Source organism: Thermus thermamylovorans, from assembly GCF_004307015.1.
Taxonomy (GTDB): domain Bacteria; phylum Deinococcota; class Deinococci; order Deinococcales; family Thermaceae; genus Thermus; species Thermus thermamylovorans.
This window is the reverse complement of sequence record NZ_SIJL01000001.1, coordinates 53,712-107,860: the sequence shown is the minus strand read 5'-3', so window position 1 is coordinate 107,860 and position 54,149 is coordinate 53,712. Positions and strand designations below refer to the sequence as shown.

The 54,149-nt window shown below is 71.0% G+C and carries 56 protein-coding genes and 1 tRNA gene (2 of these 57 cut by a window edge); 17 read left to right on the top strand and 40 right to left on the bottom strand.

The genetic code is table 11. From position 1 onward, the window contains the following. Positions 1–624 carry the end of a valine--tRNA ligase gene (locus ETP66_RS00565; protein ID WP_130839607.1) on the top strand. Its footprint begins 1,965 nt before the window's first position, so the window shows 624 of its 2,589 coding nt (coding positions 1,966–2,589); the start codon falls outside the window, past its left edge; its stop codon occupies positions 622–624. Here ETP66_RS00565 and ETP66_RS00560 read toward each other — a convergent pair. The 5 genes from ETP66_RS00560 to trpC are packed head-to-tail and all read right to left on the bottom strand — an operon-like array spanning position 608 to position 4,942. Then, positions 608–1,171, bottom strand: coding sequence for a DUF6812 domain-containing protein (locus tag ETP66_RS00560; RefSeq protein ID WP_130839605.1), 564 nt, complete (start codon positions 1,169–1,171; stop codon positions 608–610). The two genes, ETP66_RS00565 and ETP66_RS00560, sit on opposite strands and share 17 nt — an antisense overlap. After that, positions 1,143–3,143 carry a single-stranded-DNA-specific exonuclease RecJ gene (locus ETP66_RS00555; RefSeq protein WP_130839603.1) on the bottom strand — a complete coding sequence of 667 codons (2,001 nt, stop codon included), beginning with the start codon at positions 3,141–3,143 and terminating at the stop codon, positions 1,143–1,145. The genes ETP66_RS00560 and ETP66_RS00555 overlap by 29 nt, the downstream gene beginning before the upstream one ends. Continuing rightward, positions 3,140–3,454, bottom strand: a complete 315-nt coding sequence (locus ETP66_RS00550; protein ID WP_130839601.1) for a hypothetical protein — start codon at positions 3,452–3,454, stop codon at positions 3,140–3,142. Before ETP66_RS00550 ends, ETP66_RS00555 begins: the two co-directional genes overlap by 4 nt. Continuing rightward, positions 3,451–4,173, bottom strand: coding sequence for a 1-(5-phosphoribosyl)-5-[(5-phosphoribosylamino)methylideneamino] imidazole-4-carboxamide isomerase (locus ETP66_RS00545; protein WP_130839599.1), 723 nt, complete (start codon positions 4,171–4,173; stop codon positions 3,451–3,453). Before ETP66_RS00545 ends, ETP66_RS00550 begins: the two co-directional genes overlap by 4 nt. A 4-nt stretch (positions 4,174–4,177) precedes the next feature. Continuing rightward, the gene (gene trpC / locus ETP66_RS00540; RefSeq protein ID WP_130839597.1) at positions 4,178–4,942 is read right to left on the bottom strand and encodes an indole-3-glycerol phosphate synthase TrpC; all 765 of its coding nucleotides are present in this window, start codon (positions 4,940–4,942) and stop codon (positions 4,178–4,180) included. 45 nt (positions 4,943–4,987) lie between these two features. Between trpC and ETP66_RS00535 the strand changes: the two genes are divergently transcribed. The 3 genes from ETP66_RS00535 to ETP66_RS00525 are packed head-to-tail and all read left to right on the top strand — an operon-like array spanning position 4,988 to position 6,890. Then, complete coding sequence (locus ETP66_RS00535; protein WP_130839595.1) at positions 4,988–5,596, top strand: PIN domain-containing protein; 609 nt, start codon at positions 4,988–4,990, stop codon at positions 5,594–5,596. A 40-nt stretch (positions 5,597–5,636) separates the two neighbouring features. Continuing rightward, complete coding sequence (locus tag ETP66_RS00530) at positions 5,637–6,050, top strand: helix-turn-helix domain-containing protein (RefSeq protein WP_130839593.1); 414 nt, start codon at positions 5,637–5,639, stop codon at positions 6,048–6,050. Next, the gene (locus ETP66_RS00525; RefSeq protein WP_130839591.1) at positions 6,051–6,890 is read left to right on the top strand and encodes a patatin-like phospholipase family protein; all 840 of its coding nucleotides are present in this window, start codon (positions 6,051–6,053) and stop codon (positions 6,888–6,890) included. On the opposite strand, the gene ETP66_RS00520 is transcribed toward ETP66_RS00525, so the two are convergent. The 10 genes from ETP66_RS00520 to rimO all read right to left on the bottom strand — a co-directional run bounded on the left by ETP66_RS00520 (position 6,853) and on the right by rimO (position 19,354). Then, positions 6,853–7,305, bottom strand: coding sequence for a hypothetical protein (locus ETP66_RS00520; protein WP_130839589.1), 453 nt, complete (start codon positions 7,303–7,305; stop codon positions 6,853–6,855). The genes ETP66_RS00525 and ETP66_RS00520 overlap by 38 nt on opposite strands. Positions 7,306–7,311: 6 nt before the next feature. Further along, positions 7,312–8,055, bottom strand: a complete 744-nt coding sequence (locus tag ETP66_RS00515; RefSeq protein ID WP_330848600.1) for an amino acid ABC transporter ATP-binding protein — start codon at positions 8,053–8,055, stop codon at positions 7,312–7,314. Continuing rightward, on the bottom strand, positions 8,052–10,031 hold the full coding sequence (locus ETP66_RS00510) for a TRAP transporter permease (RefSeq protein ID WP_130839586.1): 1,980 nt from the start codon (positions 10,029–10,031) through the stop codon (positions 8,052–8,054). Before ETP66_RS00510 ends, ETP66_RS00515 begins: the two co-directional genes overlap by 4 nt. Before the next feature lie 54 nt (positions 10,032–10,085). Then, positions 10,086–11,036 (bottom strand): TAXI family TRAP transporter solute-binding subunit, encoded by a 951-nt coding sequence (locus tag ETP66_RS00505; RefSeq protein WP_201738431.1) that lies wholly within the window; start codon positions 11,034–11,036, stop codon positions 10,086–10,088. Between the two features lie 58 nt (positions 11,037–11,094). Continuing rightward, the gene (locus ETP66_RS00500; protein ID WP_130839584.1) at positions 11,095–11,883 is read right to left on the bottom strand and encodes an amino acid ABC transporter permease; all 789 of its coding nucleotides are present in this window, start codon (positions 11,881–11,883) and stop codon (positions 11,095–11,097) included. 53 nt (positions 11,884–11,936) lie between these two features. Continuing rightward, the gene (locus ETP66_RS00495; RefSeq protein WP_130839582.1) at positions 11,937–12,701 is read right to left on the bottom strand and encodes an ABC transporter substrate-binding protein; all 765 of its coding nucleotides are present in this window, start codon (positions 12,699–12,701) and stop codon (positions 11,937–11,939) included. Positions 12,702–12,753: 52 nt separating this feature from the next. Further along, on the bottom strand, positions 12,754–15,183 hold the full coding sequence (glgP, locus tag ETP66_RS00490; RefSeq protein WP_430731868.1) for an alpha-glucan family phosphorylase: 2,430 nt from the start codon (positions 15,181–15,183) through the stop codon (positions 12,754–12,756). A gap of 82 nt (positions 15,184–15,265) precedes the next feature. After that, the gene (locus ETP66_RS00485; RefSeq protein WP_130839578.1) at positions 15,266–16,732 is read right to left on the bottom strand and encodes a TrkH family potassium uptake protein; all 1,467 of its coding nucleotides are present in this window, start codon (positions 16,730–16,732) and stop codon (positions 15,266–15,268) included. Beyond that, on the bottom strand, positions 16,704–18,041 hold the full coding sequence (gene trkA / locus ETP66_RS00480; protein ID WP_130839576.1) for a Trk system potassium transporter TrkA: 1,338 nt from the start codon (positions 18,039–18,041) through the stop codon (positions 16,704–16,706). Before trkA ends, ETP66_RS00485 begins: the two co-directional genes overlap by 29 nt. A gap of 8 nt (positions 18,042–18,049) precedes the next feature. Then, positions 18,050–19,354, bottom strand: a complete 1,305-nt coding sequence (gene rimO / locus ETP66_RS00475; RefSeq protein ID WP_130839574.1) for a 30S ribosomal protein S12 methylthiotransferase RimO — start codon at positions 19,352–19,354, stop codon at positions 18,050–18,052. A gap of 97 nt (positions 19,355–19,451) precedes the next feature. Between rimO and ETP66_RS00470 the strand changes: the two genes are divergently transcribed. After that, positions 19,452–20,297 (top strand): pseudouridine-5'-phosphate glycosidase, encoded by an 846-nt coding sequence (locus ETP66_RS00470; RefSeq protein ID WP_130839572.1) that lies wholly within the window; start codon positions 19,452–19,454, stop codon positions 20,295–20,297. A gap of 4 nt (positions 20,298–20,301) precedes the next feature. After that, positions 20,302–21,162, top strand: coding sequence for a RodZ domain-containing protein (locus tag ETP66_RS00465; protein WP_130839571.1), 861 nt, complete (start codon positions 20,302–20,304; stop codon positions 21,160–21,162). Between the two features lie 64 nt (positions 21,163–21,226). Here ETP66_RS00465 and ETP66_RS00460 read toward each other — a convergent pair whose 3' ends face one another. The 9 genes from ETP66_RS00460 to ychF all read right to left on the bottom strand — a co-directional run bounded on the left by ETP66_RS00460 (position 21,227) and on the right by ychF (position 29,434). After that, positions 21,227–21,994, bottom strand: a complete 768-nt coding sequence (locus ETP66_RS00460; protein WP_130839569.1) for a DUF4388 domain-containing protein — start codon at positions 21,992–21,994, stop codon at positions 21,227–21,229. After that, positions 21,970–22,758, bottom strand: a complete 789-nt coding sequence (locus ETP66_RS00455; RefSeq protein WP_130839567.1) for a fructosamine kinase family protein — start codon at positions 22,756–22,758, stop codon at positions 21,970–21,972. Before ETP66_RS00455 ends, ETP66_RS00460 begins: the two co-directional genes overlap by 25 nt. Continuing rightward, positions 22,721–23,215 carry a low molecular weight protein-tyrosine-phosphatase gene (locus tag ETP66_RS00450; RefSeq protein WP_130839565.1) on the bottom strand — a complete coding sequence of 165 codons (495 nt, stop codon included), beginning with the start codon at positions 23,213–23,215 and terminating at the stop codon, positions 22,721–22,723. The genes ETP66_RS00455 and ETP66_RS00450 overlap by 38 nt, the downstream gene beginning before the upstream one ends. Positions 23,216–23,408: 193 nt before the next feature. Continuing rightward, the gene (locus tag ETP66_RS00445) at positions 23,409–24,956 is read right to left on the bottom strand and encodes a sensor histidine kinase (RefSeq protein ID WP_130839564.1); all 1,548 of its coding nucleotides are present in this window, start codon (positions 24,954–24,956) and stop codon (positions 23,409–23,411) included. Then, entirely contained in the window at positions 24,949–25,680 is a 732-nt protein-coding gene (locus tag ETP66_RS00440; RefSeq protein ID WP_130839562.1) for an RNA methyltransferase, read from the bottom strand. Before ETP66_RS00440 ends, ETP66_RS00445 begins: the two co-directional genes overlap by 8 nt. Before the next feature lie 9 nt (positions 25,681–25,689). After that, positions 25,690–27,774 carry a transglycosylase domain-containing protein gene (locus ETP66_RS00435; RefSeq protein ID WP_130839560.1) on the bottom strand — a complete coding sequence of 695 codons (2,085 nt, stop codon included), beginning with the start codon at positions 27,772–27,774 and terminating at the stop codon, positions 25,690–25,692. Between the two features lie 10 nt (positions 27,775–27,784). After that, complete coding sequence (locus ETP66_RS00430; protein WP_130839558.1) at positions 27,785–28,156, bottom strand: response regulator; 372 nt, start codon at positions 28,154–28,156, stop codon at positions 27,785–27,787. Between the two features lie 44 nt (positions 28,157–28,200). Then, positions 28,201–28,274, bottom strand: a tRNA-Gln gene (locus ETP66_RS00425). Between the two features lie 53 nt (positions 28,275–28,327). Beyond that, complete coding sequence (gene ychF, locus ETP66_RS00420; RefSeq protein WP_130839556.1) at positions 28,328–29,434, bottom strand: redox-regulated ATPase YchF; 1,107 nt, start codon at positions 29,432–29,434, stop codon at positions 28,328–28,330. A 73-nt stretch (positions 29,435–29,507) separates the two neighbouring features. On the opposite strand from ychF, the gene deoC reads away from it, so the two are divergent. The 7 genes from deoC to ETP66_RS00385 are packed head-to-tail and all read left to right on the top strand — an operon-like array spanning position 29,508 to position 35,387. Beyond that, positions 29,508–30,167 (top strand): deoxyribose-phosphate aldolase, encoded by a 660-nt coding sequence (deoC, locus tag ETP66_RS00415; protein ID WP_130839555.1) that lies wholly within the window; start codon positions 29,508–29,510, stop codon positions 30,165–30,167. Further along, entirely contained in the window at positions 30,157–31,302 is a 1,146-nt protein-coding gene (locus ETP66_RS00410) for a phospholipase D-like domain-containing protein (protein ID WP_130839553.1), read from the top strand. The genes deoC and ETP66_RS00410 overlap by 11 nt, the downstream gene beginning before the upstream one ends. Next, positions 31,278–31,847: a Maf family protein gene (locus ETP66_RS00405; RefSeq protein WP_130839551.1), complete on the top strand. Its 570-nt coding sequence runs from the start codon at positions 31,278–31,280 to the stop codon at positions 31,845–31,847. Before ETP66_RS00410 ends, ETP66_RS00405 begins: the two co-directional genes overlap by 25 nt. Beyond that, complete coding sequence (gene mreC, locus ETP66_RS00400; RefSeq protein WP_130839549.1) at positions 31,844–32,632, top strand: rod shape-determining protein MreC; 789 nt, start codon at positions 31,844–31,846, stop codon at positions 32,630–32,632. Before ETP66_RS00405 ends, mreC begins: the two co-directional genes overlap by 4 nt. After that, on the top strand, positions 32,629–33,090 hold the full coding sequence (mreD, locus tag ETP66_RS00395; protein WP_130839548.1) for a rod shape-determining protein MreD: 462 nt from the start codon (positions 32,629–32,631) through the stop codon (positions 33,088–33,090). Before mreC ends, mreD begins: the two co-directional genes overlap by 4 nt. Further along, a complete protein-coding gene (locus tag ETP66_RS00390; protein WP_130839546.1) occupies positions 33,087–34,838 on the top strand; it encodes a penicillin-binding transpeptidase domain-containing protein in 1,752 nt (583 codons plus the stop codon). The genes mreD and ETP66_RS00390 overlap by 4 nt, the downstream gene beginning before the upstream one ends. Positions 34,839–34,847: 9 nt before the next feature. Further along, positions 34,848–35,387 carry a septum site-determining protein MinC gene (locus ETP66_RS00385; RefSeq protein ID WP_130839544.1) on the top strand — a complete coding sequence of 180 codons (540 nt, stop codon included), beginning with the start codon at positions 34,848–34,850 and terminating at the stop codon, positions 35,385–35,387. On the opposite strand, the gene ETP66_RS00380 is transcribed toward ETP66_RS00385, so the two are convergent. From ETP66_RS00380 to ETP66_RS00335, 10 genes are all read right to left on the bottom strand, one after another. Next, a complete protein-coding gene (locus ETP66_RS00380; protein WP_130839543.1) occupies positions 35,365–35,802 on the bottom strand; it encodes a DUF420 domain-containing protein in 438 nt (145 codons plus the stop codon). The genes ETP66_RS00385 and ETP66_RS00380 overlap by 23 nt on opposite strands. After that, positions 35,799–36,074, bottom strand: coding sequence for a hypothetical protein (locus ETP66_RS00375; RefSeq protein ID WP_130839541.1), 276 nt, complete (start codon positions 36,072–36,074; stop codon positions 35,799–35,801). The genes ETP66_RS00380 and ETP66_RS00375 overlap by 4 nt, the downstream gene beginning before the upstream one ends. A gap of 27 nt (positions 36,075–36,101) precedes the next feature. After that, complete coding sequence (locus ETP66_RS00370; RefSeq protein ID WP_130839539.1) at positions 36,102–36,674, bottom strand: hypothetical protein; 573 nt, start codon at positions 36,672–36,674, stop codon at positions 36,102–36,104. Positions 36,675–36,697: 23 nt separating this feature from the next. Beyond that, positions 36,698–37,156 (bottom strand): hypothetical protein, encoded by a 459-nt coding sequence (locus tag ETP66_RS00365; protein ID WP_130839537.1) that lies wholly within the window; start codon positions 37,154–37,156, stop codon positions 36,698–36,700. Positions 37,157–37,245: 89 nt separating this feature from the next. Next, positions 37,246–38,391, bottom strand: a complete 1,146-nt coding sequence (gene argJ, locus ETP66_RS00360) for a bifunctional glutamate N-acetyltransferase/amino-acid acetyltransferase ArgJ (protein ID WP_130839535.1) — start codon at positions 38,389–38,391, stop codon at positions 37,246–37,248. Next, entirely contained in the window at positions 38,382–39,422 is a 1,041-nt protein-coding gene (gene argC / locus ETP66_RS00355; RefSeq protein WP_130839955.1) for an N-acetyl-gamma-glutamyl-phosphate reductase, read from the bottom strand. The genes argJ and argC overlap by 10 nt, the downstream gene beginning before the upstream one ends. Positions 39,423–39,536: 114 nt before the next feature. Next, positions 39,537–40,442: an ornithine carbamoyltransferase gene (gene argF, locus ETP66_RS00350; RefSeq protein WP_130839533.1), complete on the bottom strand. Its 906-nt coding sequence runs from the start codon at positions 40,440–40,442 to the stop codon at positions 39,537–39,539. Between the two features lie 43 nt (positions 40,443–40,485). Next, positions 40,486–41,169 (bottom strand): bacillithiol biosynthesis deacetylase BshB1, encoded by a 684-nt coding sequence (gene bshB1 / locus ETP66_RS00345; protein ID WP_130839531.1) that lies wholly within the window; start codon positions 41,167–41,169, stop codon positions 40,486–40,488. A 152-nt stretch (positions 41,170–41,321) separates the two neighbouring features. Continuing rightward, positions 41,322–41,921, bottom strand: coding sequence for a glycerol-3-phosphate 1-O-acyltransferase PlsY (gene plsY, locus ETP66_RS00340; protein ID WP_130839529.1), 600 nt, complete (start codon positions 41,919–41,921; stop codon positions 41,322–41,324). Positions 41,922–41,931: 10 nt separating this feature from the next. Next, positions 41,932–42,714, bottom strand: coding sequence for an ABC transporter permease (locus tag ETP66_RS00335; RefSeq protein ID WP_201738430.1), 783 nt, complete (start codon positions 42,712–42,714; stop codon positions 41,932–41,934). Positions 42,715–42,737: 23 nt separating this feature from the next. On the opposite strand from ETP66_RS00335, the gene ETP66_RS00330 reads away from it, so the two are divergent. From ETP66_RS00330 to ETP66_RS00320, 3 genes are read left to right on the top strand one after another with little or no spacing between them, the layout of a single operon-like run. Then, the gene (locus ETP66_RS00330; RefSeq protein WP_130839526.1) at positions 42,738–43,739 is read left to right on the top strand and encodes an ABC transporter ATP-binding protein; all 1,002 of its coding nucleotides are present in this window, start codon (positions 42,738–42,740) and stop codon (positions 43,737–43,739) included. Beyond that, complete coding sequence (locus tag ETP66_RS00325) at positions 43,736–44,512, top strand: ABC transporter permease (RefSeq protein WP_130839524.1); 777 nt, start codon at positions 43,736–43,738, stop codon at positions 44,510–44,512. The genes ETP66_RS00330 and ETP66_RS00325 overlap by 4 nt, the downstream gene beginning before the upstream one ends. 7 nt (positions 44,513–44,519) lie before the next feature. Next, positions 44,520–45,044, top strand: coding sequence for a Uma2 family endonuclease (locus tag ETP66_RS00320; RefSeq protein ID WP_130839522.1), 525 nt, complete (start codon positions 44,520–44,522; stop codon positions 45,042–45,044). Here ETP66_RS00320 and cimA read toward each other — a convergent pair. From cimA to ETP66_RS00290, 6 genes are all read right to left on the bottom strand, one after another. Next, a complete protein-coding gene (gene cimA, locus ETP66_RS00315) occupies positions 45,025–46,605 on the bottom strand; it encodes a citramalate synthase (protein ID WP_130839520.1) in 1,581 nt (526 codons plus the stop codon). The two genes, ETP66_RS00320 and cimA, sit on opposite strands and share 20 nt — an antisense overlap. Before the next feature lie 34 nt (positions 46,606–46,639). After that, the gene (locus ETP66_RS00310; protein ID WP_130839518.1) at positions 46,640–48,208 is read right to left on the bottom strand and encodes a 2-isopropylmalate synthase; all 1,569 of its coding nucleotides are present in this window, start codon (positions 48,206–48,208) and stop codon (positions 46,640–46,642) included. Between the two features lie 56 nt (positions 48,209–48,264). Beyond that, positions 48,265–49,278, bottom strand: coding sequence for a ketol-acid reductoisomerase (gene ilvC / locus ETP66_RS00305; protein ID WP_130839516.1), 1,014 nt, complete (start codon positions 49,276–49,278; stop codon positions 48,265–48,267). After that, positions 49,275–49,787: an acetolactate synthase small subunit gene (ilvN, locus tag ETP66_RS00300; RefSeq protein WP_130839514.1), complete on the bottom strand. Its 513-nt coding sequence runs from the start codon at positions 49,785–49,787 to the stop codon at positions 49,275–49,277. The genes ilvC and ilvN overlap by 4 nt, the downstream gene beginning before the upstream one ends. Then, positions 49,784–51,472 (bottom strand): biosynthetic-type acetolactate synthase large subunit, encoded by a 1,689-nt coding sequence (gene ilvB, locus ETP66_RS00295; RefSeq protein ID WP_130839512.1) that lies wholly within the window; start codon positions 51,470–51,472, stop codon positions 49,784–49,786. The genes ilvN and ilvB overlap by 4 nt, the downstream gene beginning before the upstream one ends. Positions 51,473–51,638: 166 nt before the next feature. Next, positions 51,639–52,601 (bottom strand): YpdA family putative bacillithiol disulfide reductase, encoded by a 963-nt coding sequence (locus ETP66_RS00290; RefSeq protein WP_130839510.1) that lies wholly within the window; start codon positions 52,599–52,601, stop codon positions 51,639–51,641. A gap of 162 nt (positions 52,602–52,763) precedes the next feature. Here ETP66_RS00290 and fumC point away from each other — a divergent pair, with 162 nt between their 5' ends. Continuing rightward, positions 52,764–54,149: the 5' portion of a class II fumarate hydratase gene (gene fumC / locus ETP66_RS00285; protein ID WP_130839508.1), read on the top strand. 12 nt of this gene lie beyond the right edge of the window; only the first 1,386 of its 1,398 coding nucleotides appear in the window; the start codon lies at positions 52,764–52,766; the stop codon falls past the right edge of the window.

The window sequence follows — 54,149 nt, the reverse complement described above, 5'->3', positions numbered from 1 at the left end:
GCCCTCAAGGCGGGGAACGCCTTTACCCTACGCACCCTCGAGGAAGCCCTCGCCACCCTCCTGAAGCTCCTCCACCCCCTCATGCCCTTCCTCACCAGCGAGCTCTACGGGGCCCTCACGGGGAAGGAAGAGCTGGCCCTGGAACCTTGGCCGGAGGCGGGCCAGGAGGACCTCGAGGCCGAGGCCCGCTTCGAGGCCCTGAGGCAGGCGGTCACCGCGGTGCGGGCCCTGAAGGCGGAGGCCGGGCTTCCTCTGGCCCAGGAGGTGCGGGTCTACCTGGAGGGGGAGGCGGAAGCGGTCCTGGAGAACCTGGAGGCCTTCCGCTTCCTGGGCCGGGCCGAACCCCTGGAAGCGCGTCCGGAAAGGGCCCTGGTGAAGGCCATGCCCAAGGTGACGGTGCGCATGCCCCTGGAGGGGCTTCTGGACGTGGCGGAGTGGCGGCGCCGCCAGGAGAAGCGACTCCAGGAGCTCGTGAGCCTGGCGGAACGGAGCCAAAGGAAGCTTTCCGCCCCCGGCTTCCGGGAACGGGCCCCCAAGGAGGTGGTGGAGGCCGAGGAGGCGAGGCTTCGGGAAAACCTGGCCCAGATCGCGCGCCTCCAGGAGGCCCTCAGCCAAACAGGGTGAGCCTGGGGTCCTGGGCCTCCCCCGGGGCCTCGGCCACCGCCTCCGCCAGGCGCAGGTTGACGGTGACGAAGGGGAAGCGTTCCTGGGGCGTGAGCTCCACGATGGGGCGTCCCGGGGCGAGGAGGTAAAGCCCGGCTTCCAGGAGGGCCTGGAAGGGCTTGGCCTGGGAGAGGAAGTCGGAAAGCCGCACCCCCCGGGGCACGAGGAGCTCCCCCGCCAGCAGGTAATCGCCGAAGAGGAACGCCAGGCGCCGCCGCTCCAGGAGGGCGGGGCTCGCCCGGGGCTCGCTGGGCCTCCCCCCCACCGCCCACTGGATGCGCTCCTTGCGCAGGGCCAGGAAGCCGGTGCTGGCCCTGAGGTCCCTGGCCTCGGGGGGGTGGGCATGGCCCGGGGCGTAGATGAGGGCCCCGGTGACGGGGAGGTAGGCCCGCTCCTGGTTCAGAAGGTCGGCGGTGCCCGAGCCCGGGACCAGGTAGATCATCCCGTACACCCGGTAAGCCCCGGTGTAGATCCGCGCCTCATGGGCCTCCCGCGGCTGCCTGTACACGGTTCACCTCCCAGTAGGCCAGGAGGGCCTCGCTGAAAAGCCCCCCGTGCCCCCGCTCGTAGGCGAGGAGGAGGCGGCGGCGAACCAGGGTGGCGAGGCGTTCCTCCGGGGTGTCGAGGGTGGGGGGGGCGGCGAGCCGGGCGCGCTGCAGGGGGCCCAGGGCCACCGCCACCCGCTCCACCTTTACGGGCAGGGGCGGGAGGCCGAGCCACAGGGGGGCCTCCTCAGGGGGCAGGAGGCGGAAACCCATCCTTCGGGCATAGGCCAGGCCTTCCGGGTTGTCCTCCGGCACATAGACCCCCTCCCCCATCCGGGCCCGGGCCAGGGCCTCGGGGAGGGGTACCGGAAAGGCGAAGGGCGCCACGCCCCCCAAAAGCTCCCCCGGCGCCCGGAAGTCCACCGCCTGGGCCTCGTAGCTCACCGCCCCGTTCCAGCGGTTCTCCACCAGGGCCGCCGCCACCTCCACCTCCCGCGGCAGGGCCCTCTCCCCCATGCGCCAGCCTACCACCCGCACCCCCTCCAGCCGGAAGGCCAGGTGCTTGCCCTCCGCCATGAGGCGCACCTCCTCCGGGCTGCCCACCAGGAGGAAGAGGGGTTCCTCGTTGCCGGCCCCAAAGGGCTCCAGGGCCTTCAGCCCCCCGTAGACCTCGGGGAGGAGGGAAGGGGCGGGAAGGAGCCCCAGGAGGGGCACCTCCCGCACGGGGTCGGGGAGGCGGGCGGCGAAAGCCTCCATGCGCCTTCGGAACTCGGGGAAGCGGGCCTCCTCCAGGGCGAAGCCCGCCGCCTCCCGGTAGCCGCCAAAGCGCAGGAGGAGGTCCTCCGCGGCCTTGAGGGCCTCCACGGCGCTCACCGGATGGAGGCTCCGCACCGTGCCCTTGCCCCGGGCCACGAGGAAGACCGGGCGCAGGGTGGCCTCCAGGATCCGGCTGGCCACGATGCCCATCACCCCCGGGTGGCCTTCGGGGTCGTGGAGGACGATGGCCTTGGCCTCCGGGTCCGCCTGGGGAAGAAGCCTCTTGAGCATCTCCTCCTCGATGGTCTGGCGCTTGGCGTTCAGCCGGTTCAGCTCCTCCACCAGGCTCCTGGCCTCCCCCTCGTCCTCGGTGAGGAGAAGCCTCAGGGCCTTTTCCGCCTCCCCCAGGCGGCTCGCCGCGTTCAGGCGGGGGGCGATACGGAAGGCCACCTCCGCCGCCTTGCCCGTGTAGCCCACGGCTTCCGCCAGAAGCCTCAGGCCCAGGGTGGCCGAGGCGGGGAGGCGCCGGAGGCCCTCCCGCACCAGGGCCCGGTTCCAGCCCCAGAGGGGGGCCACGTCGGCGATGGTGCCCACCGCCGCCAGGTCCGCGTACTCCAGGGGCGGGGGGAGGCCCAGGCGTTCGCGGAGGGCCCAGAGGAGGAGAAAGGCCACCCCCGCCCCCGTGGGGTGCTCCTCCAGCCCCGGGGTGTAGGCGGGATGGAGGACGAGGCCCGGGGGAGGGGTCTCCTTGGGGGTGTGGTGGTCGGTGACCAGGACCTCCACCCCGTTTTCCACCAGTTCCCGTAGCTCCGCGTGGCCCGCGATGCCGCAGTCCACGGTGAGGAAGACCTCCGCCGCCTCCCGGTGCTCGGGCACCCGGTCCATGAGGATCCCGTAGCCCTCCTCCAGGCGGTGGGGGATGAAGGGGTGGGCCCTGGCCCCCAGGGCCCAGAGGCCCCGAAGGAGGAGGGCGGTGCCCGTGAGGCCGTCGGCGTCGTAGTCCCCGTGGATGCGGATGCGCTTCCCCTCCCGGAGGGCCCTTTGGAGGAGGTCCACCGCCTCGGCAAGGCCCGCAAGGGGGAGAAGCCGCAAGGGCGGGTCCAGGTCCTCCTTGTGCCTCACCCCCCGGTGCCAGTAGGCCAAGGCGGCCTCCGGCCCCACCCCGAGGGCCCGCATGAGCCCCCGCCACTCGGGGAGGGGCGGGAGGGGAAGGAGCTTCCAGCGGGTCCGGCCCTTCATGCCTCTTCCCGGTCGGGGATCCGGGGGACCTCCTCGATGCGCTCCCGCCTAAGGGCCTCCAGCTCCCCCTGAAGCCGCCGCACCTCCTTGAGGAGGGCCCGCCGCTCCGCAAAGGCCCCCCACCCGAGGGCCAGGGCGTAAAGCCCCCCCACCACCAGGCCCAGGGCGTAGGCCCCGGGGAGGAGGTAGTGGAGGGGCCAGGGGCCGAAGGGGGTAGGTACCTCCAGGAAGGGGAAGGAGAGGTAGAGGTAAAGCCCCGCCCCCCCGACCCCTAAGGTGGTGAGGAGGAAGACCCAGTGGGCGAGCTTCATACGCCTCCAGGATATCCCTTTTGGGCGAAGTCCCGCAGGCGGATGCGCCCCTCATAGAGGGCCTTGCCCAAAAGGGCCCCCTCCACCCCGAGCCCCTTTAGGCCCAGCAGGTCTTCCGGGCCGGCGATGCCCCCACCGGCGATGAGCTCGTGGGGCCAGGCCTCCCGTACCCGGGCCACGGCCTCCAGGTCCAAGCCCCTCAGGGTCCCGTCCCGGCGCACATCGGTGTAGATCACCGTCCGCAGGCCCATCTCTTCCCAGGTGCGCAGGAGGCCCAGGGCGGAAAGGGGGGCCCGCTCCTGCCAGCCCGCGACCACCACCTCCAGGCCCTTCGCATCCAGGGCCACCGCCAGGCGCTCAGGCCCCGCCTCCTCCAGCATCCTCTGCAAAAGGGCAGGCGCCTTCACCGCCACCGTGCCCACCACCGCCCGGCTGGCCCCCAGGGCGAGGACCTCCCCAAGGGCCTCCAGGGAGCGCACCCCGCCCCCCACCTGGAAGGGGACGCGGAGGGCGGCGGCGATCCGGCGGAGGGCCTCCCGGTTCTCCCCAAGGCCCAGGGCCCGGTCCAGGTCCACCAGGTGCAAAAGCCCCGCCCCCTCCTTCTGCCACCTCAGGGCCAGGGCCACGGGGTCCCCGTAGACGGTCTCCCGGGCGGGATCCCCCTCGTAGAGGCGCACCCCCCTCCCCCCCTTCAGGTCCACGGCGGGAATCAAGAGCATGGGGCTATCCTACCAGCGCCCTTAAGGCCTTCTCCAGATCGGGGCTTTTCATGAGGCTGGTGCCGATGAGGACGGCATCGAAAAGCCCCTCCAGGGGTTCCAGCTCCTCCCGGCCAGAGTACCCCGACTCCGCCACCAAAACCCCCTGGAAGCCCCGGGCCCGGGCCAGGCGCCCCAGCCGGGGGGCGGTGCCGAGGTCGATGCGCAAGGTGCTGAGGTCCCGGTTGTTGACCCCCACCATCTCCGCCCCCGCCTCCAAGGCCACCTCCAGCTCCCTTTCCGTGTGCACCTCCACCAGGGCTTCCAGGCCAAGCCCCCTGGCCTCCTCCAGGTAGGCCCCGGTGAGCTCCCCCAAGAGGGCCACGATGAGAAGCGCGGCGCTCGCCCCATGGGCCCGGGCCTCCTCCAGCATGAAGGGGTCCACCACGAAGTCCTTGCGCAGGAGGGGCAGGTCCACCGCCTGGCGGACCGCGAGGAGGTCCCGCAGGCTTCCCCCGAAGCGGTGGGGCTCGGTGAGGACGCTCACCGCCCTGGCCCCGCCCCGCGCATAGGCCCGGGCGGCCTCCGCGGGGTCCACCACCCGGATGAGGCCCTCGGAGGGGCTGGCCCTTTTCACCTCGGCGATGAGGGAAAGCCCGGGGAGGAGGAGGGCCTCCCGGAAGGAGGGGACGGGGGCGGGGTCGGGGAGGGGGTAGGGAGCCACCTCGAGGGCCCTTTGCCGGGCGATCTCCCCCAAAACCCCCGGCACCCGGGCAAGGTCGGGCCTCATGGAAGGCATTGTAAGCAATAGACCCCACCATAGAATAGCCTCGTGATGAGCCCCCTACCCCGGCGACTCTTTCTGGATGCGTGCGTCCTCTACCCTACACAAACGCGCGACCTCTTTATGGCGCTTGCCCTTGAGAGATGGGTGCGGCTGTATTGGACCGACAGGGTACAGGAGGAGTGGCTGACCAACCTCCTGGCAAACAGGCCAGACCTAACGCCAGAGCAGGTTGAGCGCTTGAGGAAAACGCCCGAGGCGATGCGCACTACTCTGGCTTTCCAGGAACCCTTGGTAACGGGGTACGAGCACCTGGTGGAAAGCGTCTCCCTGCCGGACGAAAACGACCGCCATGTGGTAGCGGCTGCCTATCTGGGTGAGGCAGAAGCCATCCTCACCTTTAATCTCGATGACTTTCCAGAAGAGGCCCTAGCCCCTTGGGACTTGCAGGCCGTCCATCCGGACAAGTACCTTTTGGACTTAGCCGAGGCTCAGATTCGCGTTCACAGCTTCCCCAAACCTCTGCTCGAGCTTTTGCACAAGCAGCGCTCCAGACTCACCCGTCCTCCTCTAGACCCGGACGAGTTTCTCAAAGCCTTAGAAAAAGCAGGGCTGCAAGGCTTCGCCCAGCTGCTTCGGAGCTTTCGCTCCCACCTCTAGGGGTTGCGTTTATTTCGTTTGTCTGGTACCCTGATCCTGTATGGGTGCACTGACCTTTTCCCGCAAGGAAGAGCGGGAATCCCTGAAGGCCTTCTTAGCCCACTTGCGGCCAGGAGCGCATTTGCGTCTTGGGGAAACCGCATTGGAACTGACCCCCGAACTCGCCGACCTTTTGCGCAGCCTGCTAGAACCCCTGGCCCAGGGCGAGCCGGTCCGGGTTGTCCCCCTGGAAGCCGAACTCACCACCCAGGAGGCTGCGGACATCCTCGGGGTTTCCCGACCTTACCTGGTGCGGCTTTTAGAGGAAGGGAAGATCCCCTTCCGCAGGGTGGGCAGCCACCGGCGGGTACGCGCCCAGGACCTCCTGGCCTATCTCGAGGCTTCCCGGAAAGAGGGGAGAAAGCTCTTGGACCAGCTCATTGCAGAGGGTCAAGAGCTGGGCATTGGGTACTGAATGCGCGGGGTGGCCTTAGCCCTGGGCGGCGGCGGGGTGCGGGGGTACGCCCACCTGGGGGTGCTGGCGGTTTTGGAGGAGGCGGGAATACCCATCCGGGGCCTTGCGGGAAGCTCCGCTGGCGCCTTGGCGGCCGCCGCCTACGCCTTCGGCCACAAGGACCCCTGGAAGGTGCAGGGGAAGGTCTTTGACCCGGAGCTCGCGGAACTTCGCCAGGGAGGGAGCCTGCGGGCCTTGGCCCGGGTCTTCTCCGCTCTGCGCCGCCCGGCCCTGGCCGAGCCCAAGCGGCTGGCAGAGGGGCTCAAGGGCCTCTTCGGGGAGGCCCGCCTCGAGGAAAGCCCCCTGCCCCTGGCCGTCCAGGCCGCGGACCTCCTCAGCGGGGAGAGCGTGGTCCTGCGCCGGGGCCCGGTGTGGCGGGCGGTTTTGGCCAGCATGGCCATCCCCGGCCTCTTTCCCCCCGTGGACTGGGAGGGGCGGCTCCTGGTGGACGGGGACGTGGCGGAGAAGGTGCCGGTGCGGGCGGCCAGGGCCCTCTTCCCCAAGGTGGTGGCGGTGGACGTGTCCAACCCCCCGCCCAAGGAGGGGCCGAAGACGGCCCTCGAGGCCGCCCTCCTCTCCGGGGAGGCCAGCCGCAGGCGCCTCAAGGAGCTGGCCCTAAGGGAGGCCGACCTGGTCATCGCCCTGGAGCCGCCCTTTCCCATCGACACCTTTGACCACGAGAAGCTCCCCCTGGTCTACGAGCTAGGCCAGCGCCGGGCCCGGGAGCGGCTCAAGGAAATCCAGGCCCTTTCCCGCATCCGCCTCAAGGACCTGGCCCGGGCCCTCCGCCTGGCCCCTTGAGGGCCCCTTCCGACCGCCGCAACAGGTGGAGGAAACCCATCGCGCCCACGGGCAGGAGGCCGAGCCCCCAGGGGCGGAGGAGGAGGCCCATCACCCCCAGGAAGAAGAAGAGGCCTACCCCCAAGCCCACGGCCACCACGGGGGCGAGGGGGCTCTCCTCCCGCAAGGCCATCTGGGCCCGGAGGAAAAGCCCCCCCGCCCCGGCCAGGGCCAGGGCCCAAAGCAGGGGATGGGAGGCCTGGGGAAGGAGGAGGGCCAGGGGGAGGAGAACCCCTCCCTGCAGGCCGAGGAGGAAGGCGGCGTAAAGGCATAGGCCCTGGCGGCGCAGGCCCCAAGGGGCCTTGGGGTCGAGGAGGGCGGCCAGGGCCCGGAAGAGGGCCTCCTTTCCGAAGCCCCAGGACGGCTTCCACGGCATGGGGCCCTAGTGGCGAAGCACCCGCTGCAGGAAGCTTCGGGTGCGCTCCTCCTTGGGGGCGGTGAAGATGGCCTCCGGCCTCCCCTCCTCCACGATCTGCCCCCCGTCCATGAAGACCACCCGGTCCGCCACCTCCCTCGCAAACCCCATCTCGTGGGTCACCACCAGCATGGTCATGCCCCCCCTCGCCAGGTCCCGCATCACGTCCAACACCTCCCCCACCATCTCCGGGTCCAGGGCGCTGGTGGGCTCGTCGAAGAGCATCACCTTGGGCTCCATGGCCAAGGCCCGGGCGATGGCCACCCGCTGCTGCTGCCCCCCGGAAAGCTCCGCCGGGTACTTCCGCGCCTGGTCCAGGATCCCCACCCGCTCCAAAAGCTCCAGGGCCTTCCGCTCCGCCCGCTCCTTGGGCCAGCGCCGCACCCGCATGGGGGCCAGGGTGAGGTTCTCCAGCACCGTCATGTGGGGGAAGAGGTTGAACTGCTGGAAGACCATCCCCACCTCCCGCCGCACCTCCGCGAGGGCGCGGTCGTCCTTCACGTTCCGCCCGTCCACCACCACCTCCCCCTCCTGGAAGTCCTCCAGCCGGTTCAGGCAGCGGATCAGGGTGCTCTTCCCCGAACCGGAAGGCCCGATGATCACCAGCCGTTCCCCAGGGGCCACCTCCAGGTGGATCCCCTTGAGCACGTGCAGGGAACCGAACCACTTGTGGAGGCCCCGGACGCGGACGATGGGCTCCACGGGGCTCATTTTCGCACCCGCTGGTAGGCGTACACCAGGAGGACCAGCCCCAGCCCCACGGTGTCCGTGAGGAGGCCCGGCCAGACCAGGACCAGCCCCGCGGCCAGGAGGGCCAGGCGCTCCAGGGGCAGGGTGGGCTTGTGCAGGAAACCCACCAGACCGGCACTGAAGGCCACCAGACCCAGGAAGGCGGAGAGGACCACAAAGGCCCCTTCCCAGAACCCTTCCACCCCCAGGAGGAGGAGGGCGGGGTTGAAGAAGAACATGTAGGCCAGAAGGGCGGTGCGCAGGTTGTAGACAAAGCCCTGTACCGCCGTCTTCCAGAAGTCCCCCTTGCCGATGGCGCTGGCCGCGTAGGCGGCCAGGGCCACAGGGGGGGTGGCGTCGGCCATGATGCCGAAGTAGAAGACGAACATGTGGGCGGCCACGGCGGGGACCAGAAGCCCCGCCTTGGCGGAGAGCTCCAGGACCACGGGGACCACCAGGGAGGCCATGACGATGTAGTTGGCGGTGGTGGGCAGCCCCATGCCCAGGAGGAGGCTGGTGATCTGGGCCAGGAGGAGGACGAGGAGGATGTTCCCCCCGGAGAGCCGCTCCACGATGTCCGCCAGGCCGAAGCCGATCCCCGTCATGGTCACCACGCCCACGATGATCCCGGCGCTGGCGGTGGCCAGGGCGATGCCCACCATGCCCCGGGCCCCCGCCTCGAGGCCCTCCAGGAGGAGCCTCCCCCCCCGGAGGAGGCCGAAGCCCACCCCCGCCCCCGAGCGCCACCCCCGGTAGGCCTCCTGCAGGAAGAGGAGGAGGACCATGAGGAGGATGGTGTTGAGGGCGGCCCGTTCGGGGGTGAGCCGGAGGCCCACCAGGGCCACCACCAGGTAGAGGAGGGGCAGGACGTAGTGCACCCCCGAGCGCAGGGTGGCGGCCACCGGGGGAAGCTCCCCGCGGGGCACCCCCTTGAGGCCCAGCTTGAGGGCCTCCAGGTGGACCACCACGAAGAGGGCGGCGTAGGTGAGGAGGGCGGGGATGAGGGCGATGAGGATGAGCTGGCTGTAGGGAACGCCCAGGAACTCCGCCATGATGAAGGCCGCCGCCCCCATCACGGGGGGCATGAGCTGGCCGTTCACCGAGCTCGCCACCTCCACCGCCCCCGCCTTCTCCGCCGGGTAGCCCACCCGCTTCATGAGGGGGATGGTGAAGGTGCCGGTGGTGACCACGTTGGACACCGAGCTCCCCGAGACCACCCCCGTGAGGGCGCTGGCCACCACCGCCGCCTTGGCCGGCCCCCCGCGGAAGTGCCCTAAAAGGGCATAGGCGGCTTGGATGAAGTAGTGGCCGGCCCCCGCCCGCTCCAGGAGGGCCCCGAAGAGGACGAAGAGGTAGACGAAGGTGGCGGAAACCCCCAAGGGCACCCCCCAGATCCCCTCGGCGGTGGTGTAGAGCTGCCCCATGAGCTGGCCCCACCCGCTCCCCGCGTGGAGCTGCAGCCAGGGGGGGAGGGTGAAGGGGAGGAGGCCCCGGGGCCCGGTGAGGGCGTAGAGCAGGAACAGGGTGGCGATGAGGGGTAGGGCGGGCCCCACCACCCGCCAGGCGGCCAGGAAGAGGACCAGGAGGGTGAGGGTGCCCATGAAGACGTCCCGGTCGCTGGGGATCCCCCCCCGGAGCTGGGTGATGCCGTAGTAGTCCAGGACCACGTAGAGCGCCCCCAGGGCCCCAAGGACGGCCAGGGCCCAGTCCAGAAGGGGCACCCGGTCCTTGGGCCCCCGCCTCCCCGGATAGGCCAGGAAGGCCAGGGCCAGGGCGAAGGCCAGGTGGATGGCCCTAAGGCGGATGGGGTCCAGCTGGGCGGTGTAGGTGGCCCAGAGCTGGAAGAGGCTCCAGGCCACCCCTAAGGCGAAGAGAAGGTAGCGGGCGGCCAGGCCCCGGGGCTTGCGCCCACCCAGTTCGCTTTCCTCCACCAACAGGGAAACGTTTTTGGCTTCCATACGGGTTGGGGCGAGGGGGGGCCGTGCAGGCCCCCCCACCACCTGGCCGCTAGGCTACCGCAGAACCCCCGCCTCGCGGTAGAAGCGCTCCGCCCCGGGGTGCAGGGGGATGGGGAGGCCCCGGGTGGCCCGGGAGAGGTCAAAGAAGCGCTCCAGGTTGGGGTGGATGCGCTTGAAGGCCTCCTGGTTGCCGAAGACCGCCCGCATGAAGGCGTAGACGGTGTCGGCGGAAAGCCGTTCCGAGGCGATGAGGGTGGCCTGCACCGCCACCGTGGGCGTGGTCACCTCCACCCCCCGGTAGGTGCCCCCGGGGATGTTGAAGCCCACGTAGAAGGGGTAGCGCCGGGCGATGGGCTGGATGCGGCCCAGGTCCACGGGCACCAGGACGATCCGGGTGGTAAGGGCCAGCTCCTGGATGGCGCTGGCCCCCAGGCCCACGGTGTAGAAAAGGGCGTCGGCCCGCCGGTCCCGGAGAAGCTGGATGCCCTGGACGGGGCTGATGCGGATGGCCTGGCCCAGGTCCTCGAAGGTGAGGCCGTAGGCCTCCAGGACCTGGCGGGCGTTCTGCTCGGTGCCCGAGCCCACGTCCCCCACCACCACCCGCTTGCCCCGGAGGTCCGCCACCCCCTGGATGCCCGCGTCCGCCCGGGCCACGATGTGGACCACCTCGGGGTAGAGGGCGGCCAGGGCCCGGATCCCCCGCACCGGCCTCCCGTCAAAGGCGGTGATGCAGCAGCCCTGGAAGGCGTAGAAGGCGATGTCGTTCTGGGCCAGGGCCATCTCGAACTCCCCGGCGGCGATGGCGTTGATGTTGGCGATGCTCCCCCCGGTGGAGCGGGCGTTGGCCCGCAGGCCGATGCCCGCATCGTTCACCAGGCGGGCCATGCCCGTGGCCACGGGAAAGTAGACCCCGGTGGTGGCCCCGGAGCCGATGGTAAGGAACTCCTGGGCCGTCCCCAGGCCCAGAAAGACCACGCCCGCCAATACCAGGTTCCGCACGCGCATAGCTATGCACCTCCTTTTGCGGAAGGAGTATACCCAGAACCCCCTTCCCTGGCAACCCCTACCGCCCCGCCCCCTGTAGGCGGCGCTCCAAAAGGTTGGTGAAGAGGGTCAGGAGGGTGGTGAGGAGAAGGTAGATGGCGGCCACCGCCAGGTAGACCTCCACCGGGCGGAAGGTGGCGGAGATCACCCGCTGCCCCGAGAGGGCCAGCTCCGTGAGAGCGATGACGCTGGCCAAGGAGGAGTCCTTGAGGAGGGCCACCAGGTTGTTGACCAAAGGAGGCACCACGATGCGCAGGGCCTGGGGCAGGATCACGAAGCGCATGGTGCTCCCCGGGGAAAGGCCCAAGGACCAGGCCGCCTCCCACTGCCCCTTGGGGATGGCCTGGATGCCGGCCCGGACCACCTCGGCGTTGTAGGCCCCCACGTTGAAGGCGAGGGCGATGAAGGCCGCCCAGTAGGGGGTGAGGGCCTGCTGGGCCGAGGGCCACAAGGGGCTCAGGAGGAGGGGCAGGGCGTTGTAGGCGAAGAGGATCTGCACCAGAAGGGGCGTGCCCCGGGTGACCCAGATGTAGAAGCTGGCGGGAAGCCGCACCCAAGCCCGCCTCGAGGTCCGGGCTATCCCCGCCAGGACCCCGATGAAGAGCCCCGCCATGCCGGAGAGGAGGGTGAGCTTGAGGGTGATCTCCGCCCCCAGGGCCATGGCCCGGCCGGCGGAGGCCGCCCGCTCGGGGCCGAAGCCCGTGAGGAGGAAGTAGCGCTCCAAGGCCCAGCCCAAAAGGGCGAAGAGGGCCAGGTAGCCCGCAAGGAGGAGGGCCAGGATGAGGGGAAGGCGAAGCCAGAGGGGCATCGTCCCACGAGGAGGGCCCGGGGGCCGCCGCCCACCCCGGGCCTAGGGGGAGGCTACCGGCAGCGCACGTCCTCCCCAAACCACCTCTGGCTCAGCTGGGCGTAGGTGCCGTCCCGCATGAGGTCCGCCAGGGCCCGGTTGAGGGCTTCCAAGACGGTGCGGTTCCCCTTGGCCACCGCCATGGCCACCCGCTCCTGGAAGACCAGCTCCCCAAGCTGGAGGGTGTTCTCCAGCCGCCGCTCCCGGATGGCCTCCTTGGCCACGAAGCGGTCCGTGATCCAGGCGTCCAGGCGGCCGGCCAGGAGGTCTTGCAGGGCATCGGGATCCCGGGGGTAGGTGCGCACCTGCCGCACCCCGGGGATCCTCTGGGCGGCCTCCATGTAGGTGGTGCCGAGCTGCACCCCCACCACCCGGCCCTGCAGGTCGCGGGCGGTGCGGGGACCACCCCGGCGGCTCACGATCACCCCCCCGGTGCAGTAATGGGGGTTGGTGAAGTCCACCGCCCGGGCCCGCTCCTCGGTGATGCCGTGGGAGGCGATCACGAAGTCGAAGCGGCCCTGGCCCAGCTGGATGAGGAGGGTGTCGAAGGGCTGGGCCACCCACTGGGGCCTCAGGTTCAGCCTGGCGGCCAGGGCGTTGCCCAGATCGATCTCAAACCCCGCAAGCTGGCCCCTTTCGTCGAAGAAGTTGAAGGGGGGAAACTCCCCTTCGGTGCCGATGCGGATCTCCCCGGAGCGCCGGATCTGGTCCAAGGGACGCACCTGGGCCAGGGAAAGGGAAAGCGCCAGAGCGGCCAGGATCAGGATGGCTTTGCGCATAGCCCAACCTCCTCTCGCGTACGGGCCGATTATACCCCTGGCCGTCCGGGCTTCAAGCCCAGCGCACCCACCCCACCTGGCCGGTCAGGGGGTGGCGCAGGGCGAGGCGAACCCCGTAGGCGTAGCTTCCGGGACGGGAGGGCCGGTAGCGCACCTCGTAGCCCCCCTCCTTGGCCTCCAGGGGCACCCGTTCCAGGTCCCCGGTGCTGCGGCGCACCACCAGCTGCACCTCCAGGAAGGGGCGGAGGGCCTCGGGCACCTCCCCCTCCAGCCAGGCCCGGGCCACCAGGGGCTCCCCGTTCAGGGTGAGGTCCCCGGGGACCTCCACCCGCAGGCCCAGGGCGTGGAAGGCGGGCAGGGCCTCGAGGAAGGCCCGGAGGAGGGCCGCCTCGGCCTGGGCCTTCTGGGCCCAGGCCGCCCCCTTGCTGTAGAGGACCGCGTACTCCCCCACCATGCGGGCAGCGCTGAACAGGGGGCCCACGGTGCGCAGGCTCTCGTGCACCATGGAGAGCCAGCCCGAGGAGTAGCCCTCCGGGCCCTTGGCGTAGAAGAGGGGAAGGACCTCCGACTCCAGGAGGTCGTAAAGGGCCTGGGCGTCGGCCGCGTCCTGGGCCTCCTCGCTTTCGTAGACCCGGGCGTCCCCGATGGCAAAGCCGTTTTTGCCGCTATAGGCCTCGGCCCACCAGCCGTCCAGGACGCTGAGGTTCAGGGCCCCGTTCAGGGCGGCCTTCATGCCGCTCGTTCCCGAGGCCTCCATGGGCCGGCGGGGGGTGTTGAGCCAGAGGTCGGAGCCCTGGACCAGGAGGCGGGCCAGGTACATGTCGTAGTCCTCCAGGACCACCATGCGGTCCTCCAGGCCGTACTCCCGGATCCTGGCGAAGAGCTCCCGCAGGTAGGCCTTGCCCGGCTCGTCCTTGGGGTGGGCCTTCCCCGCGAAGACGAACTGGAGGGGGTAGGGACCCCGCAGGAGCCGAAGCAGGCGCTCGGGGTCCTGAAAGAGGAGGACGGCCCGCTTGTAGGTGGCAAAGCGGCGGGCAAAGCCGATGGTGAGGGCTTCCGGGTCCAGGGCCCGCTCTGCCTCCCGCAGGCGGCTTGGGCTTTCCCCGTTCCTGCGGCGCTGCTCGTAAAGCCGGGAGCGGGCCTCCCGCACCAGCTCCGCCCGGAGGTCCTTGTGGATACGCCAGAACTCCTCCCCCAGGCCCTCCACCCTCCAGGTGGCGGGGTCCTCGGGGCGCTTGAGCCACTCGGGGCCGAAGACCTCGGCGTAGTGGCGGCGAAGCCTGGGGTGGAGGAAGGTCCAGGTGTGCACCCCGTTGGTCACGTGGCCCAGGGGGACCTCCTCCTTCAGGAAACCTGGCCAGAGGTGGCGGAACATCTCCCGGGAGACCTCCCCGTGGAGCCGGGACACACCCCCCGCCTGGGCGCTGGTCCTGAGGGCCAGGTTGGACATGGAGAAGACCTGGCCCCAGGGCTTCTCCTCCAGCCCCAGGGCCAAAAACCCCTCCCGGTCGGTGCCCATCTTCTCCCAAAACCCACCCAAATACCGCTCCACCAGGTCCAGGGGGAAGACGTCGTGTCCCGCGGGCACCGGGGTGTGGGTGGTGAAGAGGGCCCCGGAGCGGGCCAGCTCCAGGGCCACGGGGAAGGGGTGGCCCTCGGCCACCAGCTCCCGCACCCGCTCCAGGCCCAGGAAGGCGGAGTGGCCCTCGTTCATGTGGAAGACCTGGGGCGCAAGCCCCAGGGCCCGCAGCAGCCGCACCCCGCCCAGGCCCAGCAGCAGCTCCTGGCTCAGGCGCGCCTCCGGTTCCGAAGGGTAGAGCCGGGCGGTGAGAGCCCGGTCCTCGGGGGCGTTCTCCGGCAGGTTGGCGCTGAGGAGAAAGACGGGCACCGCCCCCACCTGCACCCGGTAGGCGGAAAGCCAGACCGTGCGCCCGGGGAACTCCACCCCCACCCGCAAGGGGCGCCCCTCCCGGTCCCCCACGGGCAGGAGGGGGAGCTCCTCGGGGTGGAGGGTCTCGTAGACCTCCACCTGCGCCCCCTCGGGGGAGAGGCGCTGGTGGAAGTAGCCCTCGTGGTAGAGGAGGCCCACCCCCACCAGGTTGAGGCCCAGGTCGCTGGCGGCCTTGACGTGGTCCCCGGCCAGCACCCCAAGCCCCCCGGCGTAGATGGGCAGGGAGCTGTGAAAACCGTACTCCGCGGAGAAGTAGGCGGTAAGGGGGCCCTTCTTCTCCGCGCGGGCCTTGAGGTAGGCCCGCAGGGCCTCCACCACCGCCCCCACCCGCGCAGGGTAGCTGGTGGCGGCCAGGGCCTCGAGGCGGGCCGGGTCGGCCTCCAGGAGGAGCTTCACCGGGTTGCCCCGGAAGCGCTTCCAGAGCGAGGGGTCTACCTCGTGGAAAAGCTCGGCCGCCTCCGGGTTCCAGCTCCACCAGAGGTTGTAGGCCAGCTCCCGGAGCCCTTTAAGGGGCTCGGGCAAGAGGGGCATGGCGGTCAGGTGCCCTAGCGTCTTCACGAGAGGGGATTATACCTTCTCCTCGACAGAAGCCGGTTGTCCCAAACCCCAAGGTTTAGCGGAGCCGCCGCCACAGCTCCGGGCTGAAGAGGAGGACCACGGGGAGGAGCTCGATGCGCCCGGCCCACATCTGCAGGATGAGGACCAGCTTGGAGAGGGGGTGAAGGTCGGCGTAGGAGGCCATGGGCCCCACCGCCCCCAGGCCGGGGCCGATGTTGCCGATGGCCTGGGCGCTGGCGCTGAAGGCCACCACGAAGTCCCCCTCCAAGACCCCCACGGCCACCGCCCCGAAGGCGAAGGCCAGGGTATAGAGGAAGATGAAGAGGGAGACCTGGCGCAGCACCTCGTCGGAAAGCACCCTGGCCCCCAGGCGCACGGGGACCACCGCCTGGGGATGGAGGGTGCGCACCATCTCCCGCCGGAGGAAGGCGAAGAGGATGAGCCAGCGCACCACCTTGATCCCCCCCGCGGCCGAGCCCGCGCTCCCCCCCACGAAGAAGAGGAGGACCAGGAGCACCTGGGCGGCCACGGGCCAGGCGGCGTAGTCGGCGGAGGCGTAGCCGGTGGTGGTGAGGAGGGAAGCGGTCTGGAAAAGGGCGTGGCGCAGGGCCTCCAGGGGGGCGTAGACCCCGTGGAGGAGGAGAAGCCCGGCCACCCCCAGGCCCACCGCGGCGAACACCCCCAGGTAGGCGCGGAACTCCAGGTCCTTGAGGAGGGCCAGGGGCTCCCGGGCCAGAAGGCCGCGGTAAAGGAGGAAGAAGTTGGCCCCGGCAGCCAGCATCAGGATCGTGGCCGCCCACTGCACCGCGGGGGAGTAGGCGGCAAAGCTCTCCTCCCGGGGGCTGAAGCCCGCGGCCGAGGCGGTGGTGAGGGCGTGGGCCAGGGCCTCGTAGGGGGGCATCCCCGCGGCCCAGTAGAGGAGGAAGGCCAGGGTGGTGAGGAGGAGGTAGGCGCGGAGCACCAGGCGGGCGGTCTGGCGCACCCTGGGGGTGAGGGTTTCCTTCTCCACCCCGGTGACCTCGGCGGCGAAGGCCTGGCGGCCGGCAAAGCCCAGCTGGGGAAAGACCGCCAGGAAGGCCACCACGATGCCCACCCCCCCGAGCCACTGGATGAAGGCCCGGTAGATGAAGAGCACGGGGCCGAAGGCGGCGAAGTCCTCCAGCACCGTGGCCCCCGTGGCGGTGTACCCGGAGAAGCTCTCAAAGAGGGCGTCCAGGGGGAAAAGCCCTCCGGAAAGCCAGAAGGGCAAAGCCCCCAGGAGAGGCAGGGTAAGCCAGAGGAGGGCCACGCTGAGGAAGACCTCTGCCCGCCCCGGCCGCCCTTCGGGCCCGCCCAGGCGCCCCAGGAGCCAGCCCAAGGCCACCCCCGCCAAGGCCCCCAGGGCGAACCCCCGGGGGTTTTCCCCAAAGGCCCAGGCCAGGAGGCCGAAGGCCGCCTGCAACAGGCCCAAGACCTGGAAGGCCAGGCCCAGGAGGTATAGGGTGGGCCGCAGCTTAGCCCACGATCTGGGCCACGGCCGCATCCGCCACCTCCCGGGCCGCCACCAGGAAGAGCCGGTCCCCGGGCAGGGCCTCCAGGTCCTCCCGGTAGAGCATCACCCGGTGGTCCCGCTCCAGGGCCACGGGGGCCACCTCGGGACCGGCCAGGGCCTTGAGGGGCCTGGGGCGGAACCCCTCGGGAAGCTCCACCTCCAAGAGCTCGATGTTCTCCTCCATGGTGGAGACGTGCTCCACGTTTTCGGGGCCCAACCAGTCCAGAACCGCCCGCACCGCCGCCTGGCGGGGGGTGAGGGGCAGGTCGATCCCCACCTGCTCGAAGAGGCGGCGGGTCTCCGAGCGGGAGACCCGGGTGATCACCTTGCTGACCCCAAGCTGCTTGGCGAGGAGGGAGGCCAGGAGGTTCTTCTCGTCGTTGTCGGTGACCGCCACCACCGCGTCCGCTTCCCGGATCCCTTCGGCCTCCAGGAGCTCCAGGTCCGTGCCGTCCCCCTGGATGACCAGGGCCCCGGGAAGCTCCTGGGAAAGCCACTCGCAGCGCTCCCGGTTAGGCTCGATGACCACCACCTCCAGCCTCCGGGAGAGGAGCTCCCGGGCCACCATGAAGCCCACGTTCCCCCCGCCAAGGACCATCACCCGCCGCACCCCCCGTCGGGTGGCGAAGCAGGCCTCCAGCTCGGGGAAGGCGCGGAGGGTGGTGACGAAGAGGAGCTTGTCCCCCGGCTCCAGCACGAGCTCGGGGAAGTCGGGGTGGGCGAAGCTCTGGAAGGCCCCGTCCCGCACCACCCCCACCACCAGCACCCCCTCCGGCCAGGCCTCGGCGGCGAAAAGGCGGTGGTCGTAGGGCCCCCCGGCCTGCACCCGGTACTCCACGAAGCGCAGGCGGCCCCCGGCCAGCACCTCGGTGTCCACCGCCCCCGGAACCAGGATCACCTCCACGATCTCCCGGGCCATGGCCCTTTGCGGCCAGAGCACCTTGTCGATGCGGGTGCCCAGGATCTCCGCGGTGCGGGGGTCGGTGAGGACCTCCACGTACCCCCCCTTGCCCACAAAACACAGGGCCTCCTTGGCCCCCAGGCCCTTGGCCAGGAGGGAGGCCAGGAGGTTGACCTCGTCGGAATCGGTGCTGGCGATGAAGAGGTCCGCCCGGTCCACCCCCGCCTCCCGCAGGGTGTCCGGGTCCGTGGCCCCCCCCACCACCGCCTTCACGTCCAGCTGGGCAAAGCGCTCCTTGGCCTGGGGGTTGCGGTCGATGACCACCACCTCGTGGGCCTTCTCCAGGGTGCGGGCCAGCTCCCCGCCCACCTCCCCGCCCCCGGCGATGACGATGTACATACCGCCCCCTAAACCTGGACCCCGTGGAGGTCGTAGGTCTCGGCCCGGGCGATGCGCGCCCACACCCGCTCCCCCACCCGCACGGTGCCGTCCGTCTCCACGTAGACCACCCCGTCGATCCCCGGGGAGTCCCGGTAGCTCCGGCCCACGGCCAGGCCGGGCTCGGGAAGCTCGTCCACCAGGACCTCGAGGGTCCGGCCCACGAAGCGCTGGTTCTTCCGCAGGCTGATGCGCGCCTGGTGCTCCAGGAGCCGGGTGCGCCGTTCCTCCTTCACCTCCTCGGGCACAGGATCGGGAAGGGCGTTGGCCGCGGCGCCCTCCACGGGGGAGTAGGGGAAGACCCCCACCCGGTCCAGCTCTGCCGCCTCCAGGAAGTCCAGGAGGAGCTGGAAGTCCTCCTCCGTCTCCCCGGGAAAGCCCACGATGAAGGTGGAGCGCAAGGCGAGGTCGGGGACCACCTCCCGCCAGGCCTGGAGGGTCTTGAGGTGGCTCTCGTACCCCCCAGGCCGGCGCATCAGGCGGAGGATCCTCTCCGAGGCGTGCTGCAGGGGCACGTCCAGGTAGGGGAGGACCTTCCCCTCGGCCATGAGGGGGAGGAGCTCTCCCACGTGGGGGTAGGGGTAGACGTAGTGGAGGCGGATCCAGGCCCCAAGCTCCGCCATGTGGCGGAGGAGGTCCTTGAGCTCCGCCTTGACCAGCCGGTCCCCCCAGAAGCTCTCCCGGTGGCGCAGGTCCACCCCGTAGGCGGAGAGGTCCTGGGCGATGAGGAGAAGCTCCCGGGTGCCCGTGGCCACCAGCCGCGCCGCCTCCGCCAGCACCTCCCCCGCGTCCCGGGAGCGCAAGGGCCCCCGGAGCCTGGGGATGATGCAGAAGCTGCAGCGGTGGTCACAGCCCTCGGAGAGCTTCAGATAGGCGTAGTGCCGGGGGGTAAGCCGGACCTGTGGGGGGACCAGGTCCAAAAAGGGGTCCCGGGGCGCAGGCAGGGCCGCCTGCACCGCCTCCAGCACCCGCTCCACCTCCCCCGGCCCCGTGACCTCCAGCACCTGGGGGTAGCGCTCGCGGATGGCCTCGGGCCGGGCCCCCAGGCAGCCCGTGACCACCACCCGGCCGTTTTCCCGCAAAGCCTCCCCGATGGCCTCCAGGCTCTCCTCCACCGCGGGGGTGATGAAACCGCAGGTGTTCACCACCACGAGCTCCGCCTCCTGGTAGGTGGGGCTCGTCTCGTAGCCTAAGGCCTTGAGCCGGGAGAGGATCTGTTCCGAGTCCACCAGGGCCTTGGGGCAGCCCAGGCTCACGAAGCCGATCTTGGGCATACACCTCCTGGGGCCTAAGGGCCCCGACGGAAAACGAGTATACCCCTTGCCGCGCCCAGGGCAAAGGCCCGCCCGCGGGCCGTGGTATCCTGGCCCCATGCCGGAGCCCGCGGTGGCCCTGGAGTCGGCCCTCCTCACCCACGGCCTGCCCTACCCCCTGAACCTCAGGACCCTGGAGGCCCTGGAAGAGGCGGTCCGGGCCGAGGGGGCCCTGCCCAAGACCATCGCCCTCATACGGGGAGAGGTGCGCCTGGGGCTTTCCCCCGAGGAGCGGGAGGCCCTGGCCCGGGGCGGGGCGGAGAAGGCCAGCCTCTGGAACCTGCCCGCCCTGCTGGCCCAGGGCAGGAGCGCGGGCACCACGGTGGCGGCCACGGTGCACCTGGCCCACCGCCACGGGATCCCGGTCTTCGCCACCGGGGGGATCGGGGGGGTACACCCCGAGCCCTTCGACGAGAGCGCCGACCTCCTGGCCCTCTCCCGCACCCCCATCCTGGTGGTCTGCGCGGGGCCCAAGGCCATCCTGGACCTCAGGGCCACCCTGGAGCGGCTGGAGACCCTGGGGGTGAGCGTGGTGGGTTACCGCACCGACCGCCTGCCCGCCTTCTTCTCCCCGGACTCCCCCTTCCCCGTCCCTGCCCGGGTGGAAACCCCCCTGGAGGCCGCCCGGGTCTACCGCCAGGCCCGGGAGCTGGGCCTGGGAGCGGTCCTCCTGGCAAACCCCGTCTCCCAGGGCCTGCCCTACGAGCGGGTGGCCGCCTGGGTGGCGGAGGCCAACCACCGGGCGGCCCGGGAAGGGGTGTTGGGCCAAGCCCTCACCCCCTACCTCCTCCGGCGGCTTTCCGAGCTTTCGGGCGGGGAGACGGACCGGGTGAACGGGCGGCTCCTCCTGGAGAACGCCCGGCTGGCGGCCCGGGTGGCCCTGGCCCTGGCGGGACTAGAATAGGCTTGTGTGCGAGCTGGGGGAAAGGCTCCGCCAGGCGCGGGAGGCGAAGGGGCTGAGCCTGAAGCAGGCTGCCCAGCGGCTGGCCCTCAGGGCTAAGGTCCTCGAGGCCCTGGAGGGGTGCCGCTTCCAGGAGCTGCCCGAACCCGCCCTGGCCCGAGGGTACCTGCGCCGCTACGCCCTCCTCCTGGGCCTGGACCCCGAGCCCCTCCTGGCCCTCTACCCCGAGCGGCGCCCGGACGGCCCCTTCCCGCCCCCACCTCCCCCGAGGCGGCCCGTCTGGCCCTGGCTCCTCCTGGCCCTTCCCCTCCTCCTGGGGTACGGGGCCTACCTCCTCCTCCGGCCGGAGCCCGCCCAGGTGGTGAGCCTACCCCCGGAACCCCCCCCCGAACCCCCTCCCCGCCACGCCCTGCGGGTGGAAAGCGAACCCCCCGGGGCCCGGGTCTACCTGGACGGTTTCTACCTGGGCCAGACGCCCCTGGCCTCCCCTCCCCTGGAAGGGGGGAGGCGGGTGGTCCGCCTGGAGCTCCCCGGCTACGCTCCCCTGGAGGGAGAGGTGGTTCTGGACCGGGACCTGGCCCTGAGCTACCGCCTCACCCCCAGGCCCGGCGCGGAAGGGACCCGGGAGGCACCCCCCCCAGCCCAGCTGGTCCTGCGCCTGGAGGGCCGGAGCTGGTTGAGGGTGATGCAGGGGGAGAGGCGGCTTTACGAGGGCATCCCCGAGGTGGGGAGCGAACTCCGCTTCGACCTGCCGGTGGAGGTGCGGGCGGGGAACCCAGGGGCGGTCCGGGTCTTCCTGGGGGGGGAGGACCTGGGGCCCTTCGGCCAGCCGGGCATCCCCCTCACCCGCCGCTTCGAGGCCCCCTAGGGCCCCCTTACCCCGGTACCCCTGACCCCTGGCCCGTGCGGGCTGGGTCCGCGGGGGGTAGTCTTCAGACCTCCGGCCACACCCAGACCTCCTCCCCCACCCGGAGGCCGTGGAAGAGGAGAAGTTCCGGGGAGAGCCGAAGGGCCACCCCCAGCCCCTCTATCCCCTCCACCGCCAAGGCCACCTCCCCCGGGCCCTGACCCCTGACCCGCACCTGGCGGAAAGGGCCGTAGTGCCCCTGCCAAGCCCTCAGGAGCAGGGCCTCCACCTGGGCCCCCTTGTGCCCCAGGGCCACCTGGAGCCGGGCGGTGCGGGGCACCCGGGGCGCGACCTCCACCAGGCGCAGGCGGGCCAGGTGCCCCAGGCGCCGGAGGACCTCCCCCAGGGGGAGGGGGCCCTCCGCGGCCAGGTCCAGGGGGCTTTTCCCAGGGCCCAGGGCCAGGAGGAGGGCCCCCTCCGCCGGGTCAAGGGTGGCCCGCAGGGCCTGGGCCCTGGGGGCCGGCCGCACCAGGTCGAAGGGCCCCACCTCCGCCCCCTCGTCCAGATGGCGCACCGCCCGAAGCAGGTAGGCCTCCAGGGGCCCTTCCAGGGAGCCCACCGGGGGCCTCACGGCGGGCAGGAAGCGGAACCGCCCTTCCTTCAGGGCCAAAACCGCGAGGAGGGCCTCCTCCCCCACCCGCCCCCGAAAGGCGGCGTGGACGGGCTTCCCCCGTTCCAGATAGACCTCCCCCCGCTCCCCCCCGGCCTCCACCTGGAAGACCCCCGTCCTCCCCCCCTGGGCGAGGAGCTGCAGGAGGTCGATGGGGCCTAGGAGTCGGAAATCGCCTTCCATAGAGGACCGAGGTACCCCTCCCCGAAGAAGTGCACGTGGGCCAGGAGGTAGTAGACCCCGTAGCGGGGCAGGGCCCTTTCCACCTCCTCCGGCAAGGGGTAAAGCGCCCGGTAGGCCCGCCAGAAGGCCTGGGGGAACCCCCCGAAGAGGCGCATCATGGCCAGGTCCACCCCCCGCTCCCCCACGAAGAAGGAGGGGTCTAGGAGGGCGGGACCTTCGGGAGCGAAGCGCAGGTTGCCGTGCCAGAGGTCCCCGTGGAGGGGGGCCGGGCCCTCGGCGGGAAGAGGCCTCCGGTAGAGGGCCTCCACCCGGGGTCCGAGCCCCCCTAGGCGCCCCCAGGTGGCCTCGAGGAGGGGCTCCACGCACCGCAGGAAGAAGAACTCCGTCCAGTCCCCCCCTTCCCGGCCCGGCAAGGGGAAGGTGCCCAGGAAACCCGGCTCCGCCCAGTAGCGGGCCTCCCGCCTGCGGTGCAGCTGGGCCAGCATCCCCGCCAGGGCTTCCCAGTCCGTGGGGCCCTCCGGCAGGTACTCCAGCACCAGACCCTCCTCCCCGACGTGGAAGACCCGGGGCACCCGCACCCCCCTAGCCGCCAGGGCGGCGAGGCCCTTGGCCTCGGCGGGGAAGAGGCCGGGAGGCGCCCCCTCGGCCAGCTTCACCGCGTAGGGCCCCACCCGGTACACCCGGGCGATCCCCCCCCCGTGGAGGGGCTGGGCAGGGCCTTTGGCCTCAAGCCTCGCCTGCCGGAGGAGCTCCCCGGGCCCCATCCCCCTCCAGGTGCGCCAAAAATGCCCGGCAGGCGGCCTCCACCGTCCAGTAGGCTTCGCGGCAGTCCTGCAGGTCCCCGTAGTAGGGGTCAGGCACCTCCCCTCCGCCCAGGTAGTCCAGGAGGAGCCGGACCTTGCCCCGGGCCTCGGGGAAGCGCCGGAGCACCTCCCTCAGGTTCTCCCGGTCCATGGCCAGGATGTGGTCGTAGCGGAGGGCGTCCTCCCGGGTGATCTGCCGGGCCACGTGGGGGAAGTAGGCCCCCTCCTCCTCCAGCACCTTCCGGGCCCGGGGGTCCATGGCCTCCCCCCGGTGCCAGGCCCCGGTGCCCGCGGAGTCCACCTCGAAGCGGCCCTGGAGGCCTCGCTCCCGGAGGAGCTTGCGGAAGGCCCCCTCGGCCAGGGGGCTGCGGCAGATGTTGCCCAGGCAGACGAAGAGCACCCGCACCTTTCGGTCCATCCTCCACCCATGATAGGCCCTCCTGCCCGCCGGGGCTGAACCCTTTCCCCCGCCCCCCGGGGCCAGGCCCCTCCTTGCCATGGGGCCCCGGCGCGAACCGGGGCGGTGTCACGGGCCAAAGCCTTCCCTCGGCGGGGGCTGGGTGCAGGCTTTCGCCGGGGTCCCCACGCGGGCCAGGTCCGCGTGGGGGGGATCAGTAGGGCACCTCCGCCACCACCTCCGTGCCCTTGCCCGGCTCGGAGCGCACCCAGAAGCGCCCGCCCCGGGCCTCCACCCGCTCCCGCATCTGGGTGAGGCCGAAGCCCCCCAGGCCCTGGGCCTCGGGGTTTTGGAAGCCCCGGCCGTTGTCCCGCACCCTAAGCCGCGCCCCCCGCTCCCCCAAAGGCTCCAAGACCACCTCCACCCGGCTGGGCCGGGCGTGCTTGGCGGCGTTGGTGAGGGCCTCCTGCAGGACGCGAAAGAGCACCAGCTCGCTGGCCTGGGAAAGCCCTACCCCCTCGGGGAGGGAAAGCTGGACGCGGAAACCCGCCTGCTCCGCAAAGGCCTGGGCGTAGCGGCGCACGGACTCCAAAAAGCCGTAGCGCTCCAGGTCGATGGGCCTCAGGGCGAAGATGCTCCGCCGCACCTCGCGGATCTGCCCCCTAAGGGTCTCCTTCACCTCGGCGAGGGCCCTGAGGGCGGCCTCTTGGTCCTTGGCCAAAAGCCTCTCCGCCAGGTCCAGCTTCAGGGCCATGAAGGCCAGGCTCTGGGCGATGCCGTCGTGGATTTCCCGGGCGATGCGGGTGCGCTCCTCGTTGATGGCGAGCTCCTCGGCCCGGAGGTAGGCCTGGGCGTTCCGCACCGCCAGGGCCACCTGCGAGGCCAGGAAGGAGAGAAAGGGGATGCGCCGAGAGAGGTTTTTGCCCCGGAGGACCAAGACCCCCACCGTCTCCCGGGCCTTGAGGGGCAGGGCCAGGGTCCCCTCGGCCGCGAAAACCGGGCCCTCGAGGGCTCCCCTCCAGGCCCCCTCGGGCAGGAAGGGATGGGGGGGCAGGGGAAGCCCCCGCACCACCCGGGGCACCAAAAACCCCTCCTCGTCCAGAAGGAGCACGCCGGCCCCCTCGGCCTCGGCCCAGGCGCGGATCCGCTCCACCAGCCCCTCCAAAAGCCGGTCCAGGTTGGCCTCGGCCTTCAGGGCCTGGTCCACCTCGAAGAGGGTGAGGAGGTCGCGGCTTCGGGCCACCACCGACTGCAACGCCCCCGCCACCTCGTGGGCCAGGACCTCCAGGAACACCCGCTCCGGCTCCGGGGAACAGGCCTCCAGGTACCCCCTGAGCCCCGGAAGCTCCACCCGGACCCCCTCGCAGGCCTCCCCCGCGTGCACCCCCTCGGTCTCCAGGGCCACGGGGTAGCCCAGGGTCTCCCGCAGGGCCTGGGCGATGCGGTGGACCGCCTCCTCCAGGTTTTCGCTCTCCAGGGCCTCCCGGAAGACCCGGCCCGCGGCCAGGAGGCGGCGGTTGGCCTCCTCCAGGGCCTTCTCTGCCCGGGCCTTCTCCAGCACCTCCTGGGCGATCCACTCCAGGACGGCGTAGGTGACCAGGGGGCCCACCAGGCCGTAAAACCCCAGGCGGAGCCAGAGGAGGCCGTCCACCTGGCGGTAGGGGAGGAGGGCCAGCTCGAAGAGCACCACCACCCCGGCGATCAGGGGGGGCAGGAGGCCTTGGGCCAGGCGCACCAGGCGGTAGAGGCTGTGGCTAGCCATCCCTTCTCCCCATGGCGTAACGGCTTTGGTGCAGGAGGCCCCGCAGGAGCTGCACCTCTCCCGGGGAGAGGCGGGCCTTGTGGAAGATCCGCCGCAGGCGGCGCATGGCGTAAGGGAGGCGGTGGGGGTCGGCAAAGCCGATCTCGGCCACATACCGCTCCAGATCCGCAAAGAACCCCTCCAGGGCCCCCATCTCGGCCAGCTCCTCCCCCCCGCCCGGGGCCGCGTTCGGGAGGCCCGCCCGGTAGAGCTCGTAGGCGAAGACCACCACCGCCTGGGCCAGGTTGAGGGAGGGCTGCTCGGGGGCGGTGGGGATGTGGGCGATGAGGTGGGCCAGGTCCAGCTCCTGGTTGGTGAGGCCGAAGGTCTCCCGGCCGAAGACCAAGGCTGCCTGGCCCTTTACGGAGCGCACGTGCCCCGGAACCTCCCACACGGGCACCAGGGGGGCCGGGTAGAGCTCCCGGGGCCTCCCGGTGGTGGCCACTACCAGCTGCACTCCCGCCAGGGCCTTCTCCAGGCTGGCCACCGCCACCGCCCGGTCCAGCACCTCCGCCGCGTGCACCGCCAGCCAGTAGGCTTCCCGGGCCCAAGGGGGGCCCACCCGGGGGGAGGGGTTCACCAGGTAGAGCTCCTCCAGGCCGAAGTTGCGCATGGCCCGGGCCACCGCCCCCACGTTCATGGGTTCCTGGGGCTCCACCAGCACCACCCGCGGGGGCCTGGGCATGGCACCTCCTTAAGGGATGGGGGGCTCCGGGACAAGCCCTCCCTCCCCCAGAAGCCCCTCCGGCCCCTGGGCCGGAGGGGAGGGGGCCTGGGGCACCCGGCCCTCGGGGACCAGGACCTCCACCCCTCCTTCCGCGGGGAGGCCGGAGGCCAGGTCCACCCGCACCCGCACCAGGCCCGGCGGTGGGGGGAAATCCCCCCCGGGGCGGCCCCGCAGGGCCTCGGTCACGAAGTCCCGCCAGATGGGGGGGTTGACCACGGAGCTCGAGGGCTCCCTCCCCCCCATCCGGAGGGGCTGGTTGTCGTCCCGCCCCACCCAGACCACCGCGGAAAGCCCCCGGGTGACCCCGGCAAACCAGAGGTCGCGGGCCTCGTTGGTGGTCCCCGTCTTCCCCCCCACCACCCGGCCGGGCACCCGGGCCCGGTGGCCCAGGCCCCGCTCCCCCAGGTCGTAGACAAAGCCCTTCAGGAGGTCCCAGCCCTGGTAGGCGGCCAGGGGGTCGAAGAGGCGGCGCCGCTCGGGCCGGGCCTCGAAGAGGACCCGGCCCTGGGCGTCCTCCACCCGCTTGACGAAGAGGGGGGTCACCCGGTAGCCCCCGTTGGCGAAGGCGGCGTAGGCCGCCGCCAGATCCACCGGGGTGACGGAGGCCCCCCCGATGGCGATGGCCAGGGTGGGGTAGCGCACGGCGAACCCCGCCTGGGCCAGCTTCTCCGCCACCCGCTCCACCCCCACCGCCTGGGCGGTGTACACCGCGGGCAGGTTGAGGGAGAGGTTGTGGGCCTGGCGCAGGGTGACCTCCCGGTTCAGGAAGGTACCGGAGAAGTTCCGGGGCCGCCAGATCCCCCCGGGCTGGCTGGGGTCGGGAAACTCCAGGGGGCGATCGGGCACGGGGGTGGCCTGGGTCCAGCCCGCCTCGAAGGCGGTGGCGTAGACCAAGGGCTTCACCGCGCTCCCCGGGTTCCGGAGGGCCCGGGTGGCCCGGTTGTACTCGTCCCCCTCCCGGCGCACCCCCCCCACCAGGGCCAGGACCTCCCCGGTCTCGGGGTCCAGGCCCACCAGGGCCAGCTCCGCCCCGTCGGGCAGCCGCGCGTTCCGGGCCGCGGCCTCCGCCGCCCGCTGCATGGCGGGGTCCAGGGTGGTGTAGACCCGCAGCCCCCCCTGGCCGTAGACCTTCTCCCGGCCGAAGCGGGCCTCCAGAAAGCGGCGCACCTCCAGAACGAAGTGGGGGGCCATGCGGTAGTCCAGCTGCCGCAGGATCCGGGCCTCGGGGTCCACCAGCTCGGCCTCCAGGAGGTTCCCCTCCTCGTCGTAACGGACCCGCCACCCCCTAGGGGCGATGGGCTCCCGCCAGGCGGCCTCCGCCGCCTCGGGGCTCACCCAGCCCTCGGCCACCATCTGGTCCAGGAGGAAGCGCATCCGCCCCCGCACCCCCTTGAGGTCGGCGTAACGGGCGTTGGGAGCGGGCACCAGGGAGGCCAGGTAGAGGCCCTCGGCCAAGGTGAGGGCCGCGGGGTCCTTGCCGAAGTAAGCCTCCGCTGCCCCCTTGATCCCCACGGCGTTGCCCCCCCAGGGGACCACGTTCAGGTACATCTCCAGGATCTCCGCCTTGGTGTAGCGCCGCTCCACCTCCAGGGCCAGGACCCACTCCTTGAACTTGCGCTCCAGGGAGCGGTCCTGGGCCAGGTCGCGGAGGAGGGTGTTCTTCAGGACCTGGGTGGTGATGGTGCTCCCCCCCTGGAGATCCCCCCGCAGGATGGCGTAGAGGGCACCAAAGAGCCGCACGAGGTCCACCCCGTAGTGCCCGAAGAAGCGGCGGTCCTCGGAGAAGACCAGGGCGGCCACCGCCGCCGGGGAAACCTCCCCGAGGCGCACCAGGCCGCGGCGGATGGCCCGCCCCTCCTCCACGCTGGCGATCTGGGCCAGGGGGGTACCGTCCCGGGCGTAGAGGGTGGAGGTGGCGGTGAGGCGGAGCCGGTCCAGCTGGGAGAGGTCGGGGAGGTCGCGGGTGTGGGCGTAGGCCAGGTAGCCCAAAGCCAGCCCCGCCCCGGCCAGGAGGCCGGCCAGGAGGAGAAGGGCCAGACGCAGGGCCCGCACGCCCACCAGTTTACCCAAGTTCCCCACCCATCCCCAGGAAGCGGAAGAGCTTCTCCCGGGTGAGGGGCTTTTCCAGGGGCACCACCCGCACCACCTCCGCCGTGGTGCGGAGCTTTTCCGAAGGGGCGATCAACACGGCCAGAGGGATCGCCTTGAGGCGCTTCACGTGCTTGATGCGGGCGGCGGCGGCGAAAGGGTCCACGTCCAGCTCCTCGTCCAGCAGGATGTAGCGGGGGGTGTGGTCCAGGAGCCAGAAGAGGCCTTCCCGGGCGGAGTCAAAGTAGCGGAGGGGCAGGCCCCTTTCCGAGAGCACCAGGTCTATGTAGGCCCTGAGCGCCTCGTTGCGGCTTAATAGGAGCAAACCCGGATAATCCGCCGCCACGGGGCCATCCTACCGAAGGGATGCGAAAGGGATGTGAAAAGGGATGGCTGGGGCGCGTGGACTCGAACCACGACCGGCGGATCCAAAGTCCGCTGTCCTGCCATTAGACGACGCCCCAGCGTCCAAGGGGGATTGTAGGGCAAGGGCGCCTCGGCGTCAAACCCTCCGGCCTCAGACGCTGAAGAGGATGTGGAGCACGTCCCCGTCCTGCACCTCGTACTCCTTGCCCTCCAGGCGCACCCAGCCCCGCTCCCTGGCCCTGGCCCACCCCCCGGCCTCCACCAGCTTTTCCCAGGGGATGACCTCGGCGCGGATGAAGCCCCGCTCCATGTCGGAGTGGATCTCCCCCGCGGCCTCGGGGGCCCTGGCCCCCCGGCGCACGGTCCAGGCCCGGACCTCCTTCTCCCCGGCGGTGAAGAAGGTCTGGAGGCCCAAGGCCCGGTAGCCGGCCCGGGCCAGGCGTTGCAGACCGCTCTCCTCGAGGCCGTAGGCGGCCAAGAGCTCCCCCGCCTCCTCCGGGGGAAGCTCGGCCAGCTCCGCCTCCAGCCGGGCGGAAACCACCACCACCTCCGCCCCCTCGGCCCGGGCCTTCTCCCGCACCGCCTGGACGTGGGGGTTCCCCTCCCCCTCGGGCAGGTCCGCCTCGGCCACGTTGGCCACGTAGATCACGGGCTTGGCGGTGAGGAGGGGGACTTCCCTGAGGAAGCGGCGGACCTCCTCCGAAGGGGGGAAAGCGCGGGCGGGCCTGCCCCCTTGCAGGTGGGCCTGGAGGGCCTCCGCCGCCTCCAGGAGGGGGAGAAGCTCCCGGCCCGCCCGGGCCTCCTTGCGGAGGCGCTCCAGGCGCCTTTCCAAGGCGGCGAGGTCCGCCAGGAGGAGCTCGGTCTCCACCACCTCCGCATCCTCCAGGGGGTCCACCCGGCCCATCACGTGCACCACCTGGGGGTCGGGGAAGCAGCGGAGGACGTGGGCGATGGCCGCCACCTCCCGGATGTGGGCCAGGAACTGGTTGCCCAGGCCCTCCCCCCGGTGGGCCCCTCGCACCAGGCCGGCGATGTCCACGAACTCCACGTGGGTGGGGACCACGGGGGGCACCCGCTCCCCCTTGGCGAAAACCCGCTGCAGGGCGTAAAGCCTCTCGTCCCTAAGGGGCACCACCCCCACGTTCTTGTCGATGGTGGCGAAGGGGTAGTTGGCCGCGAGGGCGTTCGCCCGGGTGAGGGCGTTGAAGAGGGTGGATTTGCCCACGTTGGGCAGACCGACAATGCCTACTCCCAGCATCTCGACCTCAAAAAAGGCCCCGCTTTGGGGCCTCTACCCATCCTATCACGCTCGTTGCGTATGATGGCGGGGTATGGACCTGGCCGCCCACATCGACCACACCCTCCTCAAGCCCACCGCCACCCCGGAAGAGGTCTTGAAAGCGGCGGAGGAGGCGCTGGCGCACGGCTTCTTCGGCCTCTGCATCCCCCCCTCCTACGTGGACCTGGTGCGGGAACGCTACCCCCACGCCCCTTTCCGCCTGGTGACGGTGGTGGGCTTCCCCCTGGGGTATGGGGATAAGGAGGTGAAGGCCCTCGAGGCCGCCCTGGCCTGCGCCCGGGGGGCGGACGAGGTGGACCTGGTGGTCCACCTGGGCCGGGCCCGGGCGGGGGATTTCGCCTATGTGGAGGCGGAGGTGCGGGCCGTGCGCCGGGCGGCGCCGAGGGCCGTCCTCAAAGCCATCCTGGAGACCGGCCACTTCGCCCCCGAGGAGCTGGCGGCCCTGGCCGAGGCCGCCATAGGGGGCGGGGCCGACTTCCTCAAGACCTCCACCGGCTTCGGCCCCCGGGGGGCCACGGTGGAGGACGTGGAGCTCCTGGTGCGGGTAGCCCGGGGCCGGGCAAGGGTGAAGGCGGCGGGGGGGATCCGCGACCGCAAGACCGCCCTGAGGCTTTTGCAGGCGGGGGCCAGCCGGCTCGGCACCTCCAGCGGGGTGGCCCTGGTGGCGGGCGAGGAGGGGCATGGGTACTAGGAGGCGGAGGCGCCAGGCCACCCTAGGCGGGCTCCCGGGCTACCTGGTCCTCCTCGTCCTTCTCCTCCTTTGGGCCTACCAGGAGCTGCGCCCCGGTCCCCCGCTTCCCGAGCCGGAACCCGCGGCCGGGGAGGCGGAAGTCTACTTCATGCCCCAGGAGGGGGAGGCCGCCCGGGCCCGCCTGGTGGCCCTGGTGGAGGGGGCGGAGGCCAGCCTGGAGGGGGCCTTCTACGAGTTCCGCGACCTGGAGGTGGCCCGGGCCCTCCTGCGGGCCCAAGAAAAGGGGGTAAGGGTGCGGCTTTACGGGGAGAGCGACTTCCGCCAGGACTTCCGCCGCTACCTGGTGGGGGCCCTCCTGGGCCAGCGGGGGGAAACGCCCCGGGTGCCCCAGGCGGCCCTCCGGGACCAGATCCGGCCCCTCTCCTTCGACTGCGAGGAGGTCGCCCGCATCCCCGTCTGCTTCGACGAGCGGGAGGGGTTCATGCACCACAAGTTCCTGGTGGCGGACGGAAAGGCGGTCTGGACGGGGAGCGCCAACCTGAGCGGGAACGCCTTCGCCCGCAACCACGAAAACAGCCTCCTCCTCCTCTCCCCCACCCTGGCCGAGGGCTTCCGCCGGGAGTTCGAGGCCCTCTTCCGGGGGGAGAAGGAGGGCCTGGGGCAGCCCGTCCCCTTCCGCCTGGCCGAACCGGAGGCCCAGGGAATGGCCTACTTCAGCCCCCGGGGAGGGGAGGCCACGCGGCAGGCCATCTTGGAAAGGCTGCGGGAGGCCCGGGAGGAGGTCCTGGTGGCCGCCTTCGTCCTAAGCGACCGGGAGGTGGTGCGGGCCCTGGGGGCAGCCCGGGAGCGGGGGGTGCGGGTGCGGGTGCTCCTGGAGACCCGCAACCTGCGGGACAGCCGCCACCAGGACCTCCTGGCCCTGGGGGTGGAGGTGCGCCAGGACGGCAACCCCTATACCATGCACCATAAGGTGATGGTGGTGGACGGCGCCTGGGTGATTACCGGAAGCTACAACTTCTCCCTGCGCGCGTGGCAGACAAACAACGAAAACCTCCTGGTCTTCTGGAGCCCCAAGCTGGCGGCCCGTTACCGGGAGGAGGTGCTGCGGCTGTGGGAGGAGGGACGCCCCCTTTAGTCCTCACCCTGGCCTCGGGGAGCCCCCGGCGCAGGGCCCTCCTGGAGGCCCTGGGCTACCCCTTGCGGGTGGTCCCCCCTAAGGTGGCGGAGGAGGGCCTGGGCCTACCCCCCAGGGAGCTGGCCCGGGAGCTCGCCCAGGCCAAGGGGGAGAGCGTGCCCGGCGAATGGGTTCTGGCCGCGGACACGGTGGTGGACCTGGACGGCCAGGTCCTGGGGAAGCCCAGGGACAGGGAGGAAAACCGCATCTTCCTCCAGCTCCTCTCCGGCCGGGCCCACCGGGTGCACACCGCCTTCTACCTGCGCACCCCCGGGGAGGCGGTGGTGGAGGTGCACACCGCCCGGGTCCGCTTCCGCAGCCTTTCCCAGGAGGAGATCGCCTGGTACGTGGACAGCGGGGAGGGCCTGGACAAGGCGGGGGGCTACGGAGCCCAGGGCCTGGGGATGGCCCTCTTGGCAGGGGTGGAGGGGGACTTTTACACGGTGGTGGGCCTGCCCGTGGCCCGGGTGTTCGCCCTGCTTTGGGAAAGGGGGTTCCGGCCGTGAGCGAGAGGGCCTTGCGACGGGGGCTCTTCCTCCTCCTCCTCTTCCTGGGGCTGGCCCTGGCCGCCCTCACCCGGCCCCTGGCCCCGGGCCTGGCCCTGAACCTCTCCCCCCTCACCGCCCCCCTCCCCGCCCTGGGCCACCGCCTGGGGCAGAACCTGCGGGCCGGGATGGGGGCCCTTTTGGACCGGCGGGACCTCCTTGCGGAAAACCGCGCCCTGCGGGAACGGGTGGCCCTCCTGGAGGGGGAGAACCGCCGGCTGACCCTGGAGGTGGAGCGCCTCTCCCGGGTCCTGGAGGTGCGCCAGCTCCAGGCTCCCGGGGTGGTGGCGGTGGCCCCGGTGGTGGGGGAGGACCTCTCCGGCCTCTACCGCCGCCTCCTCCTGGGCTTGGGGGAGCGGGACGGGCTGCGGCCCGGCATGCCCGTCACCGCCCCCCAGGGCCTGGTGGGGCTCGTGGTGGAAGTGGGGGAGCGGCAAGCCCTGGTGCGCACCCTCCTGGACCCGGAGAGCCAGGTGGGGGTGCGCCCCGAGGGGGGGCCAGGCCGGGGGGTCGCCCGGGGGGCCCCCCCGGACCGGCTGGTGGCGGAGTTCCCCCCCACGGTCCGGGTGGAGCCCGGCGACCTCCTCCTCACCGGGGCCCCCCTCGGCCTTTTCCCCGACGGCATCCCCGTGGGCCGGGTGGAGCGGGTGGAGAGGGTGCAGGGGGGGCTCAAGCAAAGGGCCTGGGTGCGGCCTTTGGTGGAGCTCTCCCTCCTGGAGGAGGTGATCGTCCTAAGGCCCCTATGAAGGCGCCCTTGGCCCTCCTCCTCACCCTCTTCCTGGCCGGGCTCCTGGGGGCCCTGTGGCCCCAGGGGCTCATGGCCCCCGACCTCTTCCTGGTCCTCGCCCTTTGGTACGCCCACGGGCGGCCCTACTACCTGGGCCTCCCCATGGCCTTCCTCCTGGGGCTTTTGCAGGACCTCCTGGGCTTCGGCCTCTTGGGCCTGCACGCGGTGGGCCTCCTGAGCGGGGCCTACGCCTTCTACGCCGCAGGAGAGCGCCTGGCCGCCCGGGAAACCCCAGGGGTCCTCCTGGCCTTTCTAGCCGCCTTCGCTGCCAAGTGGGCCGGCTACTTCCTGGTGGCCTACTGGCTGCGCCTGGACCTGCCCCCCTTGCTGCTGGGGGACATCCTCCTCGAGGGGCTCCTCACCCTGCCCCTCTTCCTCCTGGCCTCGCGGCTCGCCGGACCCGCCAGCCAGCCATGACCGGACGCCTTTACGCTCTCCTCCTCTTCCTCCTCCTCTCCTTGGGCCTTCTGGGCCTCAGGGCCTACCAGCTCCAGGTGCTGGAGCACGAGCGCTACGCCCTGCGCAGCCAGGGCAACCACCTGAAGGCCGAGGGCATCCCCGCCCCCCGGGGGCGGATCCTGGACCGCAAGGGGCGGGTGATCGCGGAGGACCGCCTGGTGGTGGACCTGGTCTACCAGGGGGGGGAGGTGGCCTTCCCCGAGCGGCTCCTGCCCCTTCTGGGCCTGGAAGCCCTCCCCCCGGCGGAGGGGCCCACGGTACTCCGGGCCGGGGTGCCGGAGGACCTCCTCCCCACCCTGGCGGAGCTCACCGCCGGACAGACCAACCTGAGGCTTTCCGAGCGCATCGAGCGCCACTACCCCAACCCCCTCTCCGGCCCCGTCCTGGGGTACGTCCTCCAGGCCAACCCCCAGCAGGTGGCCCAGGGCTACCACCCCGAGGAGCAGGCGGGCCAGGCGGGCCTCGAGGCCGCCCTGGAACCCCACCTGCGGGGCCGGCGGGGGGTGCGGACGGTGGAGGTGAACGTCCGCGGGGAGCGCCTGCGGGAAACCGTCCTGGAGGAGCCCACCCCCGGACAGGACGTGGTCCTCACCCTGGACCTGGAGCTGCAGCGGGCGGCGGAACGAGCCTTGGAGGAGGCCCTGGCCGACATCAACGAGGGCCGCAGGCGCAACGGCCTGCCCCCCTTAAGGCGGGTGCGGGGGGCCATCGTGGCCCTGGACCCCCGGACGGGGGAGGTTCTGGCCATGGCCAGCGCCCCCTCCTTCGACCCCGGCCTCTTCGCCCGCCGCCCCGTGCCCCGGGAGGTGCAAGCCCTCCTCCAGGACCCCGACCTCCCCCTGCTGAACCGGGCGGTCCAGCCCTACATCCCGGGGTCGGTCTTCAAGCTGGCCAGCAGCTACGCCCTCCTGGAGGAAGGGTACGTGGGGCCCACCACCGCCTTTCGCTGCCCGGCGGCCCTGGTCTACGGGGGCCAGACCCGGCGTAACTGGGCCCGGTGGGACATGGGCCCCATGCGGGTGCAGGAGGCCATCGCCTGGAGCTGCAACACCTGGTACTACCAGGCGGTGGCCCAGGATCCCCTGGGGGTGGTGGACCGCCTGGCCCAGCGGGCCCGCCTCCTGGGCCTGGGGGAGCCCAGCGGCCTGGAGATCCCCGAGCGCATCGGCCTCCTGCCCACCCGGGCCTGGAAGCAGGAGGCCCTCCGGGAGCCCTGGTACCCCGGGGAGACCCTTTCGGTGGCCATCGGCCAGGGCCCCATCCTGGTGACCCCGGTCCAGGTGGCCCGGATGCTGGCCACCATCGCCAACGGGGGGGAAAAGCCCACCTTGCGCCTGGTGAAGCGGGTGGGGGACCAGGAGACCCGGCCCCGGCTGGAATCCGTCCCGGGACGGCACTGGACGGTCCTCCAGGAAGGCCTGCGGCGCACCGTCCGCGAGGGCACCGCCCGGCACGTGTTGGGGAACTTCCCCGTGCCCACCGGGGGGAAGACGGGGACCGCGGAAACCCCGGGCAAGCGGCCGGGAACGGAGCACGCCTGGTACATGGGCTACGGCCCCGCGGAGCCGGGCACCCCCTACCCCCCCCTGGTGGTGGTGGCCTTCTTCGAGAACGGGGGGGAGGGGAGCCGGGTGGCCCTGCCCGCGGTGCGCAAGGTGATGGAGGCCTACTGGCGGGTAGGGAGCGAGGAAGGGCGCTCCCGGTAAAATGCCCCCATGCGGCTTCGCGCCAGCGCCAAGGCCCTGGCCCTGCGCCTGGACGGGGGGGAGACCCCGGAGGCCATCCGCGGCCTGAGCCTGCCCGAGGGCCTGCCCCTGGAGGTGGAAGTGGCCGCCCCCGTAGGCCAGGAGGTCCTCCAGGCCCTCCTGGAGCTGGGCCGCCCCCTCACCCTGGTACCCCCCCGGGGCCGCCCCACCCCGGGCACCCTAGTGGCGGCCAAAACCCTGCGGGCCGGGGAGCGGGTGGAACACCCGGGCACGGTGGTGGTCCTGGGGGACGTGAACCCCGGGGCCGAGGTGGCGGCCGGGGGGGACGTGATCGTGGTGGGAAAGCTCCGGGGCCTGGCCCACGCCGGGGCGGGGGGGGACGAGGGGCGCTTCATCTTCGCCCTGGAGCTCTCCGCCAAGCAGCTGCGCATCGGAAGCCTCCTGGCCCAGGCCCCGGAGGGGGCCCAGGCCCGGGGACCGGAGCTGGCCCGGGTGGAGGAGGGACGGATCGTGGTGGAGCCCTGGGCTAAAAGGCGATCGTCCCCGTAGCCACCCCGTGGCGCTGGAGGACCAGGTAGATCACCCAACCGCTCAGGGCCACGTAGAGCCAGACGGGGACCAGCACCCGGGCCCAACGCCGGTGGGCGGTGAACTCCCCCCTGAAGGCCCGCCAGATCACGTAGAGGGCCAGAGGGCCGTTGAGGGCGGCCAAAACGGTGTGGGTGAGGAGGAGGAGGTAGTAGGCGGTTCGCCACTCCTCCGGACCCCCGTAGGCGGTGGTGCCGTAAAGGCCCCACTTGGTGAGGTAGAAGACCAAAAAGAGGGCGGCCAGGACGGTGGCCGTCAGCATGGCCCGGGGGTGCCAGACCCGGTCCCCCCGCCGGATGAAGACCAACCCCACCACCAAGGCCAGACCCGAGAGCAGGATGGCCACCACCGCCAAAAGTCCCAGAAGCTCCTTCATCCCCGTTCCCCCAAGCGCTCGGCCCAAAGGCGCGCAGGCTCCAGACGGGCCGTGCGGGCGTAGCTGTACCCCCTGAGGTAGTGCTCCTCCCTGCCCAAAAGCTGGTGCAGGCGCAGGTAGACCACCGCCAAAAGCCCGTCCCGCTCCCTCCCCGGGGGCAGGCGGTGCAGGCGCTTGGCGATCTCCTGGAGCCTCGAGGCCTGCCCCGCCTCCAAAGGGGTCTCCCGCAGGGCCCGCGCCAACTCGGGCAGGGTCTCGCCCAAAGGCCGCATACCCCTATGAGGCTACCACGGCCGGGCCTAGGGAATGCGGCGGCTGGCACGGTTGCCCGCGGCGTCCACGGCGATGATCACCGCCCCCGCGGGGACCTCGGCCAAGAAGGCCACCGTGGGCTCCTTGGGCAGGGAAAGGGGGGTGAAGCGGTTCCCCACCTGGACCACCACCCGGTCCACCAGGACGTTGTCCTCCACCCGCCCGTACACCCGGTAGAGGTTCCCCTCCCGCTCCAGGCGCTCTACCAGGATGCGGGGGGGCTCGGCGTCCAGGACCAGGGGCACCCGCTTCCTCCCCCGGTTGCCCACCCCGTCCTCGGCCTCCAAGAGGAGCTCCACCCGGCCCGAGGCCGGGGCCTGGAGGCGGAAGCGGAACTGGACCAGCTGCCGCCCCCGCTCCCCCTCGGGGAGGAGCTGTTGCCCGTTGGCCCACACCCCCAGCACCCCCGAGGGATCGAAGGCGTAGCCCCGCACCACGAGCTCCCCCCCTGGGGCCACCGCACCTCCTAAGGGCTCCACCAGGCCGATCTCCGGGGGGGCGGTGTCGGGCCGGGCGCAGGCGGAGAGAAGGGCAAGGAGAAGGAGGGGACGCCAGCGCATCCCCTCCAGTCTAACCAGGAAAATCAGAAGCCGAAGTTAGCCCCGACCTTCAGGTAGTAGAGGAAGGCCCCACCCCCGCCAAAAGCGTAGGTGGGCTGGAACTCTACAAACCCCACCACAGGGGTTCCAGGTAAGGAGGCCCGGATCCCCAAGGTCCCATGCACGCCGAAGTCGGTGTTGCCTGCGAACAGCCAGAAATTGGCCCCGGCACCCAAATAAGGCGTGGCAGGCAGGTCAGGCACAGCCAACGGCAAGAGGACATCGCCGCTAAAACCGGTTATAAGCACCCCTGCTGCCGAGGTAAAGTCAAGCCCTGCCCTCACCTCGGGCATCCCAGGCCCCAGAGGCATTCCCGCATGCAAGCCGATGTTAAAAAGGTTGACCCCACCGCCACCAAACAGGCCTAGATGCCCGCCCGCATACGGGGACTGCGCAAAGGCTAAACCGAGAGCAAGCAGGACTGCCAAAAAGAGCTTTTTCATCATACACCTCCTGAGCCGGCCCAGAGATAGGGAGCGCCCATGCCCTACTACACCGGGCCTATTTCATCTTATCAAAACCGTTCTTTCCGTCAAGTGGTGTACAGGGCGTTGATGCGCACGTACCCCTCCGTGAGGTCGCACCCCCAGGCCACCCCCTCCCCCTTCCCTTCCCCCAGGTCCACGAGGACCTCCACCTCCTCCGCCCGCATGGCCTCCCCCGCCGCCCGGCGGTCGAAGGGCAGGGCCTCCCCCGCATAGAGGGGGATTCCCTGCAGGGCGATGCGCACCCTGAGGGGGTCAAACCGGGCCCCGGAGTTCCCCAGGGCGGCTAGAATCCTGCCCCAGTTGGGGTCGTTGCCGTAAAGGGCGCTCTTCCAGAGGGCGCTTCCCGCTATGGCCCTGGCCGCCCGCCGGGCCTCCTCCTCCGTGGCCGCCCCCACCACCCGCACGGCCATGAGCTTGGTGGCCCCCTCCCCGTCCCGGGCGATCTTGCGGGCGAGCTCCCTCGCCACCCCCTCCACCGCCTCCAGGAGGGTTCCTAAGGGCACCTCGCCGTAGGCGCCGTTGGCCATGAGGAGGGCCAGGTCGTTGGTGGAGGTGTCCCCGTCCACGGTCACCTGGTTGAAGGTGCGGTCCACAACCCCCCGCCAGGCCTCCCTGAGGGCCTCCTGGGGCACGCGGGCGTCCGTCACCAGGAAGGCCAGCAGGGTGGCCATGTTGGGGTGGATCATGCCGCTGCCCTTGGCCACGCCCACGATGCGAGCCCCCGCCACCTCGGCCTCGGCCACCTTGGGCACCAGGTCCGTGGTGAGGATGGCCTCGGCGAAGGCGTCGGCCTCCGGGGTGAGGGGGATCTGGGGGAGGCCCCCCTCCACCCTCTCCACCGGCAGGGGGACCCCGATCACCCCGGTGGAGGCGGTGAGGACCTCCTCGGGAACCACCCCAAGCCGTCGGGCGGCGGCCTCCGCCATCCTCCGGTCGTCGGAAAACCCCCGCTCCCCCGTGGCGCAGTTGGCGTTTCCCGCGTTCACCACCACCGCCCTCAGGGCCCTTCCCGAGGCGTAAAGCTCCCGCCCCCGCTGGACCGAGGGGGCCGCGGCCCGGTTCCGCGTGGCGGCATAGGCCCAAGCCGCGGGCAGGCCGGAAACCAAAAGGGCCAGATCCGGCTTGCCGGAAGGCTTGATGCCCGCCCGGGTGGCCCCCGCACGGAAACCTCTGGGGAGCTTCACGGCCATAGACCCTCCTTGGGCAGCGCCGTCTCTTCGGGGAAACCCATCATGAGGTTAAGGTTTTGCACCGCCTGCCCCGCCATGCCCTTCACCAGGTTGTCCAGGGCGGCGAAGACCAGGACCCGGCCCGTGCGCGCCTCGTAGAGGGGCTTGAGGTCCACCCGGTTGGAGCCGTAGGTGCCCTTGGTCTCCGGCAAAGCCTCCCGCAACACCCGCACAAAGGGCTCCCGGGCATAGAAGTCCCCGTAGAGCTCGTCCAAAACCTCCTGGCGCCAATCCCCCTCCACCTCCGCCTCGGCGGTCACCAGGATGCCCCGGGTCATGGGCACCAGGTGGGGGGTGAAGGCGAGGCGGACCTCCCCGGCCTCCCCGTGGGTCCGCACCGGGCGGCCCTGGGCCAGGAGGCGGCCTAGGTTTCGCTCCATCTCCGGGATGTGGCGGTGGGTGCCCCCCACCCTGTAGGGCTTGAGGTTCTCGTTCACCTCGGCGTAGAAGGTGCCCTCCCCCTCCCGCCCGGCCCCGGAAACCCCGCTTAAGCCCACCACGAAGGCGCCCTTCAAGGCCCCCGCCGCCGCCAGGGGGGCCAGGGCCAGGGTGGCGGCGGTCACGTAACAGCCGGGGTTGGCCACGAGCCGCGCCTCCCTTATCTCCTCCCGGTGGAGCTCGGGCAAGCCGTAGATCGCCTCCCGATAAAGGGTGGGGCTTTGGTGGGGGATGCCGTACCAGGCCTCGTAGACCCCGGGGGGCAGGCGGAAGTCCCCGGAGAGGTCGATGACCCGCTTGCCCATCGCCAGCGCCCTGGGGGCGATTTCCATGGCCAGGCCATTGGGAAGGGCGAGGAAGACCACCTCAGAGCGCTCCAGGACCTCTTCCTGGGAGGCGAAGGGCCGTTCGTCCCAAAGCTGGGGCCAGGCGGCAGCGAGGGGCTTCCCCTGGTGCTTGCGGCTGGAGAAGCCCACGAGTTCCACCCCGGGGTGGGCCTTCAGAAGCCGGAGGAGCTCCCCTCCCCCGTAGCCCGAGGCCCCCAGGAGGCCCACCCTTACCACGACGCCCTCCGGGCCCCGCCCCCTCGAGGCCTCCACCGGGGGCCTTGGGGGCGGCGAGGCGCCCATAGCGCCCTCGGGAAGAGGGATGGGATCCGCACCATACCCTTAGCCTAGCAGGGCGAGGAGGACCGCCTTGGCGGTGTGCAGGCGGTTTTCCGCCTGGTCGAAGACCCGGCTCCTGGGGCCGTGGACCGCCTCCTCCGTGGTCTCCTCCCCGTAGTGGGCCGGGAGGCAGTGGAGGAAGAGGCCTTGGGGGTGGAGGAGGGCCAGGAGCTCCCCGTTCACCTGGAAGCCCTGGAAGTCCCGGAGGCGCCGCTCCCGCTCCTCCTCCTGGCCCATGCTGGTCCAGACATCGGTGTAGAGGGCGTGGGCCCCAAAGGCGGCCTCCTTGGGATCGTGGGTGAGGAGGGCCCCCGCCCTGCGCAGCAAAGAGGGGTCGGGCTCGTAGCCCCTGGGGGTGGCCACCCGCACCCTGAGGCCCACCAGGGGGGCCACCTCCAGGAGGGAGTGGAGGACGTTGTTCCCGTCCCCTACCCAGGCCACCTCCAGGCCCGAAAGCCCGCCGAAGGCCTCCTTCAGGGTGAGAAGGTCCGCCAGGGCCTGCAGGGGATGGGCCCGGTCGGAGAGGGCGTTCACCACGGGAATCCGCGCGTGGCGGGCTAGGGCCTCCACCGTCTCGTGGCGGTAGACCCGGGCGGCGATCCCTTCCACGAAGCGCTCCAGGTTTTTGGCCACGTCCCGCACCGGCTCCCGTTCCCCGATCCCCACCTGCTTCTGGTCCAGGTAGAGGGCGTGCCCCCCCAGGTGGAGCATGGCCACCTCCAGGGTGGTGCGGGTGCGCAAGGAGGGCTTTTCGAAGAGCAGGGCCAGGACCCTGCCCTTCAGGTCCTCCCCCCGGTAGCGCTCCCGCTTGAGGCCCTCCGCCAGGAGCAGGAGGCTTTCCACCTCCTTGGGGCCGTAGGCCGAGAAGTCCAGAAGGTCCTTGGGCCGGGTGAGGGCGTCTCCCGCCATGAGGCCTCCAGGATACCCCAAGCCTGCAAAGTTATGCAAGGCCCTACGCCCGGCTCCAGGGCACGCACAGCACAGGCAGCGGGCTCACGAAGGGCTCCGCGTAGTCCACCCCCAGGTAGTTCCCCCAGTGGCGCCGGAGGGCCCGCCGGGCCTCCACCCCCTTGGGCCCCACCGTCTCGCTTACCCCCTCCCCGGAAAACTGGCTTTTGTAGGCCCGGACCGCGGCCTCCCACCGGTCGATGAAGGCGGAGATCTTCACCAGGAAGCTGGGGGTGAAGGGGTGGTTTCCCGGGTAGAAGAAGAGCCTTTCCACCCGGTGGGGCTCCCCCTCCAGGGGGGCCTTACCGAGGCCCGCCAGGTGCACCGCCGCCACCGCCAGGCGGCTCGCTGCGGTGTGGTCGGGGTGGCGGTCGGCCTCGAGGGGGGCCAGCACGACCCGGGGACGAAGCCCCCTCAGGGCCGCCGCCAGGGAAAGCCGCTGCTCCGCCACGTCGGCAAGCCCCCCGTCCGGCAGGCCCAGGTTGCCCCTGTAGTCCAGCCCCAGGATGCGGCTGGCCTCGGCCACCTCCCTCGCCCTTTCCTCCGGGGTGCCCTTGGAGCCCATCTCCCCCCGGGTGAGGTCCAGGATGCCGGTGGAAAGCCCTTCCGCCTTGGCCCGGGCCAGGGTGCCCCCGCACCCCAGCTCCCCGTCGTCGGGGTGGGGGGCGAGGACCAGAAGGTCAAGCACGGCCCTCCCCCTCCAAAAGGCCTCGCAAAAAAGCGCTCAACTCGGGAACCTTGCGGACCACGCTATCCCAGTTCCCGAACCCCCAAAGCGCGAGGGGTAGCCGCCTGAGCCCGCAATAGGGCGAGGATTTCCTTCGGCTCCACACCTCGAGTCTAGCGAATCTCGGCCCTCTCGCCCAGCCGCCTCTCCGTGCCCGCCTGAAGCCGCCTCAGGTTGTCCCGGTGCGTCCAGAAGACGAGGAGGGCCATGAGGGCCACGGTGAGGAGGAGCCAGGGGGGCCGCCCCAGGGCCAGGGCCAGGACCACGGCCGCCACCCCCCCGGCCAGGCTCCCCGCGGACACGTACCGGGTGAGGAGGGTCACGGAAACCCCGATGGGAAAGGTCCACAGGGCCAGGGCGGGGTCCAGGAAGAGGAGGGTGCCGAAACTGGTGGCCACCCCCTTCCCCCCCCGGAAGCGGAGGAAGAGGGAGTGGTTGTGCCCCAGGACCGCCGCCAGGGCCACGCCGCCCAGGAGGGCCCCCTCCACCCCGGCCGCCCGGGCTAGGAGGACGGCGATGCCGCCCTTGAAGGCGTCGAAGAGGGCCACCGCCAGGGCAGGGCCCGGCCCCAGGGCCCTCAGGGCGTTGGTGGCCCCGATGTTCCCCGAGCCCACCCGGCGGAGGTCCACCCCATAGGCCCGGGCCACCAGCACCCCGGAGGGCACGGACCCGAAGAGGTACGCCAACACGAGGGCCAAAAGCGCGGACGCCATGGGTAGGATTTTAGCTGCTGGCGGAGGTGTAGCTGCGGAGGGCGAAGCGGAAAAACCCCCGGGCGAGGAGGAGGAGGGAGGCCGCCAGGGCCAGGGCCCAGAGGACCCCCTCCCCCCGGCCCAAGGCCGCCTCCGCGGGCACGGTGGTGAGGAAGGCCACGGGCACCACGAAGGTGAAGAAGACCCGGTAGAGGGCGGGGTAGGCCCCCACGGGAAAGCGCCCCGCCTCCAGAAGCCCCCTGAGGACCTCGGTGACGTTGTAGATCTTCACGAACCAGATGCTGGTGGTGGCCAGGAGGAACCAGAGGCTGTAGAGCATGGCCGCCCCCAGGGCCCAGTAGAGGGCGAAGAGGAGGTAGTCCCCGGGGCCTAGGCCCAGCCGCCCCCCCGCGTAGAGGAGGAGCCCGAACCCCAGGAGGTAGTCCCCCAGGCCCCAGGGGGAGAAGGAGCGCAGGGAGAGCCAGAACTGGGGGTCCAGGGGCTTCAGGAGCACGAAGTCCAGGGTGCCCTGCTGCACGTGCTCCACGATCTTGTTGAGGTTGGGGGCAAAAAGGGTGCTCCCTAAGCCCTGCAAAAGGGTGAAGGCCGCCAGGACCAAAAGGGCCTCCTCGAAGGCCCACCCCCCGGGCCGGTACCCCCCCTGGTAGAGGAGGAGAAGGCCGAAGAGGGCGCCCAAAAGGGTGAGACCCGAGGAGAGGAGGCCCAGGAGGAAGTTGAGGCGGTACTCCATCTCCGCCGCCAGGCTTAAGCGCAGGAAGAGGAGGAAGACCCGGAGGTAGCGCACAGGGGCCATTACACCACGGGTAGACTGGAAAGGTGCGCGAGGCCCCCGCCGTCTTGGCCCAGGACCTCACCAAGCACTACCAGGTGGCCCTCAAGGGGGAAAGCCTCCTCGCCACCCTGCGCCACTTCTTCTTCCGGAACTACCGCACGGTAAAAGCGGTGGAAGGGGTTTCCTTTGCCGTCTATCCCGGAGAGGTGGTGGGGTTCCTCGGCCCCAACGGGGCGGGCAAGACCACCACCCTGAAGATGCTCACCGGCCTCATTCACCCCACAAGGGGCCAGGCCCTGGTGGCGGGGCACGTGCCCTGGCGGCGGGAGAAGGCCTTCTTGAAAAAGATCACCCTGGTGATGGGCAACAAGCAGCAGCTCATCTGGGACCTGCCCGCCGTGGACACCTTCCGCCTGAACGCCGCCATCTACGAGATCCCCGAGGCCGAGTTCCGAAGGCGGGTACTGGAGCTCGCCGAGATGCTGGCCCTCACGGAAAAGCTCCACCAGCCGGTGCGCAAGCTCTCCCTGGGGGAGAGGATGAAGGCCGAGCTCCTGGCGGCCCTCCTCCATCGGCCTCAGGTGCTCTTCCTGGACGAGCCCACCCTGGGCCTGGACGTGAACGCCCAGGTGGCGGTGCGGGAGTTCGTGCGGGAGTACAACCGGCGCTTTGGGGCCACGGTCCTCCTCACCAGCCACTACATGGCGGACATCGCCGCCCTCTGCGAGAGGGTCCTCGTCATCCACCAGGGAAGGCTCCTCTACGACGGAGCCTTGGAAGGGCTCTTGGAGCGCTTCGCCCCTTACCGGGAGGTGGGGCTCACCCTGAAAGCACCCCTCCCCCGGGAGGCCCTGGCCCCCTTCGGGGAGGTGCGGGAGCTGGAGGGGCGGGAAGCAAGGCTCCTGGTACCCCGGGAGAGGCTCACGGAAAGGGTGGGGGAGATCCTCAATAGGCTTCCCGTGGAGGACCTCGAGGTCCGGGAGCCCCCCCTGGAGGAGGTCATCGCCCGGGTCTTCCAGAATCCGGTCCCGGCGGAGGGGGCATGAGGAAGGCCAGAACCCTCCTCTCCGTCTACCTGGCCTACATGCTGGAGTACCGGGCGGAGCTCTTCCTATGGGCCCTGGCGGGGGCCCTGCCCCTCATCCTCCTCGGGGTCTGGACCGAGGCCGCCCGGGGAGGGGACTTCCCCTTAAGCCCGGGGGAGTTCGCCCGCTACTTCCTCATGGTCTTCCTGGTGCGCCAGGCCACGGTGGTCTGGGTGGTCTGGGAGTTCGAGCGGGACGTGGTGGAAGGCCGCCTCTCCTTCCACCTCCTGAGGCCCCTGGACCCCTTCTTCGTCCACCTGGCGGCCCACGCGGCGGAGCGCCTGGCCCGGCTCCCCTTCGTCGTCCTCCTCACCCTCTTCTTCTTCTGGCTCTTCCCCGAGGCCCGCTTCACCCCGGAACCCCTCCCCTTCCTCCTCGGGCTCCTCTTCACCCTCCTGGCCTTCCTCCTCCGTTTTCTCATGCAGTACGCGGTGGCCCTCCTGGCCTTCTGGAGCGAGCGGGCCAGCGCCCTGGAGGAGGTCTTCTTCCTCCTCCTCCTCTTCCTCTCGGGGACCATCGCCCCCCTGGAGGTCTTCCCCGAACCCCTCCGGCACCTCGCCCTCCTCACCCCCTTCCCCTACCTCGTCTACCTGCCCGCCGCCCTCCTGGCGGGGCAGGAGGTGGCCCTCTTCCCCGGCGTCTGGGTGATGCTCCTCTGGGGGGTGGCCTTCTTCCTCCTCGGGCGGCTCTTGTGGCGCATGGGGCTAAAGCACTACTCGGGCCAAGGAGCATAATGAGGGTATGGCCACCCGCTACCGCTTTCGCGTGGAGGAGTTTGAGCGGGCCTTCCGGGATGTCCCTCGGGTGGAGCTTTTAAGGGGAGAGGTCTACCAGATGAGCCCGATTGGACCCAAGCACGCCTTCGCGGTTGCCCAACTGGACGAGCGTTTGCAGGAGGCCCTGAGGGGTAAAGCGGTGATCATGGTGCAAAACCCCCTACGGCTTTGCGAGGACTCCGAACCCGAGCCGGACCTCCTGGTGCTCAAGCCCCCCCTCAGCCGTTATCGGGATCGGCACCCCACGCCCGAGGACGTCCTCCTCCTCATCGAGGTGGCCGACACCTCCTTGGGGTTCGACCGGGAGGTGAAGCTTCCCCTCTACGCCGAAGCCGGGATCCCCGAGGTCTGGCTGGTGAACCTGAAGGAGGACCTCCTGGAGGTCTACCGCGAGCCCCGTGAGGGGCGGTACCGGGCCATCCGCCTCCTCTCCCCCACCGAGGCGGCAAGCCCCCTCCACTTCCCGGAGGTCAGCCTCCCCTGGGCGTAGCCTCCCCCACCGGGTAGAGGAGGGCGTAGGCGTAGCCCTCGGTGAGGGCCTTGAGGGAGGCCTCGAGGATGTTCTCGCTGGCCCCCACGGTGCCGAAGCGCTCCCCACCCCGGCGCATCTCCACCATCACCCGCACCCCTGAGCCCGTCCCCGCCTCCTGGCCCGCCAGGATGCGCACCTTGTAGTCGGTGAGCTCCACGTCGGCCAGCTCCGGGTAAAACTGCAAGACCGCCTGGCGGAAGGCCTTATCCAGGGCGGAAACCGGCCCCGAGGGGCTCTCGGCGGCGGTGTGCTGCAGGCTCTCCCCCACCCTGACCCGCACCGTGGCCTCGGCCCAGGCGGCGGCGAGGCCCGAGCCGTGGACGAAGACGGAAAACCCCTCCACGCTGAAGGGCAGGCGTCCCCCTCTAAGGCGGTGGGCCAGGAGGTAGAAGCTGGCCTCCGCCCCCTCGAAGGCGTAGCCCTCGTACTCCAGGGCCTTGACCTCGTCCAGGAGGCGCTGGGCCTCCTCCCTGGAAAGATCCACCCCCAGCTCCTGGAGCTTGGCCAGGAGGTTGGAGCGCCCCGCCACATCGGACACCAGGAAGCGGCGGCTATTCCCCACCCACTCCGGAGGAATGTGCTCGTAGGTGCGGGGGTTCTTGAGGACCGCGGAAACGTGCACCCCCGCCTTGTGGGCGAAGGCCGCCTCCCCCACGTAGGGGGCGCGGCGGTTCGGGGTCTGGTTGGCCCGTTCGTCCACGAAGTGGGAAAGTTCCTTAAGCTCCCTCAGCCTTTCCGGAGGTAGGGCGGGGATCTTGTACTTGAAGACCAGGGCGGGGAGGAAGCTCGTGAGGTTCAGGTTGCCGCACCGCTCCCCGTACCCGTTGACCGTGCCCTGGGCGTGGGTGGCCCCGGCCCTGACCGCCGCCAGGGCGTTGGCCACCGCCAGCTCCGCGTCGTTGTGGGGGTGGATGCCCACCCTCACCCCGGGAAAGCGCTCCACCACGGCCTTGGTGATGGCGTAGACCTCCTCGGGGAGGGTGCCCCCGTTGGTGTCGCAGAGGACCAGGGTGTCCGCCCCCCCTTCCCGGGCGGCCTCCAGGGTGGCCAGGGCGTAGCCGGGGTCCTCCTTGTACCCGTCGAAGAAGTGCTCCGCGTCGTAGACCACCCGCTTGCCCCGCTTCGCGAAGAAGGCCACCGTGTCCCGGACCATGCGGAGGTTCTCCTCCAGGGTGGTTTCCAGGGCCTCCAAAACGTGCAGGGTCCAGCTCTTGCCGAAGAGGACCACCACCGGGGTGTCCGCCTCCAGGAGGGCCAGGACCGAGGGGTCCTCCTCGGGGAGGAGGCCCTTCCGCCTGGTGGCCCCGAAGGCGGCGAGGCGGGCTTCCCCCAGGTCCACCCCCTTCATCCGCCGGAAGAACTCCGCGTCCTTGGGGTTGGACCCCGGCCAGCCCCCCTCGATGAGGGGGATGCCGAAGGCGGCGAGGCGCCTGGCGATGGCCACCTTGTCGTCCACGGAGAGGCTGATCCCCTCCCCTTGCGTCCCGTCCCTCAGGGTGGTGTCCAGGATCTCCACCATCCGGCCCCCCTTGGCGGCGCAGGCCACCTGGGCCCTAGGACCCCGCGCCCCCGGCCTGCACCTCCGCCAGGGAGGGGGGGTGGCGGGTGGCCCGGCCCGAGGCCAGCTTCCCCGCGGCGTCCAGGAAGGCCCGGGCCGAGGCCTCGATGATGTCCGGGGAGACCCCCACCCCCACCGCCTGGAGCTCCCCCAGGCGCAACCGCACCGTCACCTGGCCCAGGGCCTCGGTGGAGCCCGTCACCGCCTCCACCCGGTAGAGCTCCAGCTCCGGCCTGAGGGCGATGGCCTCCTGGATGGCCTTGTAGACCGCGTCCACCGGCCCGTCCCCGGTGTGGGTGGCCACCTTCACCCCCTCCGGGGTCTTCACCTTCACCGTGGCCGTGGGCAGGAGCCCCGAGCCGGAGAAGAACTGCACGTGCTCCAGGGCGAAGAAGTGGGAGGCGGGCTCCCGCTCGCTCTCCACCAGGGCCTGGAGCTCCTCGGCGGAGAGGGGGCCCTTCTTCTCGGCGATCTCCTTGAAGCGGGCGAAGAGGAGCTTGAGGTCTTCCTCGCCGAGGTCCCCGTAGCCCAGGTCCTCCAGGGCCTTCTTGAAGGCCGCCCGCCCCGAGTGCTTGCCGAGGACGATCACCGCGGGCCGCCTGCCGATGAGCTCCGCGTCCATGATCTCGTAGGTGGAGCGGTGCTTCAAGACCCCGTCCTGGTGGATGCCGGACTCGTGGGCGAAGGCGTTGTCCCCCACGATGGCCTTGTTGGGGGGCACGGGCATGCCGGTGTAGCGCTCCACCAGGCGGGAGACCCGGTAGATCTCCCGGGTGTTGATGCGGGTGTAGGCCCGGTACCAGTCCCGGCGCACGTAGAGGGCCATGACCACCTCCTCCAAGGAGGTGTTCCCCGCCCGCTCCCCGATGCCGTTCACCGTGCACTCCACCTGGCCCGCCCCGTTCTCGATCCCCGCCAGGGCGTTGGCCGTGGCCAGGCCCAGGTCGTCGTGGGTGTGGGTGGAGATGACCACCTCCCGGCCCCGCACCACCTCGTCGCGGATGCGCCGGATGAGGGCCCCGTACTCCCCGGGGGTGCCGTAGCCCGTGGTGTCGGGGATGTTGACCGTGGTGGCCCCGGCCTCGATGGCCACCTCGTAGAGCCTTTTCACGAAGTCCCAGTCCGCCCGCATCACGTCCTGGGCGCTGAACTCCACGTCGTCCACGTAGCGCCGGGCGTAGCGGACCATCCGGTCCGCCATCTCCAGGACCTCCTCCTCCGTCTTCCTCAGCATGTGCTCCAGGTGGATCCTGGAGGCGGAGGTGAAGACGTGGATCCTGGGCTTCTCCGCCTTTTCCAGGGCCCTGGCCGCCTGGTCGATGTCCAGGGTGTGGGTGCGGGCCAGGGCGGCGATGACGGGGCCCCTTACCTCCTCGGCGATCCGCCTTACCGCCTCGAACTCCAAGGGCCCGGATACGGGGAAGCCCGCCTCGAGGATGTCCACCCCGAGCCGGGCCAGGGCGTGGGCGATCTCCAGTTTCTGGTCCAGGGAAAGGGCCACCCCTGGGCTCTGCTCCCCGTCCCTCAGCGTGGTGTCAAAGATCCGGATGTGCCGCTCTTCCATCTTCCTCCCTCCCTCAAAACACCAACCCCCCCAGGAGGGGGGCCTTATCGCCTTGGCTAGCCCACCTCCTCCAGTACCCTCGCCCGCAGGAAGGGCATCATGGCCCGCAGCCTAGCCCCCACCTCTTCGATGGGGTGCGCCCCCCAGCGCTTGCGGCCCGCCTCCAGGACGGGCTGGCCCGCCTGGTTCTCCAGCATCCACTCCCGGGCGAACTCCCCCGTCTGGACCTGGCGCAGGATCTCCCGCATCCGCCTTTTGGTCTCCTCCAGGGGGACGGCGAGGTCGCCCCGGGTGTAGTCCCCGTACTCCGCGGTGTTGGAGATGGAGTAGCGCATCCCCCTAAGCCCCGCCTCGTAGATGAGGTCCACGATGAGCTTCACCTCGTGCACCGTCTCAAAGTAGGCCATCTCCGGGGGGTAGCCCGCCTCCACCAGGGTTTCAAACCCCGCCTGGATGAGCCGGGTAAGCCCCCCGCAGAGCACCGCCTGCTCCCCGAAGAGGTCGGTCTCCGTCTCGTCCTTGAAGGTAGTGGGGATGACCCCGGCCCGGGCCGCCCCGATGGCCTTGGCGTAGGCCAAGGCGGTGGGGAAGGCGGAACCGGAGGCGTCCTGGTGCACCGCCACCAGGGCGGGGACCCCGCTTCCCCTCTGGTACTCGCTCCGCACCAGGTGGCCCGGCCCCTTGGGGGCCACCATCCAGACGTCCAGGTCCCGCCGGGGCCGGATCTGGCCGAAGTGGACGTTGAAGCCGTGGGCGAAGGCCAGGGCCGCCCCCTCCTTGAGGTTGGGCTCGATCTCCTCCCGGTACACCTTTCCCTGGGTCTCGTCGGGGAGGAGGACCATGACGACGTCCGCCTCCCGCACCGCCTCGGGGGTGGGCAGCGCCCGAAGCCCCGCCGCCTCCGCCCGGGCAGCGCTCCTGGAGCCGGGCCTGAGCCCCACCCGCACGTCCACCCCGGAGTCCCGTAGGTTCAGGGCGTGGGCGTGCCCCTGGGAGCCGAAGCCCAGCACCGCCACCTTCTTGCCTTGGATGAAGCCTAGGTCCGCATCGTGCTCGTAGTAGATCTTCATACCGCCTCCCGTTTTTCCCTGACCTTGAGGGTGCGCTCCCCGCGGCTCATGGCCACGGCTCCGGTGCGCATGACCTCGAGGATCCCGTAGGGCCTTAAGGCCTCCAGGAAAGAGTCTATCTTCCCCGAGTCCCCGGTGAGCTCCAGGATCAGGCTCCGCTGGGCCACGTCCACCACCCGGGCCCGGAAGGCCTCCTGGATGTCCTTCACCGCCAATCTTTCCTCCACCCCGGCCACGTGCACCTTCACCAGGCAAAGCTCCCGCTCCACGTGGGGCTCGGCGTGGTCGGTGACCTTCAGGACCTCGATCAGCCGGTTCAGCTGCTTCTCCACCTGCTCCAGGGTGCGGTCGTCCCCGGAGACCACCAGGCTGATGCGGGAAAGCCCCGGCACGTGGGTGGTGCCCACCGCCAGGCTCTCCAGGTTGAAGCCCCTCCGGGCGAAGAGGCCGGTGATGCGGTTCAGCACCCGGGGGTGGTCCTGGACCAGGACGGAGATGATGTGCCTCACGCCCCCACCTCCTCCCTTTCCGCGGGGTGCTCGATGATCATGTCCTCCGCCGCCCCCCCTGCGGGGATCATGGGGAAGACCCCCTCCTCCTGGTAGACCTTGAACTCCGCCACCACGGGGCCGCTGGCGGCGAGGACCGCCTCCACCCCCCGCATGAGGTCCTCCTTCCGCTCCACCTTCACCCCCTGGACGCCGTAGGCCTCCGCCAGCTTGGCGAAGTCGGGGTTGGAGTCCGCCAGGTAGACCTCGGAGTAGCGCCGGGCGTGGAAGAGGTCCTGCCACTGGCGCACCATGCCCAAATAGCCGTTATTCAGGATCACCACCTTGACGTCCAGCCGGTACTTCACCAGGGTGGCCAGCTCCTGCAGGGTCATCTGGAAGGAGCCGTCCCCGTCGAAGTCGATGACCAGCTCCTCGGGCCGGGCCACCTTGGCCCCGATGGCGAAGGGCAGGCCCACCCCCATGGTGCCCAGGCCCCCGCTGGTGAGGAAGCTCCGGGGCCGGGTCACGGGGAAGAACTGGGCGGCGAACATCTGGTGCTGCCCCACCCCGGTGGTGACGATGGCCCGCCCCCCCGTGGCCTCGTGGAAGGCCCGGATCACCTCCTGGCTCTGCAGGTGGGGCTTGGGGCGCCAGCGCAAGGGGTGGCGGGTGCGCCACTCCTCCAGCTCCCGCCACCAGGCGGCCAGCCTCAGGGGCTTGGCCCCCTTGAGCATCTCCCGCAGGACGAGCCTCGAGTCCCCCACGATGGGCACGTGGGTGCGCACCAGCTTGCCGATCTCCGCGGGGTCGATGTCCACGTGGATGATGGTGTGGGCGTGGGGGGCGAAGCGGGCCACCTTCCCCGTCACCCGGTCGTCGAAGCGGAGGCCCACCGCCAGGATCACGTCCGCGTGGTGGAGGGCCCGGTTGGCGGCCACGGTGCCGTGCATCCCCGGCATCCCCAGCCAAAGGGGGTGGTTCCCGGGGAAGGCCCCCAGGCCCATGAGGGTGGTGATCACGGGGAGGCCCGTCCTTTCCGCAAAGGCCAAAAGCTCCCCGTGGGCGTGCTGGGCCCCGCCCCCCACCATGAGGACGGGCCTTTCCGCCTTCTCCAGGGCGTCTAGGGCCCGCTCGATCTGCTTGGGGTGGCCCTTGGTAGTGGGCTTGTACCCGGGGAGGTCGGGCACCACCTCGAAGCTCCCCGTGAACTCGGCGAGCTGCACGTCCTTGGGGATGTCGATGAGGACCGGGCCCGGCCTGCCGGTGGCGGCGATGTGGAAGGCCTCCCGCACCACCCGGGGGAGGTCGTTCACGTCCTGCACCAGGTAGTTGTGCTTGGTGATGGGCATGGTGACCCCGGTGACGTCCGCCTCCTGGAAGGCGTCGGTGCCGATGAGGGCCCGGGGCACGTTCCCGGTGATGGCCACCAGGGGCGTGGAGTCCATGAGGGCGTCCGCCAGGCCGGTGACCAGGTTGAGGGCCCCGGGGCCCGAAGTGGCCATCACCACCCCCACCCGGCCCGAGGCCCGGGCGTAGGCGGTGGCCGCGTGCACCCCCCCCTGCTCGTGCCGCACCAGGATGTGGCGGATCCGGCTGTCGTAGAGGGCGTCGTAGACGGGCATGATGGCCCCCCCCGGGTGGCCGAAGACCACCTCCACCCCCTCCCTTTCCAGCGCCCTTAAGAGTGCCTCCGCTCCCTTCATCGCCCCCTCCTAAACGGAAACCCCCCGGGTTCTCCGGGGGGTTGTGGATGCGCCCTAAACCGCTACACCCCGCCCCCCCCTGGCCCTACGATTAGGACCAGGCCTAGGGATAGGGTGAGGCCGAAGCGCATCTTGCACCCCATGCTAGCGCCCCTTGTGAAGGCTGTCAATAGCCCCGCCGGGCGATGGCGGCCAGGGCCAGCCTGGCGTGCTCCCGCCCGTTTTCGATGAAGACCGAACGGGTATCCGGCCCAAAGGCGCAGGAGCCGATGGCGAAGAGGCCCGGGCGGCTGGTCTCGAACTCGGGGGAGAGGAGGGGCCTCTCCCCCTCGTAGGCCACCTGGGCCGCCTTCAGGAGGTGGTCCTCCGCCCGGTAGCCGATCTGGACCAGGACGAAGTCCGCCTCCAGGAAAGCTTCCCCCGAAGGCCTCTCCAAGAGGAGGCCCTCCGGGGTGATGGCCCTCACCCGGGCCTCCATCACCGCCAGAATGCTCCCCTCCTTCACCCGGTTCTCGAAGTCGGGGAGGAGCCAGTACTTCACGCTGGGCCGTACCCACTTCCCCCGGTGCACCAGGGTGACCCGGGCCCCCGCCCGGTACAGGTCCAAGGCCGCCTCCACCGCGGAGTTGCTCCCCCCCACCACCGCCACCTTCTGCCCGAAGAAGGGGAAGGCCTCCTCGTAACGGTGGAGGACGTGGGGCAGCCCCTCCCCCGGCACCCCCAGGCGGTTGGGGTTGCCGAAGTACCCCGTGGCCAGGACCACGTAGCGGGCGGCGAAGACCTTTTCCCCCTTGCGGTCCCGGGCCAAGATCCGGTAGTCCCCTTCCCCTCCCTCGATCCCCACCGCCTCCGTGTAGGGGAGGATGCGAAGCCCCTCCCGCTCCGCCACCTTCTGGTAGTAGAGCAGGGCCTCGAGGCGGGTGGGCTTGGGCCCGTGGGCCACCAGGGGATGGCCTCCGATCTCCAGGTGTTTGGACTCGGAGAAGAAGACCATCTGCCGGGGAAAGCGGTAGACCGTCTCCGCCACCGCCCCCCTTTCCAGGACCAGGTGGGCGAGGCCCAGGCGCTTGGCCTCCAGGGCCGCGGCCAGGCCCACGGGCCCCGCCCCCACCACGAGGACGTCCACCACGCCCCCAAGTTTACGCCGACCCGCGGGTTTTCTCCCGTGGGACGGCCCACCAACCGGGGCCCAAGGCGCCCTCCCCACCCCGCGGCCGCCGGAGGGGGTCCCGGCCGGGCGGCCCCGGGTACGCCGCCAGGGGGAGGCGTAAAATCGGGCTGGAGGTGCCCTATGGAATACCGGATCGAGCGGGACACCATGGGCGAGGTGAGGGTGCCGGCGGACCGCTACTGGGGGGCCCAGACCCAGCGCTCCCTGGAGCACTTCAAAATAGGGGCCTTTCGCTTCCGCATGCCCCTGGAGGTGATCCGCGCCTACGGCCTGCTGAAGAAGGCGGCGGCCAGAGCCAACCTGGAGCTGGGGGAGCTCCCCGAGGAGATCGCGAGGGCCATCATCCAGGCCGCGGAGGAGGTCATCCAGGGGAAGCTGGACGACCACTTCCCCCTGGTGGTCTTCCAGACGGGTTCGGGCACCCAGACCAACATGAACGCCAACGAGGTCATCGCCAACCGGGCCTCGGAGCTCCTGGGGCACCCCCTGGGCTCCAAGCACGTCCACCCCAACGACCACGTGAACCGGGGCCAGAGTTCCAACGACACCTTCCCCACCGCCATGTACGTGGCCACCGCCCTTGCCCTCCACCGGCACCTCTACCCGGCGGCGGAAGGGCTCATCCAGACCTTTGAGGCGAAGGCCAGGGCCTTTGACGGCATCGTCAAGGTGGGCCGCACCCACCTCATGGACGCGGTGCCCATCACCCTGGGCCAGGAGGTGGGAAGCTGGGCCGCCCAGCTCAAGAACACCCTGGCCATGGTCAAGGAGGCGGAAAAAGGACTTTATAACCTGGCCATCGGGGGCACGGCGGTGGGCACGGGCCTGAACGCCCATCCCCGTTTTGGTGAGCTGGTGGCCCAGTACCTGGCCGAGGAAACGGGCCTCCCCTTCCGGGTGGCGGAAAACCGCTTCGCCGCCCTCGCCGCCCACGACGAGCTGGTGCACCTCATGGGGGCCCTCAGGACCCTGGCCGGGGCCCTCATGAAGATCGGCAACGACATCCGCTGGCTGGCCTCCGGGCCCTACGGGGGCATCGGGGAGCTCTTCATCCCCGCCAACGAGCCCGGAAGCTCCATCATGCCCGGCAAGGTGAACCCCACCCAGGTGGAGGCCCTCACCATGGTGGTGGTGCGGGTCTTCGGCAACGACCATGCGGTGGCCTTCGCGGGCAGCCAGGGGAACTTCCAGCTGAACGTCTACAAGCCCGTGATGATGGACGCGGCCCTGGAGTCCATCAAGCTCCTGGCCGAGGCCATGGAGTCCTTCAACGAGCACCTGGCCCAGGGCATGGAGCCCAACCTGGAGCGGATCGAGGAACATCTCCAGAAGAACCCCATGCTGGCCACGGCCCTCAACCAGGCCATCGGCTACGACAGGGCGGCGGAGATCGTGAAGAAGGCCATCAAGGAAAAGAAGACCCTGAAGCAAGCTGCCTTAGAGCTGGGCTACCTCACGGAGGAGGCGTTCGACCGCATCGTGGTGCCCATGAGGCTGGCCAAGCCC

Excerpts from the sequence above, each read along its gene's own strand:
- ETP66_RS00555 (WP_130839603.1), bottom strand. The coding sequence starts at position 3,143 with ATGAAGGGCCGGACCCGCTGGAAGCTCCTTCCCCTCCCGCCCCTCCCC.
- ETP66_RS00550 (WP_130839601.1), bottom strand. The coding sequence starts at position 3,454 with ATGAAGCTCGCCCACTGGGTCTTCCTCCTCACCACCTTAGGGGTCGGG.
- ETP66_RS00545 (WP_130839599.1), bottom strand. The coding sequence starts at position 4,173 with ATGCTCTTGATTCCCGCCGTGGACCTGAAGGGGGGGAGGGGGGTGCGC.
- trpC (WP_130839597.1), bottom strand. The coding sequence starts at position 4,942 with ATGAGGCCCGACCTTGCCCGGGTGCCGGGGGTTTTGGGGGAGATCGCC.
- ETP66_RS00535 (WP_130839595.1), top strand. The coding sequence starts at position 4,988 with ATGAGCCCCCTACCCCGGCGACTCTTTCTGGATGCGTGCGTCCTCTAC.
- ETP66_RS00530 (WP_130839593.1), top strand. The coding sequence starts at position 5,637 with ATGGGTGCACTGACCTTTTCCCGCAAGGAAGAGCGGGAATCCCTGAAG.
- ETP66_RS00525 (WP_130839591.1), top strand. The coding sequence starts at position 6,051 with ATGCGCGGGGTGGCCTTAGCCCTGGGCGGCGGCGGGGTGCGGGGGTAC.
- ETP66_RS00520 (WP_130839589.1), bottom strand. The coding sequence starts at position 7,305 with ATGCCGTGGAAGCCGTCCTGGGGCTTCGGAAAGGAGGCCCTCTTCCGG.
- ETP66_RS00515 (WP_330848600.1), bottom strand. The coding sequence starts at position 8,055 with ATGAGCCCCGTGGAGCCCATCGTCCGCGTCCGGGGCCTCCACAAGTGG.
- ETP66_RS00510 (WP_130839586.1), bottom strand. The coding sequence starts at position 10,031 with ATGGAAGCCAAAAACGTTTCCCTGTTGGTGGAGGAAAGCGAACTGGGT.
- ETP66_RS00505 (WP_201738431.1), bottom strand. The coding sequence starts at position 11,036 with ATGCGCGTGCGGAACCTGGTATTGGCGGGCGTGGTCTTTCTGGGCCTG.
- ETP66_RS00500 (WP_130839584.1), bottom strand. The coding sequence starts at position 11,883 with ATGCCCCTCTGGCTTCGCCTTCCCCTCATCCTGGCCCTCCTCCTTGCG.
- ETP66_RS00495 (WP_130839582.1), bottom strand. The coding sequence starts at position 12,701 with ATGCGCAAAGCCATCCTGATCCTGGCCGCTCTGGCGCTTTCCCTTTCC.
- glgP (WP_430731868.1), bottom strand. The coding sequence starts at position 15,183 with ATGCCCCTCTTGCCCGAGCCCCTTAAAGGGCTCCGGGAGCTGGCCTAC.
- ETP66_RS00485 (WP_130839578.1), bottom strand. The coding sequence starts at position 16,732 with ATGCGGCCGTGGCCCAGATCGTGGGCTAAGCTGCGGCCCACCCTATAC.
- trkA (WP_130839576.1), bottom strand. The coding sequence starts at position 18,041 with ATGTACATCGTCATCGCCGGGGGCGGGGAGGTGGGCGGGGAGCTGGCC.
- rimO (WP_130839574.1), bottom strand. The coding sequence starts at position 19,354 with ATGCCCAAGATCGGCTTCGTGAGCCTGGGCTGCCCCAAGGCCCTGGTG.
- ETP66_RS00470 (WP_130839572.1), top strand. The coding sequence starts at position 19,452 with ATGCCGGAGCCCGCGGTGGCCCTGGAGTCGGCCCTCCTCACCCACGGC.
- ETP66_RS00460 (WP_130839569.1), bottom strand. The coding sequence starts at position 21,994 with ATGGAAGGCGATTTCCGACTCCTAGGCCCCATCGACCTCCTGCAGCTC.
- ETP66_RS00455 (WP_130839567.1), bottom strand. The coding sequence starts at position 22,758 with ATGGGGCCCGGGGAGCTCCTCCGGCAGGCGAGGCTTGAGGCCAAAGGC.
- ETP66_RS00450 (WP_130839565.1), bottom strand. The coding sequence starts at position 23,215 with ATGGACCGAAAGGTGCGGGTGCTCTTCGTCTGCCTGGGCAACATCTGC.
- ETP66_RS00445 (WP_130839564.1), bottom strand. The coding sequence starts at position 24,956 with ATGGCTAGCCACAGCCTCTACCGCCTGGTGCGCCTGGCCCAAGGCCTC.
- ETP66_RS00440 (WP_130839562.1), bottom strand. The coding sequence starts at position 25,680 with ATGCCCAGGCCCCCGCGGGTGGTGCTGGTGGAGCCCCAGGAACCCATG.
- ychF (WP_130839556.1), bottom strand. The coding sequence starts at position 29,434 with ATGCTGGGAGTAGGCATTGTCGGTCTGCCCAACGTGGGCAAATCCACC.
- deoC (WP_130839555.1), top strand. The coding sequence starts at position 29,508 with ATGGACCTGGCCGCCCACATCGACCACACCCTCCTCAAGCCCACCGCC.
- ETP66_RS00410 (WP_130839553.1), top strand. The coding sequence starts at position 30,157 with ATGGGTACTAGGAGGCGGAGGCGCCAGGCCACCCTAGGCGGGCTCCCG.
- mreD (WP_130839548.1), top strand. The coding sequence starts at position 32,629 with ATGAAGGCGCCCTTGGCCCTCCTCCTCACCCTCTTCCTGGCCGGGCTC.
- ETP66_RS00390 (WP_130839546.1), top strand. The coding sequence starts at position 33,087 with ATGACCGGACGCCTTTACGCTCTCCTCCTCTTCCTCCTCCTCTCCTTG.
- ETP66_RS00385 (WP_130839544.1), top strand. The coding sequence starts at position 34,848 with ATGCGGCTTCGCGCCAGCGCCAAGGCCCTGGCCCTGCGCCTGGACGGG.
- ETP66_RS00380 (WP_130839543.1), bottom strand. The coding sequence starts at position 35,802 with ATGAAGGAGCTTCTGGGACTTTTGGCGGTGGTGGCCATCCTGCTCTCG.
- ETP66_RS00375 (WP_130839541.1), bottom strand. The coding sequence starts at position 36,074 with ATGCGGCCTTTGGGCGAGACCCTGCCCGAGTTGGCGCGGGCCCTGCGG.
- ETP66_RS00370 (WP_130839539.1), bottom strand. The coding sequence starts at position 36,674 with ATGCGCTGGCGTCCCCTCCTTCTCCTTGCCCTTCTCTCCGCCTGCGCC.
- ETP66_RS00365 (WP_130839537.1), bottom strand. The coding sequence starts at position 37,156 with ATGAAAAAGCTCTTTTTGGCAGTCCTGCTTGCTCTCGGTTTAGCCTTT.
- argJ (WP_130839535.1), bottom strand. The coding sequence starts at position 38,391 with ATGGCCGTGAAGCTCCCCAGAGGTTTCCGTGCGGGGGCCACCCGGGCG.
- argF (WP_130839533.1), bottom strand. The coding sequence starts at position 40,442 with ATGGCGGGAGACGCCCTCACCCGGCCCAAGGACCTTCTGGACTTCTCG.
- plsY (WP_130839529.1), bottom strand. The coding sequence starts at position 41,921 with ATGGCGTCCGCGCTTTTGGCCCTCGTGTTGGCGTACCTCTTCGGGTCC.
- ETP66_RS00335 (WP_201738430.1), bottom strand. The coding sequence starts at position 42,714 with ATGGCCCCTGTGCGCTACCTCCGGGTCTTCCTCCTCTTCCTGCGCTTA.
- ETP66_RS00325 (WP_130839524.1), top strand. The coding sequence starts at position 43,736 with ATGAGGAAGGCCAGAACCCTCCTCTCCGTCTACCTGGCCTACATGCTG.
- ETP66_RS00320 (WP_130839522.1), top strand. The coding sequence starts at position 44,520 with ATGGCCACCCGCTACCGCTTTCGCGTGGAGGAGTTTGAGCGGGCCTTC.
- cimA (WP_130839520.1), bottom strand. The coding sequence starts at position 46,605 with ATGGTGGAGATCCTGGACACCACCCTGAGGGACGGGACGCAAGGGGAG.
- ETP66_RS00310 (WP_130839518.1), bottom strand. The coding sequence starts at position 48,208 with ATGGAAGAGCGGCACATCCGGATCTTTGACACCACGCTGAGGGACGGG.
- ilvC (WP_130839516.1), bottom strand. The coding sequence starts at position 49,278 with ATGAAGATCTACTACGAGCACGATGCGGACCTAGGCTTCATCCAAGGC.
- ilvB (WP_130839512.1), bottom strand. The coding sequence starts at position 51,472 with ATGAAGGGAGCGGAGGCACTCTTAAGGGCGCTGGAAAGGGAGGGGGTG.